Here is a 57,156-nt window from a genome sequence, read left to right on the forward strand (position 1 = left end):
CCGTTGCCGTGGGAGTCGCAGAGCACCTGCACCTCGACGTGCCGGGCCTCGGTGAGGTACCGCTCGACGTACACCCGGTCGTCGCCGAAGGCGGCCTGCGCGGCGGCCCGTGTCCGCGCGTACGCCCGGGCCAGCTCGGCCGGACGGCGCACCACTGTCATCCCCCGGCCCCCGCCCCCGGCGGCGGCCTTCACGATCACCGGGTAGCCGATGGCGTCGGCGACCTCGGCCGCCGCGGCGGCGGTCGCCACCGGCGCGACGCTGCCCGCCGGCAGCGGCAGCCCGGCCCGGCTCATGAGGGCCCGGGCCGAGGACTTGTCGGCCAGCGCCGCCATCACCGCCGGCGGCGGGCCGATGAACGTCAGGCCGTTGTCCGCGCAGATCTCGGCGAAGTCGGCGTCCTCGGAGAGGAAGCCGTACCCGGGATGCACGGCCTGCGCGCCCACCTGCCGGGCCGCCTCCACGATCGCGGCGGCGTTGAGGTAGCTGCGTCGGCTCGACGCCGGCCCGATGCGGACGGCCTGGTCGGCGAGGCGCACGGCCGCCGAGTCGGCGTCGGCGGCGGAGTAGACCACCGCCGTGCGCACACCCAGCTCCCGACACGCCCGCAGCACCCGCAGCGCGATCTCACCCCGGTTGGCGATCAGCACGGTCTCGAACATGGTTCACCCATCCCCGCCGTCAGGCCGGATCCAGCTCGACCAGTGGCTGGTCGTACTCCACCGGCTGGCCGTCCTCGACGAGGATCGCGGCCACCCGCCCGGCCCGGTCGGCGGTCACCTCGTTCATCAGCTTCATCGCCTCGACGATCGCGACCGGCTGCCCGGGGCTGACCAGGTCGCCCACCGCGACGAACGGCCTCGCGCCGGGCTCCGGCGCGCGGTAGAACGTGCCGACGATCGGCGCCCGGACCGCCGCGCGCCCGGGGACCGGCGGCCGGATCAGCGCGGCCGGCGGGCCGGGCACGCCCGCGCCCGCCGACGGTGTGGCGCCGGCCGGCGGCAGTGCCCGGGGTACGTCCGGCCGGGCGGCCGCCTCGTCCGGGTGCCACTGGACCTCCAGCACCGTCGTCCCGCTGCACAACCGGATCCGACGCACCGGACCGGGGAGTTCGGCGAGCAGGTGTTGCGCCTGTCGACGCAGCCCGACCAGCACCTCCTCGCCGTCCGCGTCGGTCCTCGGGTGCCCGTCCGCCGGCTGACGTCCGTCCGGGCGGACACCGTCGCGGGCGTCGGCCGGCTCGGGGCCGCTCTGCGCCGCGCTCGGGCTCTCGGCGTCGGCGCGGCCCTCGGCGTCGGTCCGGCCGTCCACGTCGGGTCGGCCGTTCGGGCCGTCCACGGTGGAGACCGTGGGCGCGGCGGTCATCGGGCACCCGCCCGGGCACCGGCGCGCGGGGCGCCGAACCGGCGGAACCGCTGCCGCCGCAGGCGGACCAGCATGGCGGGCGGCACGTCCAGCAGCGGCAGCAGGTTCGCCAGCAGCGCGGCGCGCAGCCGTCGGGCGGTCTCCGCGGGGTCGTCGTGGGCGGCCGTCGCCGGTTCGGGGACGATCTCGTCGACGACGCCGAGGCGACACAGGTCGGGTGCGGTCAGCCGGAGCGCGCGGGCGGCCTGCGGCGCGGCGGAGCGGTCCGGCCAGAGGATGGCGGCGCAGCCCTCCGGGCTGATCACCGAATAGACGGCGTGTTGGAGCATCAGCACCCGGTCGGCGACGGCGAGGGCCAGCGCGCCACCGCTGCCGCCCTCACCGGTGATCACCGCGAGGACGGGGGTGGGCAGCACGGTGAGGGTGAGGATGTTCTCCGCGATGGCTGCCGCCTGGCCCTGCTCCTCGGCGCTGATTCCCGGGTCGGCGCCGGGGGTGTCGACGAGAGTGACCACCGGCAGGCCGAGGCGGGCGGCGAGACGCATCAGTCGCAGCGCCTTGCGGTGCCCGGCGGGGCTGGCCATCCCGAAGTTGCGGGCGACCAGGTCGGCGGTGGTGTGCCCCTTCTGGTGGCCGATGACCATGACGTGCCGGCCGGCCAGCCGGGCGACACCGCCGACGATGGCGGGGCAGTCCCCGCCGAGCCGGTCGCCGTGCAGCTCGACGAACCCGTCGAAGACCGAGTCGAGATAGTCCAGGGTGGTGGGTCGACCCGGGTGACGGGCCGTGCGCACGGTGTCCCACGCGTCGCGTACCGCAGGTGTCGGGCCGTCGTCGGCCGGCCGCTCCCCGACCGGGCGGTGGCCGTCGGCCTCCGCCGGCGGGACCGTCGGGGCCGCGCCGGCCAGGCTCTCGTGGTGTCGCGCCGGCTCCTGACGGGGTACGGGCGCACGCGCCGGACGGCCGGCGCGGGCCGCGGCCAGCAGCGCCGCCAGTCGACCCCGCAGCGACCGGCGCTGCACCACCATGTCCACCTGACCGTGGCGCAGCAGGAAGTCGGCGGTCTGGAAGCCCTCCGGCAGCGCCCGGCCGGTGACCTGGCGGATCACCCGTGGTCCGGCGAAACCCATCCGGGCGCCACTCTCGGCGAGCACCAGGTCGGTGTTGGTGGCGAACGACGCCGCCACCCCTCCGTAGGTCGGGTCGGTGAGCACACTGACGGTGAGCAGACCCGCCTCGCGCAGCGCGGCGATGGCCTGGCTGACCGTGGCCATCTGCATCAGCGACAGGGCGCCCTCCTGCATCCGTGCCCCACCGGACGCGGTGACCAGGATGAGCGGCACCCGGTCGTCCAGCGCCCGCTCGGCGGTTCGGGTGATGAGCTCACCCACCGCGCAGCCGAGGCTGCCGCCGAGGAAGCGGAAGTCCATCACGGCCAGAGCGGCCGGCTGTCCGCCGATGGTGGCGGTCCCGCAGAGGACCGCCTCGGCCAGGCCCGTGCTGGCCCGCGCGGCGCTGAGCCGGTGCGGGTACGGCAGCACGTCGACGAAGTCGAGCGGGTCCGCCTCGGGCAGCCGGTCGGGCAGGAGGCGCAGGGACCCCGGGTCCACGAGCTGCCGCAGGCGTTCCGGGGCGCCGAGCCGGGTGTGCTCACCGCACTCCGGGCAGACGTCCAGGTTGCGTCGCAGCCGCTTGCGGTAGAGCAGGCTCGCACAGCCGGCGCAGCGGGACCAGAGTTGCTCCGCGTGCCCGGCGGGGGCGGTCACGAACGCCCCCCGGCGTCCGGGGCGTCGAACCGGTAGAAGCAGTGCGCCATCGCGTCGCGCGGCGAGCGCCAGGTCGGCAGGTACGGCGAGACGTATGGCCGCAGGCGGTCGCTGACCCGGACGAACTCGGGGTGACCACGGGCGGCCTCCACCGCCTCCTGCGCCGGATGCTCGGTGTCGAGCAGGTGCACGTACAGGTCGTGCAGTCGGTACAGCGAGCGGTGCCGGACGCCGACCAGGCGCGGCAGCTCGGTCGCGTCCGACTCGGCGAAGATGTCGGCGACCTGTTCCTCGGCGGTCGGTACGACCTTCGCGACGATCAGCGATCGGTCCATGGCTGGGCCTCCCCCCAACGGCGTCCGGGCCGGCCGGTGAACCTCCGGACGTGCTGGACGACTGCCGCCACGATGCGGCAGTCGTCGTCACGGCGGCGTCACCGCAGCGGCCCGACCGGCAGCGCTGCACGGTGACGCTGCGTTGACGCAACCTGTGTATGAGCTATGCGTCCCATGAATGCGGCCCCGACCCGAGAGAATGATGTTCTAGCAGTTCAGAACCGATCTCATGGTTGAGCGCGGCTGAGGGAAGGCCAACATCGGCGTTGACTCACCGTGACCACTATTGATAATCTTCACGGTGGTCAACCCGGCGGCTCCGGCGGGCGGTGCCGCGCCTTCACAGCCGTGGTCGCATTCCGTCGACGGGGTCGACGGAATGCAAGGCGGCAGCCGATCCGGGACACAGCAGACAGTCGGGACGAGCGTTCCGCAGGGGGTGCCGCCGTGGCCGCTGAGCCGTCCGTGCCGACCGCCGCAGGTCCCGGCGAGACCGACCTCGCACTGCACCTGCTCGGCGGTTTCCGGCTCCTGCACGCCACCGCGCACATCGTGGTGCCGCGCGGTCTGCAACGGGTGATCGCGCTGATCGGGCTGCGTCCCGGCGCGACCCGCAGCCAGTTGGCCGGGCTGCTCTGGCCCGACGTGTCGGAGGACCGGGCGCTGTCGTCGCTGCGCACCGCGCTGTGGCGGCTGCGGCAGGACCCGTGTTGCCCGATGGTCGTGGCCGGCGACACGGTCCGACTGGCACCGGCGGTACGGGTCGACGTGGACGACCTCGTGCAGACGGCCGCGCGCGTCCGCAACGGTGACGACCCGCGGACCACCGCCGGGGCGCTCGCCGCCGGCCGGCACGACCTGCTGCCCGGCTGGTACGACGACTGGGTGTTGCTGGACCGGGAACGGCTGCGACAACTGCGCCTGCACATGCTGGAGCAGGTGGCCGCGCAGCACCTCGCGGCGGGGCGGCACGGCGAGGCGCTGGATGCCGCGTTGGAGGCGATGGCCGCCGAGCCGCTGCGCGAGACGCCACACCGGCTGGTGGTGCGCATCCATCTCGCCGAGGGCAACGCCTTCGAGGCCGTGCACGCCTTCTACGTCTACCGTGACCTGTTGCGCCGGGAGCTACGCCTGGAGCCCAGCCCGGCGATGAGCGCCCTGCTCGACGACACGCTCGCCCCGATCCGGGCGGCCACCCGCCCGGCGGCCGTCGGCCGGGAGCCCGCCGCCCGGCCGTCATCGGCCGGGTGACGCACGTGACGGTGACGTGACACACCCTGCGGCACGGTGGGCGCAACGAGCACGTGACCACCGGCCCACGGGCCGGGATCGGCCACCGGCGGAAGGGTTCACATGAGTCGTCTACTGATCGTCAACCGGATCATCCCGGGCGCGGAGGAGCGGGTCGCCCAGATCTTCGCCGAGTCCGACGCCACCGAACTGCCCGGTCTGACCGGCGTCACGCACCGGTCCCTGTACTGCCTGCACGACGTGTTCGTGCACCTCATCGAGACCTCGGACGTCGACCCGGGCGCCCTCGCCGCCGCCCGCAACCACCCGCTCTTCCAGCAGGTCAACGAGCGACTCGCCGCCCACACCTCGCCGTACCTGTCGACCTGGCGCTCCCCCCAGGACGCCATCGCCGACTGCTTCTACCGCTGGGACGCGGCCGACGTGGCGGCGCCCCACCCGGCCGGCTGACATGTCCACCGCCCCGCCGCACGTCCTGATCATCGGCGCCGGCACCGGCGGGCTGCGCCTCGCGCACGGGCTGCGTCGCGCCGGGATCAGCGTCGCCGTCTACGAACGGCACCACCACAGCGCCGAAGGGCTGCTCGGTTACCGGGTGGGCATCGGCCCCACCGGCAGCCGGGCGCTGCGCGAGTGCCTGCCGCCGAAGCTGTCGCCACGTTCCTGGCCACCTGCGCCCAGCCGCCGAGCTACTTCAACGTCGTCACCCAACGGCTGCGCCAGACCGCCTCGTTCGAGTTGCGGCCGGCCGTCGACCCGGTGCGCACCGAACACTCGGTGGCCCGGATGGTGCTGCGCCAGGTGTTGCTGACCGACCTGGGCGACGTGGTGCGTTTCGACAAGACCTTCGTCCGGTACGAGCAGCACGACGACGGCACGGTCACCGCGTACTTCGCCGACGGGACCAGCGCCATCGGCGACCTGCTGGTGGCGGCGGATGGCACACACTCGGCGGTACGCCACCAGTACCTGCCACACGCGGTCACCCGCGACGCCGGCACCATCAACATCGCCACCCGCATTCCGCTGACCGCGCAGACCCGCGACCTCGTACCCGAGCGGGTCCGCAAGGGCATCTCGCTGATCTTCGGCGTGGTGGGCCGACTCGCGTTGCTCGGCGCGCGCGGCTACTTCGGAGTGACCAGTCGGGTGCCCCCGCTGCGGTGCCGCTTCGTCGACGACTTCCACACCTACGAGGGCGACGAGGACTGAGCGCGGCACCACCGACCCGGGCACGGCGACACGGCGCCGACCCGGGTCGCTGCGTGGGCGGCGGTCACCCCGGGGCCCGGCCCTGGTCGTCGCGCGGAACGCCGTCGAACGGCGCACGGGGCCCGCCGGTTCCGTCCTGCCGTGGCTGCGACGCTGCGTCACCCGTCAGGCACCAGCTGAGGTGACCGTCCCGACCATCGTGCCGACGACCGGTCCTCTCTGTCATCGGCAAAGCGCGTGTGCAAAGCTGCGGCGAGTTTTTCTCGTGACTTTTTCGATGAAATGAGAGGGAGGTTCGCCGTGGAGTGGTCTATCGGACACTCGCTGATAGTGGTACTGGCGTTGTTGCTGGGCCTGGCCGCCGGATGGTTGCTGCGCGGCCGGCAGGACACGCGGGCCAGCGGGAAGGGTCAGTCGATCGTGGACGGTGACCCCGTCGCCGGCCTGGCCGTGATCGACACTCCGGTGCCGCCGGCCGCCACCGACGAGGCCTCCCCGGCGGCGGCCGTGGACGCCCCCCCGGCCGCGGTCACCGAGGAGCCGACCCCGGTGGACACGGTCAGCGCACCGGCTGCGATGACCACGCGGGACGACTTCGCCCCGGACGCCGTCGACACGGGCGACATCGCCCTCACCGACGCCCCGCCGCCCGTCCCCGCCACCGAGCGGACCGACGCGGTCGACGAACCGCCCGCGGTCGCGGCGGAACCGGAGCCGGTCGCGGTCGACGAGCAGCCCGCCCCGGCGACGGTGATCGCCCCGCGGCAGCCGATGGACGACAGCATCGACACCCTGCCGTCCGAGGCGTCCCACGCCGAGGCAACCCCGGCGGAGGTCGCGCAGGCGGAGACCAACCCGGCCGAGACCAACCCGGCCGAGACCACCGAGGCCGAGGCCATCCCGGCCGAGACCAGCCCGGCGGAGACCAGCCCGGCCGAGACCAACGAGGCCGAGGTCACGCAGGCCGAGACCACGGACGCCGAGGTCACCCCGGCCGAGGCGACGCCGGCGGTTGCGGCGGGCGCGACCTCGGCGGACGTCGAGGACGCCGAGCCGGTGCGGGCCGCCCCGCCGGTCCGGATGGCCGAGACCACGCCGACGCAGGCGGACACCGAACCGACGGGCCCGGCGGACGACTTCCGCCGGATCCAGGGGGTCGGGCCGAAGATGGCGGCCGCGTTGCAGGCGGCCGGCGTACGCACCTACCGCCAGCTCGGCGAGCTGGACGAGCCGGCGCTGCGCGACCTGATCCGGACCGCCGGTCTACGTGCGGCACCCGCGTTGGCCACCTGGCCCCAGCAGGCGCGGGTGCTGGCCGGCGCCGGTGACCAGGCGACCGCGGTGTTGCCGGGTGGCAGCCAGGGCTGAGAGCCGACAGCGAACCCCCGGGCGCCCGTCTTCCCGACGGTCGGCCCGGGGGTTCCGTCGTTGTGGCGGAGCAGTCGGGGGCCGAGAGCCAGGGCCGTGATCGACCCGATGTCCCGAAAACCGGGCCATCCACCCGCCCGGACACCCCGGCCTCAGGAGAGCCGAGTCGATCAACCGCCTCCCCGGTCGGGGGACGACCAGACGAATCCGGAGTGGCGCGTCCGACCGCTGGCTAGCGTCGGTCGAGGTGGGCCGGATGGCTCGCCGCGTCCACCGGCACCGCAGGAGCAATCGTGCACCTCTCCGCGCCGGAGCCCGGGGACCGCAAGAGCCGACCGCCGGTGCGCGACCCGGATGCCCCCCGCCGGGTGACGCTGCTCGAACTCTTCTTCGACCTGGTGTACGTGGTCGCGCTCGCCCTCATCTCGCGGGGCATGGTCAACCAGCTCGACTGGCATCGGGCCGGTCAGTCGTTGATCCTGCTGGCCGCCGTCTGGTGGACGTGGGCGATCACCACCCTCGTCACCGACCTGTACGACCCGGACCGCACCGAGATCAAGCTGCTGATCAGCGCCGTGATGTTCGGCGCCCTGTTGATGACCACCGCGATCCCGGAGGCGTTCGGCGCACGGGGAATCGTCTTCGCCGCCACGTACGTGGCCATCCACCTCGGGCGCGGGCTGTTCCTGGTGCCGGCCGTGCGCCGGGAACCGCAGACCCAGCGCAGGGCCGTGCGCATCTTCGTCTGGTTCGCCGTGTCGGCGATCCCCTGGATCATCGGCGGGTTCGTCAGCGGCGACGCCCGGCTGGCGTGCTGGGCCATCGCGCTCGCCATCGACTACGGCGGCTTCCGGCTCGCGTACCCGGTGCCCGGGTTGGGGGTGGTGCCGGAGCCGCAGCGCAACGTCACGGCCGAGCACCTCTCCGAGCGGTACCAGCAGTTCTTCATCATCGCCCTCGGCGACGCCATCCTGACGATCGGCACCATGTTCAACCTGGCCCACTCCGCGGCGCAGAACATCGCGTCGTTCGCCGTGGCGTTCGCGACCACCCTGCTGCTCTGGCGGATCTACGTCCACAAGTCCGGCCAGCTGCTGCCGACGGCGATCAAGATGTCCGGGGCGCCGGGCAAGTTCCTGTTCACCGCGCCGTACACCCACCTGCTGATGATCTCCGGAGTGGTGGTCACGGCCTCCGGGTTCGACCTGGTGCTGCACGACGACCCCGGCCGTACGCCGCCGGCCTGGGTGGCGGTGATCCTCGGCGGCCCGGCGCTGTTCCTGGTCGGCCGGTCCTCATTCGAGTACGAGGTGTTCAGCCGGGTGTCGCCGTCGCGGGCCGGCGGCCTCCTGGCGCTGCTGACGATCGCGCCGGCGGCGATGTACCTGCCGCCGTTGTGCGCCTCCCTCGGCGCCCTGCTGGTGTTGGCCGGCGTCGCGTACGCCGACTATCGCCGCAGTCGCGGCAAACCGCCGGAGTCCCCCGCCCCGCCGCACTGACCCCCCGCACCGGCCAGCACCGGCAGGCCGATCCGGTGATGGCTCACACCAGCGCTCCCGCGTACCCCCGGACCTGCAACCGTCGCCCGGCGGTGTTGCCGAGGCGCACCTGAAGGCCCAGCGGAGCGGCGGCCCGGCGTACGTCGTCCAGGTGCAGCGAACCGTGCCGGTCCACGGTCAGCACCGGCGGCTCCTCCAGCTCGCACTCCGGCGCGTGGAAGGAGAGCAGGGTCACCGAGGTGGTGAGGTAGCCGGGGTAGGCGGCGCGGGCGGCCGCCTCGTCCGGGTGGGCGAGCACCACCAGGTCGTCGAGGTGGGCGAAGTCGGCGGCGAGCGCGCCGGCCTTCCAGTGCGCCGGCTCCTCGACCACCCCGGTGTGGTGTCGGGACCGGTTCGCCGACGTGATGTAGAGGTGATCGGTGCCGGTCTCGGCGAGCGCCCGCTCGAAGAACGTGTTGGACGGGCAGGTCAGACCGGGAGCGATGACCTGGGTGGTACGCAGGCCGTGGTCGAGCTGGGTGAGGTGTTCGGGCAGCCGGTCGGCGGCGGGGCCCCGGAATCCGAACGGCCCGGCGCCGTAGAGGGCGTCCATCAGCGCCCGCACCCGGCCGATCGGCAGCCGGGGCGAGATCCGGGACCAGTCGAACATTCCCGGGATCCGTCCGATGGCGGTGGTGATGCTGCCGACCTGGTGGACCGGGCGGCCCTTGGCCAGGTTGACCCGGCGGACGGTGGTCGCGTCCGGCCGGGTGACGATCGCGTAGAAGTTGGCGAACGCCACCGCGACGACCGCGCCGCCGGCGAGCGCGCGGGCCGCGACCGCGACGTCCTCGGGGCGGTCGATGGACAGAAATGGGGTCGGCGCGTTCATGGGTCCTCCTCGGCGGGGCCGTGAGGCAGTTCTACGTCCGGTCGCCCGTACCGCGGCCGGGTCGGTCGGCGATCCGATAGCCGACCGTCGGGACGCGATGCGGGCGGCCGATGCCGACGCGGTACCGACGGCGGACGGCATCGGCCGGACGGAGGATCCGGCGTAGGTGCCGGACGCCCACCGTTAGCCGCGCGACCCGATTGGGTACAACGCCTGCACCTCAGATCCACCACATTCCTTCAGGAGGCAGCGATGCGCGGCACCTCGATACTCGGAGTCATCGTCGTGATCTGGCTGGTGATCGGCGCCATCGCCGGCGGCCAGCGGGGCTACTACAGCGGCGACGACACCAACTGCGCCGAGGCCGGCACGATCCTGGTCACGATCGTGGCCGGACCGCTCAACTACATCGGGGCCAACCCCAAGGTCGACTGCAAGCTGCCCGAGCCGTCCAAGTAGGACGAACACGGTCCACCGGCCCGCGCCCGTCCAGGGCGCGGGCCGTTTGCCGCCCGGGGTTGAGGGGCACGGTGCCCGCCCCGGGGCGGGCACCGTCACACCGCGCAGCGCGGACGGGCACCGTCACACCGCGCAGCGCGGACGGGCACCGTCACACCGCGCAGCGCGTCCTAGGAGGCTGGTTCGGAGGCGTGGGCGGCGTTTGTCGGTCCCGAGCGACCGGCGTCAGCGGGCGGACGGAATCGGGAGCGTGTCGTCGACGCAGCAAGCGCGCACGTGGAGGAGAAGCACATCCGCGAGCTCTTCGCCGTCGGCCCCGATCCCGAGCCGCACGTGGCGAAGGTCCGGTCGTACGTCGACGCCGGCTTCGACCACGTCGTTCTGCAGAACGCCGGCGGCGACCCCGACGGCTTCCTCGACTTCTTCGCCGCCGACCTCGCCGGCCGGCTGCGCGCCCTCCACCAAAGGTCACCTTAAGGCCGCAATACGGACAGAAAGGTGTGAACGTGAACAGTGCTGCCATTCATCTTCAATGACACCAGCAATGCACGCGCTCACCCGCCGACGTGGATGCCGGGCCGACGCAGCGGGTCGGGCTCGATAAGGCGAATGATCTCCCGTACCACCGGCGGGGTGTCCCCCTGGCCGAGGATCAGGTAGCGCAGCAGATGCGCGATCGGGCTGCCCTCCGACCACTCGAAGTGCGCGTGCGGGCGTACCCCGGTGGCGTCGCGCAGCGCCAGCAGGATCGCGGCGATCGCGTTCGGCGCGGCCGGGCTGCTGGCCCGCAGCACCCGGAAGCCGGCCACCTCGACGCCGTGCACCCGCAGCACCTGGCTGAACCCCGACGGATCCACCACGTCGATCTCCAGGAACAGCACGTCGGCGGCCCCGGGCACCGGGTTGATGCTCCGCTGCGCCCGCTCCTTGATCGTGTACTCCTTCGCTGAGCCGCTCTGCCGCTTGTTGGCGATGAGGTGCAACTGCCCGTCATGAGCCAGCGAATCGGCGACGAACCGGCGGGCCGGCTCGTCGAACTCGATCCGCTCGGCGCGCAGCTCCGTCGTCCGGGTGACGCGGGAGATCAGCGACACCACGATGATGCCCAGGATGAACAGCGCCGAGATGGTGATCCCGTCCGGTTGCTCGACGACGTTCTCCAACAGCGCGTACAGCAGCACCAGGGTCAGCACCGTGAACCCGATGCCGGCGGCGCGCTGGCGGTGCCGGACCGCGGAGATGGTCACCGCCACCGCGCCGGAGACCATCATCGCCAGGATGCCGGTAGCGTACGCCCCGGCCTGGGCGTTGACGTCGGCCCGGAAGGCGATCGTGATGGCGACGCTGACCACGGTGTAGACGATCACCACCGGGCGTACCGCGCGCGCCCATTCCGGGGCCATGCCGTACGAGGGCAGGTAGCGGGGCACGATGTTGATCAGGCCGGCCATGGCCGACGCGCCGGCGAACCAGAGGATGAGCACGCTGCTCACGTCGTAGACGGTGCCGAAACCCTCGCCGAGATAGGTGTGCGCCAGGAAGGCCAGCGCCCGACCGTTCGCGGGGCCGCCCGGGCGGAACGCGGCGGCGGGAATGAGCGCGGTGGTCACGAAGGTCGTCGAGATCAGGTACACCGACATGATCAGCGCGGCGGTGGTGAGCAGCCGGCGGGTGTTGCGGATCCGGGCGGCCAGCCGGGCCGCCGGGTCCGGGCCGTCGGCCGACACCAGCGGCATCATGCTGACGCCGGTCTCGAAGCCGGACAGCCCCAGCACCAGCAGCGGGAACGCCAGCACGGCCGTGATCAGGACGTGGCCCGCCCCGCCGCCCGCGGTCAGCGCGGTGGTCCAGTCCGACACGATGGCGGGGTCCTCGACGATCCGGGTCACCGCGACCACCACGATCACCGCGTTGAGGACGAGGAAGACCGCCACCAGCGGGATGGCCACCACGACGGCCTCGCGGAAGCCGAGCAGGAACACGCCGCCGAGGACGAGCAGCAGCGCCGCAGTGACCAGCACCGGCACCGCCGGGCCGTGCAGGGCGTCCGGCAGGTACGGGTTCTCCAGCAGGTGCACGGTGGCGTCGGCCGAGGACAGGGTGATCGTGATGATCCACGAGGTGGCCACGAACCCGAGCAGCACGAGCACGAAGATCTTGCCCCGCCAGAACGGCAGCAGCCGTTCCAGCATCGCGACCGAGCCCTGCCCGTGCGGGCTCTCCTGGGCCACCCGGCGGTACATGGGCAGCATGCCGAACAGGGTCAGCGCGACGATCAGCATGGTCGCCAGCGGGGACAGCGCACCAGCGGCCACCGCCGCGATGCCCGGCAGGTAGGACAGGGTGGAGAAGTAGTCCACGCCGGTCAGGCACATCACCTGCCACCAGGGGTGCCGGCGGCTCTGCCCCTCTTCGGCCTCCGGGCCGGGCGGCTGCACCTGGTGCTGGAAGAGCCACCGGCGCAGCGGGCTGGCCGGCGGCGCCGACCGGGCCGGACTGTCGACCCGCTCGGGCACCACGACACCCCGCCGGCCGCCGGAGTGCGGGCGGGCCGGGTCGCGGGCGGCGCGCAGGGCCGGGTCCGGTCCCGTCGGCGTATGGCGTCGTCCGTTCCAGCGTCGCGGTCTCGCCCGGTGCTCGTCAGCCATCGCCCGTCCCACCCTCGCAGGTCCTGATCCGACGGTAGGTGGTGCCCGGCGGTCCGACCGGCGGAACCGGGTATGCGGATGGCCTGCTCAGGGCAGGTCCTCATCCGGCGAGCAGCCGAGCGAGGGCCGGCGGGTCGGCAACGGTGACCGTGGCCGCCGGATGCCGGGGCCAGCCGCCGGGCGCCAGAGCCGGCACCGGTACGCCGAAGCGCAGGCAGACCCCGCCCGCCGTGCTGCTGCCGAAGCTCACGCCGCCGTCGACCAACGACAGGTGCGGGCCGATCACCCGCCACCAGCGGTACGGGCCGCCCACCTCGGCGCCGAGCACGTTGTCCCGGCCGGTGCGCAGCCGCCACGGCCCGTACCGGATCAGGAGGTCCTGGTCGGTGACGGCGACCCAGGCCGTCGCCGGCCGCACACCCAGCAGCGCCAACGGCGGACGGAACGCCGGGTCGAAGCGGAACGGAAACCGGGCCGGAGCGGCGGTCATCGCGCACCGGGACGGGCGGCGGGTCGCGGTACCGGGCCGCCCGGCCGCAGCGGACCGGGCCGCGCGGGGCGGGGTCGGGCGGCGGGCCGACGCCGGGCCAGGACGGTCATGGCGCGGGCGTACCCCGTACGAGCCGACCGACACCCCCGGCCGGTGCCCCGTTGACGACCGAGCACACCGCGGCCGGTCCGGCCCCCCACCACCGTGCGGTGGCCCGTACCCCCGCGTGGCCGCTGGGCCGGCCGGCGGCCCGTCCCGTCACCGCCGACCGGCACAGCGAGCCCGGCCCGCACCCGCTCCCCCGCCGCCGGCCGGCAACCCCCGGGCCGGCCGACGACGGCAGACGGTCGACACCCCCCGAGCCGACCGGCTGACTCCCCGCCGCCGCCGGTGAACACCGGTCGACCCGCGGGTGGTGGAGCTGGTGGGGCGGACGCGCCCCCGCGCTCCGCCGCCCCCACGGGCGGAGCGCGGGGACCCCCCGTCCCGGCTACTGCAGGAACGCCCCGAGGGGCGAGAGCAGCAACCGGCCGAGCGCCGCGGCGTTGTCGTCCAACCGCGTGCGCTCACACTCGCGGGCGTCCGGATCGTGCCGGCACCGCCAGATCTTCTGCGCGTTGCGCCAGGCGACATCGCGGGTGTACTCGACCAGTTCCCCCTGGTACCAGTCGTCGATGTCGCCGTTGAGCATGTCGATGAGCAGCTGCCACCGCTCCAGATAGCCTCGGCGCAGGCCGGGGATCTTGTCCGCGAAGATGTTGTTGATCTCCAGGTAGTCGTGGTGCTGGTCGGTGCCGTCGACCGGCTCCGACTCCAGGTGGTCGAACGTCGTCACCAACGCGAACGGCAGATCGAAGTTGATGTGCGCGTTCACACCTGCCGCCGCCGACGGCAACGGGCGAGCGTCCGGCCCGCGCATCCGCGAGAACAGACACGACCACGCCTTCGGCGTGCCGGGGCTGGAGTCGGTCCACAGCCGCAGGGCGTCGAAGTAGCGGGCCGCGAACTCGACATCCAGCCGGGAGAGGAACACCGGGTCGACGAAACGGTCGTCGTACAGACCGTCCAGCACGCTGCTGGTGATCGTCAGGTAGAGCTTGTTGAAGTCGGCGAGCGGGCAGCTCGCCTCCAGCGGCGGCAGCCGCACCAGCATGTCCTGGAGCTTGGTGAGGTGATCGACCACCGCTGGCACGTCCGCCGGATGGTCGGCCAGCAGGTCGACGATGTCCCGGTGCACGGGCCCCCAGACGGGTTCGGTCATCTCTCCTCCATTGTGGTCGTGACGCCCCCGCGACGCCGTCGACGGGGCTCAGCCTCTCAGCCGAGGGCCGCCGCCGGGATCAGTAGAACGACGTATCCCGGCGCGCACACGCGCCGGGATACGTACCGGTGCCGTCAGCCGCGGGAGTTGCGCAGCATGATCGCGCTGGCCTGGACGCGGGTGCGGACCTGGAGTTTGTCGAAGATGTGCGACACGTGCACACCGATGGTCCGCTCGCTGATGAACAGCCGCTGCCCGATCTCCTTGTTGGTCAACCCCTCGGCGACGAGCGCGAGCACCTCCCGCTCGCGCGCGGTGAGAGCAGCCAACTCGTCGCCGACCGGCTCGGCCGACGCGGCGGCGCGCGCGCCGTCGGCGTCGCGCTCCTGCAGCGACACCCGGGCCCGCCCCGCCAGCTCCCGGATCTCCGAGGTCAACGGCACCGCGCCCAACCCCTGCGCCACTCCGTACGCCTCCCGCAGGAGCTTGCCCGCGGTGGCCACCCGACTGCGCCGGGCCAGCAGAGCCTCCGCCTGCCGCAGGCGGGAGTACGCCGCCGGATAGGGGTGGTTACGCCGGTCCCACTCGGCGACCGAGGTGGCCCACAGCTCGGGGTCGCTGCCGTTGAGGCGGCTCACCTCGGCGGCGCACAGGGCCAGGAAGCCCTCCACCACAGAGCGCACCGGTCGGGCCGCTCCGGCGCTCTTGCGGGCCATCCGGTCGGCGACGTCCCGCAGCCGGCGTACGGCCGTCGGGTCCACGTCCACGGTGCGGCTGGAGTGCGCCTCCGCCTCGGCGCGCAGCCCGTGCCAGACCAGGGCGGACAGGATCATCACGTCGTCGGAGCGGCTCTCGGTGAGGCCGCGCTGGACCGCCAGCCGCGCCACGTCGTGCCGGCCCTCCCACATCGCCAACCCGGACCGCAGGGTGAGCAGCGGGATGACGTGGCGGGCCCCACCGCCGGCGAGCAGGGTCGCCACCGCGTCGAGGTCCCGACCGGCGGCCTCGATGTCGCCGTAGCCCACCGAGAGCCGGCATCGGGCGAGCAGCAACTCGACGGCGTCCGCGCCGGACGGTCGGTGCCGCAGGGCCACGGCGACCACCTTCTCCGCCTCGGCCCACTGGCCCACCCGGAACAGCCCGTTGATGGCGATGGCCAGCAGTCGGGTGCCCCAGGTGCGGCCCAACCCCAGCTCGGCCACCCGCTCGGCGCCCCGCCGTGCCACCACCACGCCCTCTTCGAGGATGTTCAGCGGCCCGGTCAGCAGCTCCGCCAGGTGCAGGTAGGCGCAGGCCACGTCCTCGGGCTGGCCGGCGCGCTCGGCGGTGTCGAGGGCGTCGCGCATGACCGCCAGACCGGCGTCCGGGTCTTCCAGAAAGGCGTCGCTGAAGCCCAGCGCCGAGCTGGCCAGCACGACCTCGGTGGCGGAACCCTCCGCGTTTTCGGCCAGCGCCAGCGCCTCCCGCGCCCGCTCGCCGGCGTCGGCGTAGCGGCCCAGGTGCAGCAACAGCTCGGCCAGCCGCGCGGCGGCGGCGGCCCGGTCTCGCGGCGAGCAGTCCGCCGCCTCCAGCGCCCGCTCGTACTCCTCCTCGGCGAGCGCCGAGCGCCCCGCGGCGGCCAGGTACCGTGCCCGGCGGATGTGCAGTGCGCAGCTCGGAGCGCCACCCTGCACGGCGGCCAACTCCTCCAGCAGGGCCAACGCGCGGGCGTGCTCCCCACAGTGGTGGGCCGCCTCGGCGGCGTTGCCGAGCAGCTCGATCCGGTCCACCTCCAGCGAGCCGGAGTCGCCGGCCAGGTGCAACGCCGCCGTCCAGTGGCGGTGCGCCTCGGCGTAACCGTGCAACCGCTCGGCCTCCTGCGCGGCGGCCACCGCCGCCGGCAACGCCCGCGCCGGCTCGCCGGCCAGCCGCCAGTGATGCGCCAGCCGGGCCTGGTGCAGCTCGCCCGGCGCCGCGGTCAGCGCCTCGGCGTAGCGGCGGTGCAGCCCGGAGCGTTCGGCCGGCAGCAGCTCGTGCGCCAGCACCTCGGCGACGAGGCGGTGCCGCAGCCGGTAGCCGTCGTCGGCGCCGACCAGCAGCCGGTGCGCGACCGCGGCGCGTGCGGCGTCGATCAGCTCGTCCTCGGGCAGCCGCAACACCTCGGCCAGCAGCCAGTGCTGCACGGGCTCGACGCCCGCCGCCACCGCGTGCACCACGGCGTGCGCGTGCTGCGGCAGCGCGTCGACCCGGTCGAGGAAGATCTCGCGCAGCGTCTCGGACAGCCCGTCCCGCCCGTCGCGCAGGTCGCGGGCCAACTCCTCGATGACGAACGGGTTGCCGCCGCTGCGCTGCCACACCTGCTCGGCCGCGTCGGGCGGAAGCGCCCGGCCGACCACCGCGGCGGCGAGCTGCTCGGTGCCGGCGCGGTCCAGCGGGGACAGGTCGAGCACCCGGACCGTCCGCAGTCGGCGCAGCTCGGTGAGCACCCGGCGCAGCGGGTGCGCGCCCTGCAACGATTCGGCCCGCACCGCGGCCAGCACCGAGAGCTGGAGGTCACCGAGACCGGCCAGCAGATAGAGCAGGAGCTGGCGGGTGCTGCGGTCGACCCACTGGAGGTCGTCCAGGATCAGCACCAGCGGTCGCCCCTCGGCGATCAGGTGCAGGCCCCTGGAGACGCGTTCCAGCAGGGCGCCCGCGCCGTCCGGGCCGCCCGTCTCGTCGGCGAACATCTGCAACAGCCCGCGCACCGCCGAGGAGGTGCGCGCCTGCGCCGCGGACAGGTCCCCGTCGAAACGCCGCAGCGCCTGCAGCAACGGGTGCAGCGGTGAGGCGTCGCCGATGTCCAGGCAACTGCCGGTCAGCACCAATGCGCCCTGGTCGCGCAATCGGGCACCGATCTCACCGAGGAGGCGGGTCTTGCCCACACCGCTCTCACCGGTGAGGAAGACGGCGGCCGTCTGCCCCTGTGCCACGTCACCAAGCAGCGCCGACCGAACCGTCTGCACCAGCTCGGCCCGGCCCACGAGCGGTGCGGTGTCCACATCGCTGGCCATGGGACGCAGCCTAATCACACGCCCCCGTACCGTTCTACGGCCATCTGCCGCTTGTGGTACTCCTCGCGTCGACATTGCGACTAAAGGTTGCGGGTGGCCGACATACGTCGTTCTGCCGATCCCCCGTCAGCCCAGGAATGCCAATCTCCGAGGGTCGTCAGCCATCAGCGGGGGAAGGACCGGTGCGCACCCATGATCACTATCGTCGCCGACACGCAGCGGACCGACCGCCCACACTGGCCGGTGGCCGAGGAGAGACGGACGGTCACCGTGCTGTTCGCCGACATCGTCGGCTCCACCGCACTGGTCGACCGGCTCGACCCGGAGGACGTCCGCGGGCTGCAACGGGCGTACTTCGACACGGTCGCCTCCGTGCTGCGCCGCTGGCACGGCGTGGTCGAGAAGTACGTCGGCGACGCGGTGATGGCGCTGTTCGGGGCGCGTCACTCCGACGGCTTCGACGCGTACCGGGCGGTGCGGGCGGGGCTGGAGATCCAGGCCGCGCTGGATCGCCGGCCGATCCTCGGCGACATCACCCTGCGGGTGCGCGTCGGGGTCGCCACCGGCGAGGCGGTGGTCGACCTGGGCGACGCGGTCAGCGGCGGCCACGGCGTGGCCAGCGGCGCGGTGATCACCACCGCGGCCCGCCTGCAGGAGTACGCCGCACCCGGCGCCGTCGCGCTGTGCGCCGCCACGGCGCGGGCCACCGCCGGTCTCATCGTGCAGCGTCAACTGGCGCCGGTGCCGGTCGCCGGCCGGGTACCGCCGATGCCGGTGTGGCATGCCGCCGGCCTGGCGCGACCGGGCGCCGACCGACACGACGGCCCGCTGATCGGGCGACGTCGCGAACTGGCCAGCATCACCGACCAGGTGACCCGGGCGCTGCACGAGCGCGAACCGCGCTGGGTGTCCCTGGTCGGCCCGAGCGGCAGCGGCCGCAGCCGACTGCTGCACGAGCTGGCCCGCGCGCTGCGCACGGTGGACGGGATGCCGGTGCGCTGGTGCGTGGTGGGCTGCCCGCCGTACCCCGACCAGGTGCTCGCGCCGGTCGCCGAGCTGGTCCGCGGCGTCGCCGGCATCCGCCACGGCGACGGCCCGGCGGCGGTCCGCGACCGCCTGACCGACGCTCTGACACCGCTGTACCCGCCGGACCGGGTCGCGGCGGCGGTGGTGGCGCTGCAATCGCTGCTGACCACCCCGGACGGTTCGGCCGAGGCGCTGGCCGCCGCGGCGGTCTGCCGGGACGTGCTGCTGCGCCTGGCCGCCCACCGACCGCTGGTCGTCGCCGTGGACGACGTGGACCGTGCCGCGCCCGTCGTGAGCCACTTCCTGCACGCGCTGTTCACCGCGGCGGCGGCACGCGGGCTGCCGCTGGCGGTGCTCACCGTGCATCAGCCGCAGTGGGCCGACACCCGACCCGGCCCGGCCCGCCGCGTGCCGATCCGTCCCCTGGCCACGGTGCAGTCCGGGCGGCTGCTGCGCCACCTGCTCACCCGGGCGGGGCAACCGGTGACCCTGGCCGACCGGCTGCTGCCACTGGTGGCGGGCCGTCCCGGCCACGCGGCGGCGTACGTGCGGTCAATCGTGGACGGCGCCGACCGGGTGACGCTCCCGCTGCCCGACGCGGTCCGCCGGGCCGTCGGCGCGGAGCTGGACCACCTCGACGGTGAACGACGGGCGGTGCTGATGGCCGCTGCCACCACCGGCGGTCCGGTCTCCGGCACTGCCGTCGACCGGGCCCTCGGTTGGGCGCCTGGCCAGTCCGCATCGGCCCTACGCGGGCTGGTCGCGGCCGGGCTGCTGCTCCCCCGGCGCGCCGACGGGTACGTGTTCGCCGCGCCCGCGCTGCGCCAGGTCGCCGCCGAGCGGTTGCCCCGCGCGTTGCGGGCCGTCTTCGGCCGCCGTGCCGCCGAAGCACCGCGCCTCGACACCGTCCGCCCGGACGCCCTCGACCCCACCTCGGTCCGTCGCGCCGCGGACCGTTCCGCCGCAGATCACCCTGTCGCGGACCGCCCAGCCGACATGGCGCGTCTCGACGCCGTTCGCTCCCGGGCTGGCCGCCTCGGCGCCGTCTTCGCGGTGGTGGCCCCGACGGTCTCATCGCGCCGCACCGAACCGCCGCGCCGACGTCTCCCGACGGCGACGATGGCCACCGCACCGGCCGCGCCGAGTCGCGGGGCCATCCGCCCGGCGGGTGCCCGCCGCCTGCGCGCCGTCGCGTCCGCCAGTGACGTGCCTCCGACCCGAGCGTCCGCGACGCCGACCAACATGGGCGGGCACTGGCTTGCGGACGTGGCCCGGGCCCCGGCGACGATCCGTGCGGTGCCCACCGTGCCGGGGCCACCCGAACGCGGCGGACCCGCCGGCGTCGGCCCACCGGCCAGGGTCGTGCGCGCCGCACCCCGCCCGCCGTTGATCCACTGGCCGAACGGACTGGCCGCCGCCTGAGGGGTCAGACCGGTCGCCCGCCGAACTGCCAGTGGTGCACCTCGACGTCGGCGTACCGCTCCACGGTCAGGATGGCGCGCGCCGCGTCCGGGGTCGGCGCCCGAACCAGCGCGGCGGTGCCGAGCCAGGTGTCGCCGTCGTCGGACAGCAGCGGCCCGTACGCGATCAGCTCGTCCCGGTCGGGCGGCACGGCCAGGTCAACGGCCGGCCCCGCGCCGAGGCCGAGCACCAGATACCGGTTGCCGCCGGTCCGACCGCCGGGAAAGTCCCACATCGTGCGGCCCAGCGTGTTGCGCCACCGGCGCAGCAGCACATCCCGGTACACGCCGGCCTGGTAGTTCGGCTCGTCGAAGGCGAACGCCCGCGCGGCGCCCGGGTCGGGCACGTCGACGATGTGCACGCTGCCGGTGGCCGTGTCGCCGGACAGGGTAGGGCCGCGCGCAATCATCTCCGCCGCGAACCGGTCCATGTAGGTCCAGTGCTCGGCCAGTAACTCGTCGCGCAACGTCGCCGAGTCGGGCCGGTCGCGGTGGTAACACAGGAACTCCATGCCGCCCATTCTCGACGCCGTGCCCCACCCCCTGCGGGGCGGGCACAGCCGAGTCGTCCTACGGCACGGACGCCGAGGCCAACAGCGCGGCGGTGGGCAGCGCGAGCAGGCCGTCCGCGCCACGGTAGGCGGCGGTCAGCTCGTCGTACGCGGCACGAATGCGGGCGATCACCGCCGGCGGCTGGGTCTCCATCAGCAGGCCGGGCCCGCTGATGCCGTTCGCCGGGCCGCTCCACCACGCCTCGGGGTCGGTGCGGTGCGCCCAGGTGATCGTCTCGCACCGCACGTCGGCGAGGCCGGGGGCGTCGAGCAACCCGGCGAACCCCTCGGGGGTACGGGGAAAGTCCCGCTCCGCGTCCACCCTCGGCATCGAGGTCGGGCGGTCGACCCCGGCAGCGTCGAAGACCTCGCCCCAGAGGCTCTGCGCCTCGGGCGGCGGGTGGGGCCAGATAGTCACCGCGATCCGTCCGCCCGGCCGGACGACCCGTCGGAGTTCGGTGATCGCGGCCGCCGGGTCGCCCACGTGATTGATCACGAAGTTCGCCACGGCCGCGTCGAACTGCCCGGAGTCGAACGGGAGATGGGGCAGAGCCGCGAGGCTAACCTCGTCGGCGGACGGGAGCCGGCTGCGGGCCAGGTCGACCATGCTGGGCTCCGCGTCGACGGCCACCACACTGGCGCCGCGCGCGCACGCCAACCCGGCGACGGTCCCGGAACCGGTGCCGACGTCGAGCATTCGGGTTCCGGCATCGACGTGGGCGGCGTCCAACAGTGCCGGGGCGGGATGGGCGCACAGCAGCGCGAAACTGCCGTCGTACGCCGCCGCCCGCCCGGCCCAGCGCGACCGCTCGTGGTCATCGAAGGCTGTGGTCGTCATTCCCGCACCCCCGTGAGGATCATGATTGCCGCCACGATAGCGCCCCGTCGAGGGTCCGACGGCCCCCGCCAACGCGCCGTGCTCGCGCTGCTGCTGGCGGCCCGGTGCGAGGTCGTCTCCGTCGGCCGGATGATCGAGGAGCTGTGGCGGGGTGACGCGCCACCGCGGGCGATCGTCTCTCTCTCCACTCCCCCGCGCATCGGCGCCACCACCCGCTGAACGTCGGGTGGCCCGGCCGGCGCTCAGTCGGCGGTGAGGAAGGCCAGCACCCGGGGCCAGACCTGCGCGGCGGCGTCCGGGGCGTACTCGGCGAGGTCCGGGTCGGTGAACAGGTGTCCGGCGCCGGGATAGCGGAACACGGTCAGGTCGGCGCCGGCGTCGGTCATCGCCCGCTGCCACTCGTCGACCTCGTCCGGCGCGTCGTACGGGTCCGGGTCGGCGACGTGCAGCTGCACCGGCAACCCGGGCCGGGCCGTGTCCGGCGCGCCACCGGTGCCGTGCAGCAGGAGCAGGCCTGCGGCGTCGGGGCGCTCGGCGAGCAGCGCCCCGGCGACGCCGGCGCCCATCGAGAAACCGGCGAGGACCGTCTGCGGCGGCAGGTCGCGCAGCGCCGCGCGGGCCCGGTCGAGCACCACCTCGTGGCCGATCTTGTCGAGCAGCGCGAAGCCCTCCTCGACGGTGTCGGCGGCCGGGACGCCGTACAAATCGGGGGCGGTGACCTGGTGCCCGGCGGCGCGCAACCGGTCGGCGGCGGCACGAACGGCGGGCCGCAGCCCGTACACGGAGTGGAACAGCACGACGTGTCGCATCAGGCCATCCTGCCGCAGCCGGGCGTGGGCGCGGCTGTGGCACGCGGGGCGGGGATCAGAGCAGCGCCGTCAGCCGGGCCACCAGGGCCGTCGGCGGTGGCATCGCGGCGATCTCCTGGCTGACCTGCCCGGCGGCCGTCCGCAGGCTCTCGTCGGTGAGCAGTTGGGTCAGTGTCTGCGCGGTGATGTCGGCCGGACGCAGCGCGAGGCCGGCGCCCCGGCGGGCCACCAGCTCGGCGTTGTGCCGCCGGTCCCCCGGGCCCACCGTGGCCAGTTGCGGCAGGCCGGCGGCGAGGGCGCCGTAAACGCTGCCCGCCCCGCCGTGGTGCACCAGCGCCGCGCTCGCCGGCAACGCCTCGTCGAGCGGGATCCAGTCGACCACCCGGACGTTGCCGGGCAGCGAACGGGCCGAGCGCTCGTCGGGCCGGACCAGCACGATCTCGGCGTCCACCTGGGCCGCGGCGGCCACCACGGCGGGCATCGGGCCCCGGTCGCCGGGGCCGGTCAGGGTGCTGCGGGTGACCAGGATCCGCTGTCGCTCGCCCGGCTCGCGCAGCCAGGCCGGCAGCTCACCACCGCCCACATAGGACGTGTAGCGCATCGGCCAGCCGGCCTGGGCGGCCACGCTGGGCGGGGCCACGGCGAGGGCGGCGGCGGGTGGCGGCAGCTCCACGAGGCCGTGCCGGCGCAGCGCGGCCCCGAGCCGGGCGGTGGTCGCGCCGACCAGGTCCCGGCCGTCGAAGAGGGTGTTCTCCTGGCGTACGGCCGGCACGTCGAGCAGCGCCGCCGCCACCGCGCCGGCGACCGCGAACGGCTCGTACACCACCAGATCCGGTCGCCACCCGGTGGCCAGCGTGACGACCGGGTCGGTGAGCTGGTCGTTGAGGGCGCCGAAGAGCAGCCCGGCGCCCCGGGTGCCGGCGGTGCCGGCCAGTTCGGCGCGCGCGATCAGCGGATGGCGGGGAAGGACCCGCAGCGCGATCCGGCCGAAGTCGAAGCCGGGCGCGACGTCGTGCACGGCCAGACCGGCGCCGGCGGCGGCCATCGCCCCACCGCCGGTGGCCACCAGCACGTCGTGGCCGGCGTCGCGCAGCGCGACGGCCAGCGGCACCAGGGGAAAGACGTGCCCGACGAGCGGGGCGGAGACCACCAGCACGCGCATCTCGCGGATCCTATGTCGACACCGCTGGTCGCGGTGCCCCGTTGACCCCGCGCCGCCGCGCCGTCAGTCGCCGTTCAGCCGCCGTCACGCTGGTCGACGATGCGGCGCATTTTGCCCATCGACCGTTCCACCGAGTCCGGGGCGAGCACCGCCACCGCGACGCTCACCCCGATGGTGTTCTTCACCAGCTCGACCAGCGCCGCGCCGGCCCGCTCGGCGGCGTCCACGGCCACCCCGACGCGCCGCTCCACCCGTACGGTCAGGGTGTCCAGCCGGCCCCGCCGGTCGAGGACGCACTGGAAGTGCGGCGACAGCTGCGGCGTGCGCAGGATCAGCTCCTCGATCTGCGTGGGGAAGACGTTCACCCCGCGAACGATCATCATGTCGTCCGTCCGGCCGGTGATCTTCTCGATCCGGCGCATCGGCCGCGCGGTGCCGGGGAGCAGCCGGGTGAGGTCCCGGGTGCGGTAGCGCACCACCGGCATCGCCTCCTTGGTCAGCGAGGTCAGCACCAGCTCGCCCCGCTCACCGTCGGGCAGCACTACCCCGGTGACCGGGTCGATGATCTCCGGGTAGAAGTGGTCCTCCCAGAGGTGCAGCCCATCCTTGGTCTCGACGCACTCGGTGGCCACGCCGGGGCCCATCACCTCGGAGAGCCCGTAGATGTCGACCGCGTGGATGTCCAACCGCTGTTCCATCTCGCGCCGCATGTCCTCGGTCCACGGCTCCGCGCCGAAGATGCCGACCCGCAGCGAGGTGGTGCGGGGGTCGACGCCCTGGCGCTGCATCTCGTCGACGATGGCGAGCATGTAGCTGGGCGTGACCATGATGACCTCGGGTTCGAAGTCGCGGATCAGCAGCACCTGCCGTTCGGTCATGCCGCCGGAGACCGGGATGACCGTGCAGCCGAGTTCCTCGGCCCCATAGTGGGCGCCCAGGCCGCCGGTGAAGAGCCCGTAGCCGTACGCGACGTGCACGCGGTCGCCGGGACGGCCACCGGAGGCGCGGATGGACCGGGCCATCAGCCGGGCCCAGGTCCGCAGGTCGTCGCGGGTGTAGCCGACCACTGTGGGTCGACCGGTGGTGCCGGAGGAGGCGTGCAGTCGGGCGACCCGCTCCCGGGGTACGGCGAACATGCCGAACGGGTAGTTGTCGCGCAGCTCCGCCTTGCCGGTGAACGGGAAGCGGGCCAGGTCGGCGAGGTCGCGGCAGTCGTCGGGGTGCACGCCGGCGGCGTCGAACGCCTGGCGGTAGTGCGGCACGTGGTCGTACGCGTGCCGCAACGACCAGCGCAGCCGTTCGCGTTGCAGGGCGCGCAGCTCGTCGATGTCGGCGCGCTCGATCGGCTCCAGCTCTTCGGGACGAGGGGTGCGGTCCTGCATCGCCTGCCTCCTTGCGCGACGGTCCCGGTGCGGGCTGCGGGTACCGTACGCCCGCCGTCGCCCGGGCCGGCGGGGCGGTCAGCGGGCGGCTGGCAGCCGGTGCAGGGCGTCGACCAGTGGCGCCAGCTCGGGGGTGGCCTCCGCCTCGGCGAGCGCGTCGGTGAGGACCCGGTCGTGGGTCGGTCGGGTCTGGGCGAGCAGCTCGGAGCCGGCCGGGGTCAGCTCGGTGTAGATGCCGCGCCGGTCGTCGGCGCAGAGGATCCGGGTGAGCAGCCCTCGCTGCTCCAGGCGGGTGACCAGCCGGGTGGTGGCGCTACCGGAGAGCGCGGCGGCGCGGGCGAGCTGGCTCATCCGCATGTGCCAGCCGTCCTGGCGGGACAGCGCGTCGAGCACCGTGTATTCGACGACGGACAGGCCGTGGCCGGCCTGCAGGGCCCGCTCCAGGGACGTCTCGATCAGCCCGTGCAGGGCGGCGAGGGTGCGCCAGCCCTGCGCGCGGATCTCGACCGCGTCGTCGGCGATGCCCATGGCGGCCTCCTCGGTGTGATCTGAACGGGCCCCAGGCTACCACGCTTGCGCCGATATCAAGCGCGTGCAAGTATTTCTTTGCCGGCGCGTGTAATTGCACGCGCCGCATATCTGTTCCCCTCCCGATGGGAAGACGATGTCCGTACGCCACAAGTCCCTGCCGCCCGGCCTGATCGCGCTGGCCATCGGCGCCTTCGGCATCGGACTCACCGAGTTCGTGATCATGGGGCTGTTGCCCGAGGTGGCCGCGGACTTCGCGGTCACCGAGCCGGTGGCCGGCTGGTTGATCTCCGGCTACGCGCTCAGCGTGGCCGTCGGCGGGGTCGCCCTCACCGCGGCGGTCACCCGACTGCCCCGCAAACCCGTGCTGCTCGGCCTGATGGTGCTCTTCATCATCGGCAACCTGCTCTCCGCCGTCGCCGGCGACTACGCCGTGATGATGGCCGGTCGGATCGTCGCCGCGCTCTGCCACGGCGCGTTCTTCGGCATCGGCGCGGTGGTCGCCGCCGGCCTGGTCGCACCGGCCCGCCGGGCGGGCGCCATCGCCATGATGTTCGCCGGCCTGACCATCGCGAACGTGCTCGGCGTGCCCTTCGGCACCTTCCTCGGGCAGCACTTCGGCTGGCGGTCGACGTTCTGGGCGATCACCGCCATCGGGGTGGTCGCCCTGATCGGGCTGGCCCTGCTCATTCCCACCGGCGACACCGCGGACGCCGACCGCCCGGCGGGCGGGCTGCGCGGCGAGTTGCGGGCCTTCACCCACCCCCAGGTCTGGCTCTCCCTGGTGATCACCGTCCTGGGCTTCGGCGGAATGTTCGGCGCGTTCACCTACATCGCCTACACGCTCACCGAGGTCAGCGGCTTCGCCACCAGCACCGTGCCGTGGCTGCTCGTCCTCTTCGGAGTGGGGCTCTTCGCGGGCAACCTGCTCGGCGGCCGGGCGGCGGACAGGTCACTGTCACGCACCCTGGTCACCGTCCTGGCGGTGCTCACCGTGGTGCTCGTCGGCTTCGCGCTGACCGCCACCAACCCGGTGCTGACCATCGTCGCGCTGGTGCTGATGGGTGGGTTCGGCTTCGCCACCGTGCCGCCGCTGCAGATGCGGATCATGCGCTACGCCCACCAGGCGCCGACCCTGGCGTCCGGGGCGAACATCGCCGCGTTCAACCTCGGCAACGCGTTGGGCGCCTGGATCGGCGGGGTGACCATCGCCGCCGGACTCGGTTACACCTCGCCGATCTGGGCCGGCGCCGCGCTCACCCTGGCCGGCCTGGGCGTGCTCCTCGGGGCGCTGCGGCTGGCCCGTCGTAACGAGCCGACCCGGGCCGACGCGAGCCTGGTGGACACGACGGTCTGACCCCGCCGGGAGGACAACGCCGGGCCGGGCAGATGCCTGGCCCGGCGTCGCTCTGATCATCGCCCTGCCATCTTCCCGCAATTGCAAAAGATGTGCAACAAGGTGTGGACAACGCCCTGGGCCCGTAACTAGCCTGATCGCTATGAGTCCTTACATCGCGGATCCCTGGGCCTGGCAGGAGAGCTGGGACCGCCAGCAGGAGGCCTACCTCCCGGACCGGGAACACCGGTTCACCGCCATGCTCGACACCGTCGAAGCGGTCCTCGACGGCCGGCCGCCGCGGGTGCTCGACCTGGCCGGCGGCACCGGCACCATCTCGCTGCGGACCCTCGCTCGCTTCCCCGCCGCCGAGGCGACCCTGGTCGACCTCGACCCGGCGCTGCTCGCCATCGCCAGCGCCTCGCTGGCCGACCGCGCCACCATCATCACCGCCGACCTCGGCGCCGCCGAATGGCGCTCCACGCTCCCGCACCAGGAGTACGACGCCGTGCTCACCGCAACCGCCCTGCACTGGCTGCCGGCCGACCGACTCGGGCAGCTCTACGCCGAGCTGCGCGACGTGCTGCGACCGGGCGGCGTCTTCGTCAACGCCGACCACATGCCGGACGACACCCTGCCGGAGCTGACCAAGCGGCTGATGGACCGGGCCCGGGACCGGCGCAACGCCCGTTACGCCGCCGGCTCGATGCTGTCCTGGTCGGACTGGTGGGAGCGGGCCGGCGCCGACCCGGCGCTCGCCCCGCTGGTCGCCCAACGACACGCCATCTACCCGACCGGGCACAGCCCCGAGTGGAACCCACCGGTCTCCTGGCACCTGGCCGCGCTCACCGCGGCCGGCTTCAGCGAGGTCGGCACGGTCTGGCGAGGCGGCCCGGACGCCGCCGTCGCGGCAGTTCGCTGACGAAGGCAGCGCGTTGACGCCGCCGCACGCCAGCAGCGGGTTGACGCCGGCCGGCGCCGGCTGCGGGTCAAGGCTGCCAGCGCCGGCAGCGGGTTAAGGCGGCCAGCGCCGGCGGTGCGTCGAGGCGGCCAGCGCCGGCGGTGCGTCAACGCCGGCTGGCACCGGCACTACGCTGAGGAGCCGTGCCAGAGCCGTTCGAGCCGCGTACCGACCCCGACGTCGACCTGCGGGTCCCCGCCGACCGTCGCGAGCTGACCGCGCGCCCCGCGACGATTCTCGCCGCGATCGCGGCCGGCGGGGCGCTCGGCGCGCTGGCCCGGGCCGGTCTGCAACACGTCGCCCCGCACGCGCCGACCGCCTTCCCGTGGGCGACGTTCGGCGTCAACGTGTCCGGCTGCCTGCTGATCGGTGTGCTGATGGCGGTGCTCGGGCACCTCGACGGTGGGCACCCGCTGGCCCGCCCGTTCCTCGGGGTCGGGGTGCTCGGCGGGTTCACCACGTTCTCCACCTACGCGGTCGACGTCCAGCAGGCCCTCGTGGCGGGCGCACCGGGCGTCGCGCTGGCGTACCTCGCCGCGACGGTGCTCGGGGCGCTCGTCGCGGTCGGGTTGGGCGACGCCGCCACCACCGGACTGCTGCGACGCCGGGTCGCCCAGTGACCGTACTGCTCATCGCCCTGGGGGCGGCCGTCGGCGCGCCGCTGCGCTACCTCACCGACCGGGCCGTGCAGTCCCGCCACGCCTCGGCGTTCCCCTGGGGCACGTTCAGCGTCAACGTGGTCGGGTCGCTGCTGCTCGGCGTCCTGGTCGGGTGGCCGGTCGACCCCGCGGTCAGCGCGCTGCTCGGCACCGGGTTCTGCGGCGCCCTGACCACCTATTCCACCTTCAGCTACGAGACGTTGCGGCTGACCAAGGGTGGTCATCGGCTGCTCGCGCTGGCCAACGTGCTCGGCAGCGTCGCGGCCGGGCTCGCCGCGGCCACCGCCGGCTACGCCCTGGCCCGCGCCCTGGTGGGCTGACCTCCGGACGCCATGCCCTGAGCAAGGAGCCGACCGAGAACACCCCGAGGGTATATACGCGAGGTATACCCTCGGGGTAGTCTCCCTGGCATGAGCGTGCCACTGACCCTTCTCGGCCTCCTCGAACGGGAGCCCAGCCACGGCTACGACCTGAAGCGCGACTACGACGCGTTCTTCGGTCGGGGCAAGCCACTGCCGTTCGGCCAGGTCTACTCCACCCTCAGCCGCCTGGCCCGCGACGGCAAGGTGGTGATCAGCGATGTGGCGCCCGGCTCTGGCCCCGACCGCAAGCGCTACGTCATCACCGACGTCGGCGCGACCGAGGTCGAGCAGTGGCTGACCCAGCCGGTCGACCCGGAGCCGCACCTGCAGACGGTGCTCTTCGCCAAGGTCGTGCTCGCGCTGATGCTGGACAGGCCGGCCGCTGAGTACCTCGACACCCAGCGCAGCGCGCACCTGCAGCGGATGCGTGAGCTGACCGAGATCAAGCGCGCCGGCAGCCTGGTCGACGCGCTGCTCGCCGACCACGGCCTGTACCACCTGGAGGCGGACCTCCGGTGGATCGAGATGACCGGCGCCCGCCTGGACGCCCTGCGGAAAGAGGTGCGGCCATGAGCGTCGTGATCGAAGCACGGGACGTGGAATTCGCCTTCGGCCAGACACCCGCCCTGCGGGGCGCCAGCGTCGCCGTGGAGGCGGGCGAGATCCTCGCCGTCATGGGCCCCAGCGGCTCTGGCAAGTCCACTCTGCTGCACTGCCTGGCGGGCATCCTCGTGCCCAGCTCCGGCGAGATCCTCTTCGACGGGGCCCGGGTCGACGCCATGCCCGAGACCCAGCGCAGCAGCCTGCGTCGCGACCGGTTCGGCTTCGTGTTCCAGTTCGGCCAACTCGTTCCAGAGCTGACCGCGGTGGAGAACGTCGCCCTGCCCCTGCTGCTCAGTGGCGTACACCGCAAGCAGGCGTTGCCCAAGGCGTACGCCTGGTTCGCGCGCCTCGGCCTGGACGGCCTGGAGCAGCGGCGCTCGGGCGAGCTGTCCGGCGGGCAGGCGCAACGCGTCGCCCTGGCCCGGGGCCTGGTCGCCGAGCCGCGGGTGCTCTTCGCCGACGAGCCGACCGGCGCGCTCGACTCGCTCACCGGCGAGCACGTCATGGACCTGCTGGTCGGCGCCGCCCGCGAGCAGGGCACCACGGTCATCCTGGTCACCCACGAGCCCAGGATCGCCGCGTACGCCGACCGTGAGGTCATGGTCCGCGACGGGCGCGTGAACGCGCCGGACCGGATCGCGTCGTGATCCGCTTCGGGCTGCGCCTCGCCGTGGCCGGTGGGCGCGAGGCGCTCACCCGCCTGATCGTCATCGCCGCCGCCGTCGCCATCGGCAGCGGGCTGCTGCTGACCACCCTCGCCGGGGTCAACGCGGTCGACGCCCAGCTCACCCGGTACGCGTCGATCTATCCCCAGGCCTCTACCGCCGGTGCCGCCGATCCACTGTGGTGGTCGACGCGGGACGACTTCTTCCGCAGCAAGCAGATCCTCCGGATCGACGTCGCCGCCACCGGATCGACCGCGCCCACCCCGGCCGGCGTCCCGACCACTCCGGGCCCCGGCGAGTTCTACGTCTCGCCGGCGCTGCGGGAACTGTTCGCGGCACACCCGGCCGACCACCTGGCCGACCGATACCCGGGGCGTGACCTCGGCACCGTCGGACCGTCCGGGTTGACCTCACCGGACACCCTGCTCGCCATCGTGGGCGGCACGCCGGACAGCGTCGCCAAGCTGCCCAACTCCCGGCAGGTCGACAACCTCGATGACAAGCCCGCCCTCCCCGAGACCGCGGTCAACCTCATCCTGGGCGTGATCGCCGGTGGGCTGCTCTTCCCGGTGCTGATCTTCATCGGCACCGCCACCCGGCTCAGCGCCGCCCGCCGGGAGCAGCGCTTCGCCGCGATGCGCCTGGTCGGCGCGACACCCCGGCAGATCTCGACGGTCGCCGCCGTGGAGGCGGCCGCCGCCGCCGTCGCCGGCACCGCCGTCGGCTTCGGCCTGTTCTACGCCTTCCGCGACACGCTCGCGGGCATCCCGTTCACCGGCATGCCGTTCTTCCCCGGCGACATGTCGCTGGGCCTGCTGAACGTTCTGCTCGTGGCGCTCGGCGTCCCGGCCGGCGCGGCGCTGGCCGCCCAGGTCTCGCTACGCCGGGTACGGATCTCGCCGCTGGGCGTCACCCGCCGCGTCACCCCCCGCGCCCCGCGCGCGTACCGGCTGATTCCGATGGTGCTCGGCGTCGCCGTGCTGGTGTTCGCCCTCGGCTACCGGCCCGAGACGTCCGACGGCCAGACCGCGCTGTTCCTGCCCGGCCTGCTGCTCATCATGGCCGGCCTGGTCCTCGCCGGCCCGTGGTTGACGATGGTCGGCGCCCGCGTCCTGGCCCGGTACGCCAACCGCCCGGCCACGCTCATCGCCGCGCGACGTCTCGCCGACAACCCGAAGGCCGGCTTCCGGGCGATCAGCGGGATCATGCTCGCGCTCTTCGTCACCAGCGTCGCCGTCGGTGTGATCACCACGATCGTCGACGAACGCGGCCCGGCCCCGATCGGCTCGACCGACGCGGGCACTGTCACCACCGTCTTCGACGAGAAGACGACGTCGGTGCCCGACACGCTCTTCGCCGAACTGCACGCGATCACCGGCGTGCGGTCCGCGACCGCCATCCGGGAAGCCCCGGACATCAACACCGGCGGCGAGGGCGGGGTGATCGCCTGCGCCGACCTGCCGAGCGCGTACGGCAGGTGCGCCCAGGGCGCCGTCGTCATCGAGGTGCCGATGGGTCTGAGCCGTTGGCAGGAGTCGGCGTCGTCCACAACGGAGTGGCGCGCGGCGTCGATCACGCTCGACGAGCTCCAGCGGCTGCCGGTGAGCTCGGTCGTCGTGGGCACGGACGGCTCGGCTGCCGCTATCGAGCGCGTCCGCACCGTGCTGGAGGTCGCCTTCCCGACCTTCTGGGTGGGGCCGAACGTGCCCGGCGACTTCGAGTCGGACTTCGCCGACACGCTGCGCGGCTGGGAACAACTGGCCAACGTCATCATCGTGGCCAGCCTCGCGCTCGGCGGGTGCAGCCTCGCGGTCAGCGTCATCGGCGGTCTCACCGAACGCCGCCGTCCATTCAGCCTGCTGCGCCTCAGCGGCGCACCGGTACGGGTCCTGCGTCGGGTGGTGGCGCTGGAGAGCGCCGTACCGATGCTCGCCGTCGCCGCCCTCGCCATCGGGATGGGCCTGCTCGCCGCGCACCTGTTCCTGCGGGCACAGATGGACTACACGCTCATCGCGCCCCAGCCGCGCTTCTACGTGATCGTCGTCGTCGGACTGGTCGCCTGCCTCGGCGTCATCGCCTCCACGATGCCGCTGCTGGAACGCGTCACCGGGCCGGAGACCGCCCGCAGCGAGTAGTCGTCAGGCGCTCGGCCCGGTGGCCGCGAGAGCGACCACCGGGCCGAGCACGAAGACGGCTGGCGGGCCGATGCCCTCCCGGGCGGCGACCGCGCCGATCTCGTCCAACCGGGCGGGCACGGACCGCTGGCCGGGCAGCCCGGCGTCCTGCACGGCCAGCACCGGAGTCTCCGGGGCACGACCGTGCTCGACAAGCACGGCAGCGATCTTCGCGATGGTGTCCACGGCCATCAGCAGTACGACGGTCCCCCGGGCGCGGGCCAGCGCCGCCCAGTCGACGAGCGAGTCGGGGTGCCCGGGCGGCAGATGCCCGGAGACCACGGTGACGTCGTGCGCCACGCCCCGGTGCGTGACCGGCACGCCGGCGAGGGTCGGCGCGGCGAGGGCACTGCTGACCCCCGGGACCACCGTCACCGGTACGCCGGCCGCCGCGCAGGCCTGCACCTCCTCGTGACCGCGTCCGAAGACGTACGGGTCGCCGCCCTTGAGCCGCACCACCCGGCGGCCGGCACGGGCGTGCGACACCAGGGCCTCGTTGATCGCGTCCTGGGCCATCGAGGGGCCACGGGGCACCTTCGCGGCGTCGATGACCAGTACGTCGGGGCGCAGCTCGGCGAGCAGCCCCTGCGGGGCGAGCCGGTCGACCACCACGACGTCCGCGGCGTCGAGCAGCGCCTTGCCGCGTACCGTGATCAGGTCGTCGGGGCCCGGCCCGCCGCCGACCACGGCGACCGAGCCGTGATCGTGGTGGTGGTCGTGCCCGTGGTGGTGATTGTGGTGGCCGACCGGGTCGTCGGGGTGGTCGTGCGGGCGTTGCGGGCGGCCCACCTTGTCCGCGAAGCCGGGCATCAACACGCGGTACGCGCAGGTGTCGCAGTTCATCCGAATGTCCCCGCCCAGCGCCTCGGCGTGGCGTTCGAGCACCAGATCCGCGAGGGCGTCACAGTCGCCGATCACCTCGGCGACCCGGACGTCCAGGTCGGGGTGCGCGGCGGCGAACTCCGCCGACTGGGCGACGATCCGGTCGGGCAGCACCCCGGCGAACAGGAAGTACGGCGCGACGACGATCCGCCGCGCGCCGAGCCGGCGCAACCGGTCCAGCACCTCCGGCACCGACGGCTGCGCCAGCGAGATGAAGCCCGGCTCGACGCCCGCGTAGCCGCGTCCCTCCCAGAGCAGCCGGGCGACCTTGGCCACCTCGGCGTTGGCGTCCGGGTCGGTGGACCCCCGCCCGATCAACGCCACCCACGTGCCGGCCCGGTCGGCACCGGCCAGCGCCGTGCCGGCCCGGTCGGCGCCCGCCAACGCCGCGTCGATGCGCTCTTCGAGGGCCGTGTGCAGCAGCGGGTGCGGGCCGAGCGGACGCCCGTAGCGGTACGTCAGCCCGGGGTGCCGCTCCTGCTCACGGGCCATCGCGGCGGGGATGTCGCCCTTGCCGTGCCCGGCGCCGGTGAGCACCAGCGGCAACGCCACCAGCTTCCGGTGCCCGCGCGTGACGAGCGCGCCGACCGCGTCGGTCAGCGGTGGGCGGGACAGCTCGATGAAGCCGCCCTCGACGTCCGCGACGTCACCGCGACGGCGGACCCGCTCGACGAGCGCGGCGAACTGGTCGACCCCGGCAGCGCTGCGCGTGCCGTGCCCGACGATGACCAGACCGGTCATGACCTCTCCTCGGTGTAGAGCAGGGCGTTGAGGGCGGCGGCGGCGACCGCCGAGCCACCCTTCTCGCCCACGTTGGACACCCCGGGCAGGCCGCTGGCCCGCAGGGCCGCCTTGGACTCGGCGGCGCCCACGAAGCCGACCGGCAGGCCGACGACCAGCGCGGGCGCGGCGTCCAGGGTGAGCAGTTCGACGAGCGCGGTGGGCGCGCAACCGATCACCCACACCGCGCCGGGGCCGACCCGCTCCAGCGCGATCCGCACGGCGGCCGCCGAGCGGGTGATGCCGGCCGCGCGGCCCAGCTCGGCGGCGGCCGGCTCGGCGACCGGGCAGACCAGCTCCAGGCCCGCGCGCGTGATGCCGGCGGCGACCATCGCCACGTCGGTGACCACCGGTACGCCGGCGCGCAGCGCCGCCAACCCCGCTTCCAGGGCGGTCTCGTCGCAGACGAGGTCGTCGACGTACGCGAGGTCGGCGCTGGCGTGTACCACCCGTTCGGTCACCGCTCGGCTCAGCGGCGGCAGGTGCGACAGGTCGACCCGCTCGCGCAGGATGCGGTACGACTCGACCTCGATCGGATGCACCACCCGGCTCATCGGGCTCCCTTGCAGGGGTCGGGCTCGGCGACGCGGATCGCGTCGACCGGGCAGATCTCCAGGCACTCCAGGCAGCCGGTGCAGCGGTCGGCGCGTACCGTCAGGCCGCCGACGACCGGCCGGATCGCGTGCGTGGGGCAGGTCAGCAGGCAGGCGCCGCAGCCCTGGCAGGCGCCGATGGTCACGATCGCCACCGGTACCCCCGGGGCGTGACCATCCGGCCGGCGACCAACCGGGTGTCGCTGTTGCCGACCACGACCACGCTGTACATGTCGACGATGGCCGGGTCGAGCGTGGCCAGCGTCGCCAGGTGCACCCGCTCGCCGGGGCGGCTGGCGTTGCGCACCACGCCGACCGGGGTGTCCGGTGGCCGGTGCGCGGCGAGGATGCCGAGTGCCTTGCCGAGCTGCCAGTCGCGCGCCTGGCTGCGCGGGTTGTAGAACAGCGTCACGAAGTCGCCCTCGGCGGCGGCGGTCACCCGCCGCTCGATGACCTCCCACGGGGTGTGCAGGTCGGACAGGCTCACGTAGGCGTGGTCGTGGCCGAGCGGCGCGCCGAGCAGCGCCCCGGCGGCGAGGGCGGCGGTCACCCCGGGCACGCCCACCACGTCGATCCGCTCGTCGGCGTACTCCAGGGCGGGGCTCGCCATCGCGTACACCCCGGCGTCGCCGGACCCGATCAGCGCGACCGCCCGGCCGGCGGCGGCCTCGGCGACGGCCGCGCGGGCCCGGGCCTCCTCCGCGCCCAGCCCGCTGGACAGCACCCGGGTGCCCGGCCGCAGCACGTCCCGCACCTGGTCGAGGTACTGGTCCAGGCCGACCACCACCGCCGCGCGACGCAACTCCGCCACCGCGCGGGGGGTCCGCAGGTCGGCGGCGCCCGGCCCGAGGCCGACGACGGCGAGCCGGCCGCGCGGTGCGTGCCGGGCCACCGCCACGGTGGCCATCGCCGTCGCGGTCTTGCCGACCAGCAGCGTCGCGTCGTCGGATCGGCCGTCCGGGCCGAGCAGCGCCGCGGCCTCCGCGACGCTCGGCGTGCCGACCGCGGCGCGGACCACCTCGCTGGGATGCGGCACGTCGACAGTTGCCAGCCGCGTCGCCGGCCAGGTCACCAGGGGTACGCCGAGCGCGTCGGCGGTGCTGCGGATGCCCGCCTCGTCGGCTTTGACGTCGGCGCTGGCCAGGCAGCGCAGGCTCGCCGGGTCGAGGCCGGCCTCGGCCAGCACCCGGTGCAGCAGCTCCGCCACCTCGGCGGCCGGCACGCCCCGACTCGCGCCGACGCCGGCGACCAGCGACGGCGGCCGCAGCACGGCCGTGCGCCCGTCGAAGGGCACCACCCGGTCGGTGACCAGCAGCCGGTACCCGTCGTCCGGCGTGTCCTCGTGGCCGCCGGCGCTGCCGGCCCCGCCTACGGCGGTGCCGGTGGCCACGGTCGCCGGAGCGGTGGCGGCGTAGACGTTCGGGGGCAGGGCGGGCAGCGGCCAGTCGGCGTCGGCGATCAGCCGGACCGGTTCACCGTCCAGGATGGCCCGGGACACCGCGGCGACCGCGCCCTGCACCGGCCAGCCGAGGGTGTCCAGCCCCGGCAGGCCGACCGCGTCGGTGGCGGTGGTGATCACCGGTCGGGCGTCGAGCAGCGCGGCGACCTGCTCGGCGAGGGCATTGGCCCCGCCGGCGTGACCGCCCAGCAGCGCCACGGCGTGCCGGGCCGCCTCGTCGACGACCACCACGGCCGGGTCGGTGCGCTTGTCGTCGAGCAGCGGCGCGAGGATGCGCACCACCGCCCCGGTGGCCAGGAACGCGATCACCGCGTCACAGCCGGCCCAGGCGCTGCGCAGCGCGTCGGCGACGGTCTCCCCCTCGACCAGCCGGGCGTGCGGCCACGCGGCGGTCAGGGTTTCGGCGTGCCGTCGGCCAGCGGCGGTGGCCGCCACCAGGCCGATCCGGGCAGGCGAGTTCTGGTCGGTCACGGGCGCTCCCCGGTGAGGACGACCACCGGGTTGGTGGCCGCGAGGCGGATCGACCCACCGGGCAGGTCGGCGAGGCGGGCGGCGGAGAGCTGGCTGCCCTCGACGGTGTAGCCGGCGGCGCGCAGCAGGCCCACGGCCGGCGCGACGCGGTCCAGCGCGGCCAGCGTGAGCACCACCCGCTCGGGTCGGCGGGCCACCACGGCGGTGAGGACGTCGACACCGCCACCGCCGACGAAGACCGCGTCCGGCTCGGGCAACCCGGCCAGCGCCGCCGGGGCCCGCCCGACGACGATCCGCACGTCGACGGCGTGCGTCGCGGCGTTGTCCCGAATCGTCGCGGCGGACGCGGGGTCCCGTTCGACGGCGAGCACGGCAGCGCCGAGCAACGCGCACTCGATGCCGACCGAGCCGCTGCCCGCGCCGACGTCCCAGACCAGCCGGCCCAGACGAGGCCGCAGCCGGGCGACGACGAGAGCACGCACCTCGGACTTCGTGATCATGGAATCGCGGTGGGCGTACCGGTCCTCCGGCAGCGCCCAGCCACCGGCCGGTGCCGCGGCCGGCTGGTTGTCGGCGCGCATCCCACCGGTTGCGACCCGGTCGGGCGTGACGTCGGTGGGCACGAATCCGGCGGGTGCGGTGTCGGCGATGCTGAGCAGGACGTGCGGGTCGGACCAGGTGCCGGCGGCGGCCTGCTCGGGGGTCACCGCCCGGACGCGTTCGGCGTCGGTGCCGAGGTGTTCGGCGACCACCAGCCGGCGGGACCAGCCGATCAGTCCGGCGCCCAGCTCGGCCGCGCCGACGCCCGGCGCGGTGAGCACCGCGACCAGGGGCAGCGCCCGGCAGGCGTTCAGGGCCGGTCGCGGGTCACGGCCGTGCGCGGTGACCACGGCTGCACCGTCCCAAGGCAGCCCGGCACGGGCGAACGCGGCGGCCACACTGGAGACCGCCGGCACCACCCACAGGGGCAGCCCGGCCGCGCGCAGCCGCCGGACGATGCCGAACAGGCCGGGATCGCCGCTGGCCAGCACCACGGCCGGCACACCGGCGGCCACGGCGACACTCAGCCGTCGTACGGCCGGGGCGAGCGGCCCGAGGACGACGGTGTCCACGCCGGGCGGCACGGAAACGGTGGCCAGGTGCCGGGACGCTCCGACGACCAGCCCCGCCCCGGCCAGCGCGGGCGCGAGGGCGGGGTGCGGTGGCGCTCCGGCCGCGTCCAACCCGACCACGGTCACCAACGCGTCCGGGGCCGCCACGGTCACCAGCGCGTCCGGGGACGCCAGGTTCGCCAGCGGGTCGGCGGCCGCCGCGGTCGCCCGGCTCATCGCGGCCACCGGCCCGACGAGGCGACCACCCGCGCGCCGGCGAAGTCGACCATCGCCACGTCCACGGTGACCGTCGGCCCGGCGAAGCGCCGCAGCACCTGCCCGACCCGCTGGCAGAGCAGGTCCCCGGCCGGGCCGAGCAGCCCGGCGGCCTCCCACAGCTCGTACGCGTGCCGCCCGGTGTTCGCCTCGGTCACCGCGGCGACCAGCGCCGGATCGCCGCCAGCGTCGGCAGTCACCGCGCCGAGCAGCGACAGGTCCACCTTCGAGCGGGTGTAGTGGGTCATCAGGATTCCGGCGGCGAGTTTGGCGAGCTTGCCGGCCATGCCGACGAAGACCACCCCGGTCATCGCGTCGCCCACCGCGGCGGTGACGGCGGCGCCGGTGAAGTCGCCCACCTCGACGAAGCACACCTCAGGCAGCTCGGGCAGCAGCGCGCGGGCGGCCCGCTCGGTACGCCCGCCGGTGCACAGCACCACCGTCCGCTCGCCCTGGGCGGCCATCACGTGCACGGCCTGGACGACGCTGGCCCGCCAGGAGGCGGTGGAGAAGGGTCGGACGATCCCCGTGGTACCGAGGATCGAGATGCCGCCGAGGATGCCGAGCCGGCGGTTGGTGGTCTTGCGGGCCATGATCTCGCCCCGGGGCACGCTGATGACCACGCGGACACCGACCTCGGTGAGGTCGACGACCTCGGCCACCGCCTCGCCGATCATGCGACGTGGGGTGTCGTTGATGGCCGGGGCGCCGACCGCGAGGCCGAGGCCCGGCTTGGTGACGGTGCCGACGCCGGGACCGCCGGCCAGGCGCAGCCCGGGGACGTCGGTCCAGTCCACGGTGGCGGTCAGCTCGGCGCCGTGGGTGACGTCCGGGTCGTCACCGGCGTCCTTCACGACCACCGCCTCGGCGCGCGCCGGTGGGTTGCCGGTCACCTCGCAGCGTTCGACCGGGAACCGCACCCGCCGCCCGGCGGGCAGCCCGATCTCCACCTCCGGCGGGGCAACCCCGGTGACGAGCGCCGAGACGGCGGCCTTCGCCGCGGCCGTGGCGCAGGCCCCGGTGGTCCAACCCGTCCGCAGCGCGGTGGGCCGGACCTTCGCCGTACGCGGCAGGTCCGGCTCGCGCAGCGGCGGCTCGGCGTACGTCACGGTGTGCCTGTTCCCCCGGCGCGACCGCCGGTCTGGCGGCGCAGCTCGGCACGGGCGGCCGGCTCGGCGCGACGGAAGGTGTGGAAGTGCCCGGGGTGGTACAGGTGCGAGCGGGTGCCCTCGGCGGCCAGCGCCGGTCCGACCAGGAAGAGGGTGTGTTTCCACAGCTTGTGCTGCTTGACTGTGGCCTCCAGGGTGCCGACCGTGCAGCGCACGACCAACTCGTCGGGCCAGGTCGCCTGGTACGCCACCACGGCCGGGGTGTCCGCCGGGTAGCCGCCGGCCAGCAGCTCGGCCTGCACCTGACCGGAGCGGGCGGCGGAGAGGAACAGCGCCATCGTGGTGCCGTGCCGGGCGAAGTCGCGGACCCGCTCGCCGGGCGGCATCGGGGTCTTGCCGCCTTCGAGGCGGGTGAGGATCACCGACTGGGCGACCTCGGGCACGGTCAGCTCCCGCCCGACGAGCGCCGCGACGGCGGTGAACGACGACACTCCGGGCACGATTTCGACGGCCAGGTCGAGCGTTCGGCACAGGTCCAGTTGCTCCTGCACGGCGCCCCAGAGCGCCGGGTCGCCGGAGTGGATGCGGGCCACGGTGAGCCCCTGCTCGGCGGCGCGCTGGTAGAGCGGGAGCACGCCCTCGATGGGCAGCTGCGACGAGTCGACGATCTCCGCGTCGAGGCGGGCGTGGTCGAGGACGTCGGCGTGCACCAGGCTGGCCGCCCAGATCACGATGTCCGCCGCGGCGATCACCCGGGCGGCCCGCAGGGTCAGCAGGTCCGCCGCACCCGGGCCGGCCCCGACGAACCACACCTTGCCGTTGCTGGTCACAGCTTTCCTCCTCGGTGGTCGCGGCGGGCGGGCACCAGCAACGTCGACAGGTACGGCAGGTCGTGCGCGGTGTCGTCGACTCCGCCGACGCTCTCCCCGGGCAGGCCGAGGCTGCGCCCGAGCACCGCGTCGGCGAGGCGGCCCTGCCGGCGCAGCTCGGCGAGCAGCTCCGGGTGCCGCCGCCAGCCCTTGTAGGCGACAACGGTGCCCGGCCCGGCGAGGGCGGCGGCGAACAGCGCCAGACCGGCGGTGGCCGGCAGCAGCGTCAGCGGTTCGCGTCCCTCGCAGAGTGGAATGCCGCTGCGGGCGGCCAGTTCCTGCATGGCGGTCACGCCGGGCACTGTCGCCACCCGCACGGTGGGGCGCAGCGCGCGGACGCTCTGCGCCAGGTAGCCGAAGGTGGAGTAGACGTTGGGGTCGCCGATGGTGGCGAACGCGAGGGACCGCGCGCCCGCGTCGACCGCGTCGAGCACGCTCCGGGCGGCGTCGTCCCAGGCCGCCGCCCGGCGGGCGGTCACCCCACCCCGGTCGTCGAGGGCGAACGGCAGCCGACGCAGCCGATCCGCCGGCACGTACTCCCGGACGGTCGCCTCGGCCCGCCCGGCCTGCGCGCCCGGCGGCGTCGCACCGGCGGTCGCGCTCGGCGCGACCCGGTCCGCCATCACGGGTACGAACACCACGTCGGCCTCGCGCAGGATCCGCACGGCCTTGACGGTGAGCAGTTCCGGGTCACCCGGCCCGACACCGACGCCGGTCAGCGTGGCGTCGGCGCTCATCGGCACGCCTCGACCAGCCGGCGGGCGGCGGCGGGGTGGCCGGCCCAGTGGGTGTGCAGGTAGGAGGCGTGCACGCGGCCGGCGACGAAGCCGTGGTCCGTGCCGTTCCAGCGCCACGCCGGCCGCTCGCCGTGAGCGGGGTCGGTGGTGGTGCGGTGGAACTCGTGGCCGCGTACCGGCTCGCCCGCGCGGGCCACCGGGGAGTCGGTGACGGCCAGGGCCTCGCGGTAGCCGAGGGTGAGCCGGCCGGTCATCCGGGCGGTGAGGTCCAGCCGACCGCACATCGGTACGCCGTCCAGGGCCTGCCCGAGGTAGAGCAGCCCGGCGCACTCGGCCACGACCGGCCCGTCGAAGTCGGCCAGCTCGGCCCGGAGCGTGCCGTTGCCCGCGAGGGCCTCCGCGTACGCCTCGGGGAACCCGCCGCCGATCACGACCGCGCGGGTGCCGGCGGGCAGGGCCGGGTCGCGCAGCGGGTCGACGGTGACCACGTCCGCCCCGGCGGCGGTGAGCAGTTCGGCGGTCTCCGCGTACGAGAAGGTGAAGGCCGGACCACCGGCGAGCGCGACGAGCGGGCGTTCGTCGCCGGCCGGACCGCCGACGGCGACGACCGGGTCCCAGGCCGCGACGGTCAGCGGCGCGGCGGTGCGGGCCAGGTCGAGGACGGCGTCGAGGTCCACTGTGGCCTCCACCAGTTCGGCGAGGGCGGTGACGATCGCGAGGGACTCGGGCGCCCGCTCGGCCACCGGGACCAGCCCGAGGTGCCGGGCCGGCGCGGCGACCTCGGCGGCGCGGGTGACCGCCCCGAGCACCGGTACGCCCACCTCGGCGAGGGCGTCGCGCAGCAGCGTCTCGTGCCGGGGCGAGCCGACCCGGTTGAGGATCACCCCGCCGATGCGGACCGCCGGGTCGAAGGCGGCCATGCCGAGGGTCAGCGCGGCGGCCGAGCGACCCTGCGCGATGGTGTCCAGCACCAGCACCACGGGTGCCTCGATCAGCCGGGCGACGTGCGCGGTGGAGGCGAAGTCGCGGCGGCCCACCGCCCCGTCGTGCAGGCCCATCACACCCTCCACCACGGCGATGTCGGCGGGCGTCGGGACGCTCGCGCCGTGGCGCAGCAGACCGGCGATCCGCTCGGCTCCGACCAGGAACGGATCGAGGTTCCGGCCGGGCCGCCCGGCGGCGAGGGCGTGGTAGCCGGGGTCGATGTAGTCCGGGCCGACCTTGTGCGGGCTGACCGTCAGGCCGCGACGGCGCAGCGCGGCGAGCAGCCCGGTGGCGACGGTGGTCTTGCCGTGGCCGCTGGCCGGCGCGGCGATGACCACTCGGGGCAGCGCCCAGGGCGCGCTCACCACTCGATGCCCTTCTGGCCCTTCTGGCCGGCGTCCATCGGGTGCTTGACCTTGGTCAGCTCGGCCACCAGGTCCGCGGCGGCGATCAGGCGCGGGTCGGCGTCCCGGCCGGTGATGACGACGTGCTGGAAGCCGGGGCGGTCGGCCAGGGTGGCGACCACCTCGTCGACGTCGACCCAACCCCACTTCATCGGGTAGGTGAACTCGTCCAGCACGTACAGCCCGTACCGCTGCGCGGCCAGGTCGCGCTGGATCTGCCGCCAGCCCTCCAGGGCGTCCGCGGCATGGTCGGCCTCGCCGCCGCGCTGGATCCAGGACCAGCCCTCGCCCATCTTGTGCCAGGCCACCGGCGCGCCCTGGCCGGTACGCTCGTGCACCTCGCCGAGCGCCCGGAAGGCGTTCTCCTCCCCCACCCGCCACTTGGCGCTCTTGACGAACTGGAACACCCCGACCGGCAGGCCGGCGGTCCACGCCCGCAACGCCAACCCGAAGGCAGCGGTCGACTTCCCCTTCATCTGTCCGGTGTGGACGATCAGCAGTGGCCGGTGCCGCCGCTGCCGGGTCGTCAACCCGTCAGCGGGCACCACGCTCGGCTGTCCCTGTGGCATCAGCCCGTCCCCCGTCCCGCGGGCACTCCCGCGATCGTGCCGTTTCTGCTGGTCATCTGCGCACGTGGTCCCCTCATGTCGCGACCGGAACCACACGATCGCGGGGGCGGGTCAGGGCAGCCAGGGGGGTCAGGGGCGCGCTCAGCTGGGTGGCCAGGCGCCGCGCCAGGTGCAGACGGACCGGGCCGGACTCACAGTCGACGACGACGCAGGGGGCCGCTGTCGCGGCCAGCACCGTCGCGGCCGCCGCGGCCCGGTCCAGTGGACGCGGCCCGGCGGTGGCTCTGCCGTCGGTGACGATGAGGACCAGGGGGCGGCGCTTCGGGTCACGTCGGCGCTCCAGCCGCAGCAGCTCGGCGGCGGCGAGCAGGCCCTCGGCCAGCGGCGTGCGTCCACCGGTGGGCAGCTCGGCCAGCCGCGTCGAGGCGGCCAGCACCGACGAGGTGGCCGGCAGCAGCGTCCGCGCACCGCCGGCCCGGAAGGCGATCACGGCGACCTTGTCCCGCCGCTGGTAGGCGTCGGTGAGCAGCGCGAGTACCGCGTCCTTCACGGCGGTCATCCGCTGCCGGGCGCCCATCGACCCGCTCGCGTCCACCACGAACAGCACGAGGTTGCCCTCACGCCCCTCCCGGACCGCCTCCCGCACGTCGTCCGGGCGCAGTCGCAGCGGGCCGGTCAGCCTCCCCCGGGCCGCCTGATGGGGCGCGGCGGCGCGAATCGTGGCCGGCAGGTGCAGCGCGCCGACCCGAGCGGCCGGCACCCGGGCCCCGGTGGTGCGTCCCCGCCCGGTGCGGGCGCGCGACCGCCGCCCGGGCACGCCGTCACCGACGCCGGGCGCGGTGAGCAGCCGGGCCCGCAGACCACCGTGGGGTACGGCCACCGGCTGCCCCTGCCCACCGGAGCCCCGCTGCCGGGTCGATTCACCCTGGTCAGCGGCGTCGTCGCTGCCGTCGGAGCTGCCACCGTAGGGTCCCGCACCGTCGGGGCCGCTGCGGTCGGCACCGCTGCCGGCACCGCCCCGCGGGCCACCGTCGTCCGGGCCACGACGGTCGGCGCCGCCGTCGTCCGGGCCGCCGGGGCCGCCGGAGCCACCGCCCGGGCCGCCACCGTCGGGGTCCGAGCCGTCGGGGCGCGATCCAGCGGGGCCACCGTCGTGCGGGCCGCCGTCGTCGTCCGGATCGTCGGGGTGGGCGTCCTGGGCGCGCTGCAACGCCTCGTCGAGGCGCTTCTCATCCAGGCCCGGCGTGTCGAACGGGTCACGGCGGCGGCGGTGCGGCAGGGCGAGGCGGGCGGCGACCCGTACGTCGTCGATGGTGACCCGGTCCCGGCCGTGCCAGGCCGCGTGGGCGAGGGCGGTACGGGCGGTGACGATGTCGGCGCGCATCCCGTCCACGTCGAACGCGGCGCACACCTCGGCGATCTGCCGCAGCGCGGCGTCCGGAAGGCGTACCCCGGGAAGCCGGCGGCGGGCGGCGGCCACCTGGCCGGCGATCTCCGCGTCGGCGTCGGCCCAGCGGGCGGCGAAGCCCGCCGGGTCGGCGTCGGCGGCGAGCCGGCGACGCACCACCTCGACCCGGACCTCCGGGTCCCGGCTGGCACCCACCTCGACGGTGAGCCCGAATCGGTCGAGCAGCTGCGGGCGCAGCTCCCCCTCCTCCGGGTTCATGGTGCCGACCAGCAGGAAGCGGGCCGCGTGGCTGACCGAGACGCCCTCGCGCTCGACGTGGCTGCGGCCCATCGCCGCCGCGTCGAGCAGCAGGTCGACGAGGTGGTCGTGCAGCAGGTTGACCTCGTCGACGTAGAGGACGCCCCGGTGCGCGGCGGCGAGCAGGCCCGGTTCGAAGGCGCGTACCCCCGCACCGAGGGCCTTCTCCAGGTCGAGCGAGCCGACGACCCGGTCCTCGGCGGCGCCGACCGGCAACTCCACGAGACGGGCCGGACGGGTCTCGACGGTGGCATCGTCCGGGTGCGGCCCGTCCGGGCAGCCCGGGTCGGGCTCGGCGGGGTCGCAGCCGAAGCGGCAGCCGGCGACCCGGTGGACCGGGGGCAGCAACGCGGCGAGCGCCCGGACGGCGGTGGACTTGGCGGTGCCCTTCTCGCCGCGCACGAGGACCCCGCCGATCGCCGGGGAGACAGCGTTGAGCAGCAGCGCCAACCGCATGTCGGCCATGCCGAGCACCGCGCTGAACGGGTAGGTGATCATGCCCGGTCCTCCAGGTCGCCCTCGCTGGCCAGGTACGTGTCACGGAGTCGGTCCAGGGTGGCCGGCTCGGGTTTGGCCCACAGCCCCCGGTCGGCGGCCTCCAGCAGCCGCTCGGTGATGCCGCGCAGCGCCCACGGGTTGGACTGCTCCAGGAACTCCCGGGTCGTGTCGTCGAAGAGGTACGCGGCGGCCAGGTGCTCGTACATCCAGTCGTCGACCACGCCGGCCGTGGCGTCGTAGCCGAACAGGTAGTCCACGGTGGCCGCCAGCTCGAACGCGCCCTTGTAGCCGTGCCGGCGCATCGCCGCGATCCACTTCGGGTTGACGACCCGGGCCCGGAACACCCGCCGGGTCTCCTCGCCCAGCGTGCGGGTGCGCACGTCGTGCGGCATCGCCGAGTCACCCACGTACGCCTGCGGCGACGATCCGGTGAGGTGACGGACCATCGCCACCATCCCGCCGTGGTATTGGAAGTAGTCGTCCGAGTCGACGATGTCGTGCTCGCGGGTGTCCTGGTTCTTCACCGCCACCGCGATCCGCGCGAACGAGCGTTCCATGTCGGCGCGCGCCTCCCGCCCGTCCAGGCCCCGGCCGTACGCGTAGCCGCCCCACACCGCGTACACCTCGGCGAGGTCGGCGTCGCTGCGCCAGGTCCGCGCGTCGATCAGCGGCAGCAGGCCCGCGCCGTACGCCCCGGGCTTGGAGCCGAAGATCCGGGCGGTGGCCCGCCGCTCGTCGCCGTGTTCGGCGAGGTCGGCGGCGACGTGCGCCCGCACGTAGTTCTCCTCGTCCGGCTCGTCCAGCGCGGCGACCCGCCGTACGGCGTCGTCGAGCAGCGCCACGACGTGCGGGAACGCGTCGCGGAAGAAGCCGGAGATGCGCACGGTCACGTCGACGCGGGGCCGGCCCAGCTCGGCGGTCGGCACCACGTCGATGCCGGTGACCCGCCGGGACCGGTCGTCCCACACCGGGCGGCAGCCCAGCAGCGCGAGCACCTCGGCGATGTCGTCGCCCTGGGTGCGCATGGCGCTGGTGCCCCACACGGTCAACCCCACCGAGCGGGGGTACGTGCCGGTGTCGGCGAGGTGCCGGGCCAGCAGCGAGTCCGCGAGGGCCACCCCGACGTCCCAGGCGTTGCGGCTGGGGATGGCCTTCGGGTCGACCGAGTAGAAGTTGCGGCCGGTGGGCAGCACGTTGACCAGGCCCCGGGTGGGTGAACCGGACGGTCCGGGCGGCACGAACCGCCCGTCGAGCGCCCCGAGGGTGTGGGTCAGCTCGTCGGTGGTGCGCGCCAGCCGGGGCACCAGTTCGGTGGCGGCGAAGCGCAGCACCGCGACGACGTCCGGGATCGGCTGCCCGGTCACCTCGGCGACCACCGCGTTGACGGCCTCGGCGTCCCAGCCGAGCGTCTCCATCCCGATGACCAACCTCCGGGCGAGCGCCTCGATGAGGTCGACGGCGTCGGCGGCCGTGCCGGCCGGCCCGTCCACCACGTCGGTCAACGCCGTGGGCACCGCCAGTCGTTCGCCCGGTGCCGCCAGCAGTTCCTGCTCGTCGAGGCCGTACGCGGCGGCGAGGGCCTGTCGCAGGCCGGGCAGGGCGTGGTTGCCGCCCCAGATCTGGGGTGCGCGCAGCACCGCGAGGACCAGGTTGACCCGCGGTTCGCCGACGGGCGCGTCGGCGAGGATGTGCAGGCCGTCGCGGATCTGCACGTCCTTGACCTCACAGAGGTACCCGTCGAGGTGCAGCACGAAGTCGTCGAAGTCGTCGGCGTCGGGCATCGCCTCGGCGTGCAGGTCGTGATGCAGCTCGGCGGCGCGCACCAGGTCCCAGATCTGCGCCCGCACGGTCGGCACCTTGGCCGGGTCGAGGGCCTGCACGGTGGCGTACTCGTCGAGCAGTTGCTCCAGCTTGGCCAGGTCGCCGTAGGTCTCGGCGCGGGCCATCGGCGGCACCAGGTGGTCGATCACCACGGCGTGTGCGCGCCGCTTGGCCTGGGTGCCCTCGCCGGGGTCGTTGACGATGAACGGGTAGACCAGCGGCAGGTCACCGAGGACCGCGTCGGGCGCGCAGTCGGCCGCCAGGCCGAGGCCCTTGCCGGGTAGCCACTCCAGGGTGCCGTGCTTGCCCAGGTGCACCACGGCGTCCGCGCCGAAGCCGCCGTCCGCGACGGGCGCGGCCAGCCAGCGGTACGCGGCCAGGTAGTGGTGGCTCGGCGGCAGGTCCGGGTCGTGGTAGATGGCGATCGGGTTCTCCCCGAAGCCACGCGGCGGCTGGATCAGCAGCACCACGTTGCCGAAGCGCAGCCCGGCGAGCACGAGATCCCCGCCGTCGGTGTAGAGCTCGCCGGGCGGCTCACCCCAGTGCTCCCGCATCCGCTCACGCAGCTCGGCCGGTACCTGGTCGAACCACCGCCGATAGGTCTCGCCGGGCACCCGGGCCTCGGCGGCGGCCAACTGCTCCGGGGTGAGCCACTCCACGTCGTGCCCACCGGCGGCGATCAGGGCGTGGATCAGCGCATCGCCGTCGTCGGGCGGCGGCGCGTCCCCCAGGTGGTAACCCGCCTCGGCCAGTGCGGCGAGCAGCCGGACCGCCGAGACGGGGGTGTCCAGCCCGACGGCGTTGCCGACCCGGGAGTGCTTGGTGGGGTACGAGCTGAGCACGACGGCGACCCGCTTGTCGGCGTTGGGCACGTACCGCAGCCGGGCGTGACGTACCGCGATGCCGGCCACCCGGGCGGCCCGCTCGGGGTCGGCGGCGTAGACCGAGAGGCCGTCCGCGTCGATCCGCTTGAACGAGAACGGCACGGTGACGATCCGTCCGTCGAACTCGGGGATGGCCACCTGCATCGCCGCGTCCAACGGGGACAGCCCGGCGTCGCTGCCGGCCCACTGCTCCCTGGTGCTGGTCAGGCAGAGCGCCTGAATGACGGGCACGTCCAGGGCGGCGAGCGCGCCGACGTCCCACGCGTCCTCGTCGCCGCCCCCGGACGCGTCGGCGGCGACCGCGCCGCCGGCCGCGAGCACGGTGACCAGCAGCGCGTCACAGCGGGCAAACAGCCCGAGCGGGCCCGCGCCCGTGGTCAGGCCCCGCAGCGAGCCACAGAAGATCGGCAGCGGGTTGCCCCCGGCCTCCCGCACGGCCTCGGCCAGGACGTCGACGAAGGCGGTGTTGCCGGCGAGGGCGTGCGCCCGGTAGAAGACGATCCCCACGGTGGGCCGCCGCGGGTCGGTCGGGTGGTCGCCGTGTACGCCGTACGCCGGGGTCGGCGCGGGCGGGGCGAACCCCTCGCCGGTGAGCAGCACCGTGTCGCAGAGGAACCGGGCCAGGTGCCCGAGGTTGTCCGGCCCGCCCTCCACCAGGTAGGCCAGCGCCTGGGTGACCACTCCGGACGGCACCGTGGAGATCGCCATCAGCTCCGCGTCGGGCACCGCCTCACCGCCGAGCACGACCGTCGGCACGCCGGTGGCGAGCACCGCGGCGAGGCCGTCCGGCCACGCCTGCCGACCCCCGAGCAGGCGTACGACGGCGAGGTCGACCCCGTCGAGCAGGGCGGGCACCTCGTCGGCCGCCACCCGCGCCGGGTTGGCGAGCCGGTAGTCGGCGTCACTGGCGCGGGCGGCCAGCAGGTCGGTGTCGGCGGTGGAGAGCAGCAGAACGCGCACGGCAGGCTCCGGACGGTAACGTCGGCACGCTCGCGAGAGCGGCCTGGCGACGTGGGATGGGCGCAGGGTTCAGCGGAGGCCGCGATCCGGCCGGCTCAGCGGCCTGCGGCCGGGAGCGACGGGCGGCGCGGTCCGGAACTCAGCGGTGAACGGAGTCGATGCCGATCGCGGCGGCGGCACGGCCGCGGTGCGCAGGACGGCAGCAGCCGTCGATGATGGAGACGCCAAGCGTCATCGGGTCCTCCTCGGGTGTCCACGCCCTGGGGTACGTCCCGACGGCCGAAGTATCCTGGCTTCCGGATCGACGCTCTCCCCCGGCCTTCCAACCGCAGACACACGGCCGTGACTCACGAGGGGGGATCGCTCCCCGGTGACAGTGGCGGGACCGCGTCGGATTCGCACCGACTTCCTTCACTGCCGTCAGGCCGCGAATGCTGCCACACCCCTGCGCTGCGGGTCAACGCTGCTCCGGCCCGACGAACGGGCGTGCGTCACCGAGCCTCAACTCTCGACGCGACAGCGGATCACCCGACCTCGATGCCCCGGATCAATGCCCGACATCCTTTGCTCTGCTTCCCTATACGCAACGGGAATGGGGCGTCACTGGCGCTTATTGGTAAGCAGAGCAAAGGATCGGCGGAGCACTCTGGCTCGCGCCGCTGGCCCGGCGGTGGTGGCTTCTGGGCGGAGGAGTCTCAGCGGGCGTGGCGCTCCGGGTGTGCCCGATTCCACACCCGCATCCGCTCCGGGTAGCCGGTGCGGGCCGCCTCGTACAGCGGCACCGCGTGCTTGCGGGCGATGGCGCCCGCCGCGCGGGGTGTGCCGGTGCGGCGGCGGATCCATTCGCCGTCGTGGGCGATCGCCACCACTGTGGTGTCGGTGGCGGTGGTCTCCGGCTCCAGGTAGAACTCCACTCCCCGCCGGCTGGCGACGAACGACTCCAGCGCGGCGAGATCGTCCCGGGTGGCCTCGCGGTCCAGCTTCGTTGGGGTCGCCTCGGTGCCCCGTGACCGCCGGTTGAACCAGCCCATGCCCAGCCCCTCTCCTCGGACGCCACTCCAGTTCAGCACCGATTCCTGGCAATACGCTGCACGCCAGCTGGGAGAAATCTGACTCGGCGGAGCGCGGACGGAACCGCTGGAGCGGGCGTACCGAACGGAAGCCCTGAAAGCGGGGGACAACACTCCCCGCCATATCCAACATATACCGCATGGGGGGACTTGCGGCAAGGCCCCAGGTGTACCGCAGAATTGCCCGTCCAAGGCCAGGACCTGCGGAAACGGGAGCCAATACATGCACAACTCGTCGGCGGCGGCCAGCGCGTTCGACCTTCCCGACAACCTCGCCGCCAAGGCCGACCCGGCGCTGATCGACCGTGACGAGCAGCACTTCGCCGTCATCGCGGCGAGCCTGGAGCAGTCGATCGCCGAGCTGTCCGACCGCCTCGACGCCGAGCGCCGGGCACCCGCCGGCAAGGGCCGCCAGGCGGTAGTCCGGGACGAGGAGATCCGCCGGCTGACCGCTCGCCTGCGCGCCCTGCGGCGCTTCGGTCTGGACCTGTGCCTCGGGCGCATCGTCAGCGCGGACGACCCCGAGCCGGTCTACATCGGACGCTTCGGCCTCACCGACGGCAACGGTCGGCGGCTGCTGCTCGACTGGCGCTCCCCGGCGGCCGAGCCGTTCTTCGGGGCGACCCACGCCAACCCGATGGGCCTGGCGAGCCGGCGTCGGTACCGCTGGACGCTCGGCCGGATCAGCGACTACTGGGACGAGGTGTTCACCCCGGACGGGTTCGAGGGGCACGCGGCGCTGGACGACCAGTCCGCGTTCATCGCCAGCCTCGGCGGCAACCGGTCGGCCCGGATGCGCGACGTGCTCGGCACCATCCAGGCCGACCAGGACGCCATCATCCGGGCCGGATCGCGCGGCGCTCTCGTCGTCGACGGCGGTCCGGGCACGGGCAAGACCGTCGTGGCCCTGCACCGCACCGCGTACCTGCTCTACTCCGACCCCCGCCTCGGGCACCGGCGCGGCGGGGTGCTGTTCGTCGGGCCGCACGAGCCCTACCTGGCGTACGTCGCCGACGTTCTGCCCAGCCTCGGCGAGGAGGACGTGCAGACCTGCACCCTGCGCGACCTCGTACCCCAGGGCGCCGCGGCGACGGTCGAGGCCGATCCGGACGTGGCCCGCCTGAAGTCCTCGGCGGACCTGGTCCGGGCGATCGAGGCGGCCGTGCGGTTCTACGAGGAGCCGCCGACCACGGCGATGACGGTCACGGCCGGCGACACCGACGTGCGGCTGAGCGCGGACGACTGGGCCCAGGCGTTCGAGGCGCCCGGACCCGGCACCCCGCACAACGAGGCGCGGGACGAGATCTGGGAGGAGCTGCTGGCGATCCTGCTCGGGAGGTACGACGGCGACGAGTCGGACGACCTGGTACGCGGGTCGCTGCTGCGCAACCGGGACCTGCGTACGGCGTTCAACCGCGCCTGGCCGCTGCTCGAGGCGACCGACATCGTCGCCGACCTGTGGTCGGTACCCGCCTATCTGCGCAGGTGCGCCCCCTGGCTCGGCCCCGAGGACATCCGCCGGCTCCAACGCGTCGACGCCCGCGCCTGGACGGTGTCCGACCTGCCGCTGCTGGACGCGGCACGGCAGCGGCTCGGCGACCCGGAGGCGTCCCGGCGTACGCGCCGCCACGAGGCCGCCATCGCCGCCGAACGCGCGCGCATGGCGACGGTCGTCGACGAGCTGATCGAGGCTCACGCGTACGACGACGGTGAGGGTGTGCTGTCGAGCCTGCGCCAACTGGACCTGCAGGACGCGCTGGTCGACGAGGCCGTACTCCCCAGCGCCGACGCGGATCTGCTGGCCGGCCCGTTCGCGCACATCGTCGTGGACGAGGCGCAGGAGCTGACCGACGCGCAGTGGCAGATGCTGCTGTCGCGCTGCCCGGCGCGCAGCTTCACCATCGTCGGGGACCGCGCCCAGGCCCGGCACGGGTTCACGGAGTCGTGGCCGGAACGACTGAGGCGCATCGGCCTCGACCGGGTCACCCTGACCTCGCTGAGCATCAACTACCGGACGCCACGGGAGGTCATGGAGCAGGCCGAGCCGGTCATCCGCGCCGTGCTCCCGGACGCGAACGTGCCGACCTCGATCCGCGGCAACGGGATTCCGGTGATCCACGGGTCGGTGCGCGAGCTGGACGCGATCGTCGACGGCTGGCTCGCGGAGCACGCCGACGGGATCGCCTGCGTCATCGGCGAGCCCACCTTCCGGCCGGCGACGAATCGCGTCCGGTCGCTGAGCCCGGAACTGTCCAAGGGGCTGGAGTTCGACCTGGTCGTCCTCGTCGACCCGGAGACGTTCGGCGAGGGCATCCAGGGTGCGGTCGACCGGTACGTCGCGATGACCCGCGCGACCCAGCGACTCGTCGTCCTCACCGGCTCCTGACCTCATAGGCTGCCGGGCGTGTCGACGAACGTGCGGGAGGCGGCGGCGCACAACAACGCGCAATGGTGCGACGCCGTGTGCGCCAGCCACGGGCTGGCCGGCCGGATCGACGCCGAGGCGTGGTCGGTGCCCCGCCGCTCCCCACCCTGGTATCCGGACGCGGTCACCCTGCGCCCCGACGTCGACCCCGAGACGCTGCTGGCGCGGATCGACGTCGGGCCCGGCGCGTCGGTGAAGGACAGCTTCGCCGACCTCGACCTCTCGGCGTACGGGTTCCGGGTGCTCTTCGACGCGCAGTGGATCCACCGCCCGTCGACCGACCCGCCGGCCGGCCCGCCGCTCACGCCGGTCACCACTCCGGAAGGGCTGGCGGCCTGGGCGAGCGCGCACGGCGGCGGGGAACTGTTTCGCCCGGCGCTGCTGGCCGACCCGCGCATCCGGGTGCTGGCCCGCCATGACGAGCGGGGCGCTGTCGTCGGCGGGGCGGTGGTCAGCGGCGACGACCCGGCCGGCGTCTCCAACCTGTTCACCCACACCGACGACCCGGACGAGATCTGGCAGGCGATCCCCGCCACCCTGCCCGGCGTACCCCTGGTCGGCTACGAGACCACCCCCGACCTACCACCCGCCCGCCGAGCCGGCTTCCTCCCTGCGGGCCCCCTCCGGGTCTGGCTCCGGTGATCATGAAGTTATCGGCGCGACACGCCGGCATCGATGGCAATAACTTCATGATCACCGGGGGCGGGGGTCAGGGGAGGCGGTTCAGGTCCTCGGGGGTTAGGCGTAGCGCGGCGGCGGCGATGTTCTCCCGCAGGTGGGCCGGGTCTCCGGTGCCGGGGATCGCGAGGACGTGCGGGCCCTGGTGCAGCGTCCAGGCCAGGCGTACCTGCTGGGGGGTGACGCCGTGGGCCCGGGCGACCGCCTCGACGGCCCCGCCCTGCGCGGCGCTCGCACCCGCCTCCCGACCGGTGCCGGCCAGCGCGAAGAAGGGCACGTAGGCGATGCCCCGCTCGCCGCAGGCGCGGACGAAGGCGTCCTGCTCCCGGTACGCGTCCAGGCCGTAGTTGTTCTGCACGCAGACCACGGGCGCGATGCCCGCCACCTCGTCCACCTGCTCGGGCCGGACGTTGGACAGCCCGAGATGCCGGATCAGCCCGGCGGCGCGCAGCTCGGCCAGGGCGCCGAACCGCTCGGCCAACGGCACCGCGCCCGGCCCCCGGCCGAGCCGCAGGTTCACCACGTCCAGCCGGTCGCGGCCGAGGCGTCGCAGGTTCTCCTCGACCTGGGCGCGCAGCTGCGCCGGGGTTTCCGCCTCGCTGAATCCGGTCACCGGGTCGTAGCCGAAGCCGACCTTGGTGGCGATGACCAGATCCTCGGAGTACGGGGCGAGCGCCGCGCGGATCAGCTCGGTGGCGTACCGGGCGGGGCCGGTGCCCACCCGCAGGGTTCCGCCGGGCGAGACGTAGAACGCGGCCGTGTCGATGTGGTTGACGCCCCACTCCACGGCGCGGCGCAGCAGCGCGATCGCACGCTCGCGGTCGGGGTTCGCGGTGATCCGCATCGAGCCGAAGCCCATCCGGTGCACGGTGCGGTCGCCCAGGGTCCAGCTGCCCGCCGCGGCGGCGGTGATCTCGTCGGTTGGCATCGGGCGACCGTAGCCAGCGCGGGCGCGCGACGCACTCGGCCGCGCACCCGATACCGCCACGCCGCGATCTGGGTTAGTTTTTCTGTGCTGCCGGAGCCTGCTCGTCGGCTCGCGGCGGGCGCAGCGCCGGCACCAGCGCCAGCGTCGGCAGGAGCAGCAGCGGCACCACCAGCAGCGCCCGCAGGGTGCCGACGTGGTCACCGAGCAGGCCCAACAGCGGCGGCCCGCCTAGGAAGGCCGTGTAGCCGATCACCGCGACCACGCTGACCCGCACCGCCGCGTGCGCCTCCTCGTCGGCCGCCGCGCTCATGCCGACCGGGAAGCCCAGCGACGCGCCGAGACCCCACAACGCGACGCCGACGATGGCCACCGGCCCCGAGCCGGCCAGCACGGCCAGGCCGGCGCCGGCAGCGGCGAGCAGCAGGGTGCCGCTGAGCACCGGCACCCGACCCCAGCGGTCCAGCGCGATGGTGCCCGCGGTGCGCCCGATGGTCATACCGACGACGAACACGCCGAAGACCGCCGCTCCGGCCGCCTCGCTCAGGTCCCGGCCGTCCACGAAAGCGACCGCCAGCCAGTCGTTGGCGCTGCCCTCCGTGAACGCGGCCACCAGCACGAACAGCCCGATGAGCAGGGTGCGCGGCTCCCGCCAGGCGGCGAGCTGGGCCCGGCGGCGGCCGGCCGGGCTGGTGTCCGCCGTCTGGTTGCCTGCTTCGACGCCCGGTTGGGGCAGGAACATCCGGGAGGCGAGCACGGTGCCGACGAGCACCACCACCGCCACCGCGGCGAGGTGAGCGCCGACCGGCACGTCCAGGCGGGCGGCTCCGGCGCCGAGGCCCGCGCCGGCCACCGACCCGAGACTCCAGGCCGCGTGGAAGCGGGGCATGACGGTACGCCCCAACCGCCGCTCCACCGTGGCGCCCTCGACGTTCATCGCCACGTCGCAGGCGCCGGAGCCGTAGCCGAAGGCGACCAGCCCCAGCCCGACGACGACGGACGACCCGGCGACCGTCGCGCCCAGCCCGGCCACGATCAGGCCGACCGCGACCAGCACGGTGGCGATCGTCACGGTGCGGGCCGAGCCGAGGCGCTGGGCGAGTAGCCCGGAGGTCGGCATGGCGAGCAGGGCGCCCACGCTCATCGCCAGCAGCAGGAGGCCGAGGCGCCCGGCGGAGAGATCCAGCGCCTCGCGGACGGCCGGCACCCGGGAGAACCAGCTGCCGACGGCCAGGCCGTTCAGGGTGAAGGTGACGGCGACGCCGTTGCGGGCGAGCCGGACGATCCGCGCCGGAACGGTGGTGTCCGGGGCGACGGCCGGGCTGGTGGGGGCGCTCACAGGGCTGGGTCCTCTTCCTCGGGGTGATCTCCTGGCACGATCGCACACCTGAGAGCGCTACCACCACAAGCGGGTTGGCCCCTTACCGGAGACGCGCAGGCCGGGGGATGATTCCTGGCAGGCGTACGCCCGCCCCGGGCGGGCGCCGGGGGGAGGGCACGATGACGGCAGCGGCACACCGGCCAGCCACTCTGGAGGACGTCGCCCGGGCCGCCGGGGTGTCCCGGTCCACGGCCTCGCGGGTGATCGCCGGGACGGGGTTCGCCTCACCGGCCGCTCGGGAGCGCGTGGTGACGGCCGCCGACCAGTTGGGTTACGTGCCCAACCCGGCCGCCCGAGCGCTGGTGCGTGGCGGCGGCGTACGTCTGGTGGTGGCCGTCGCGGGGACCAGCGCGGCGGTGTTGGACGACCCGTACGTCCACCGGGTGGTCGGCTCGGCCGCCCGGGTGTGCGCGCCGGCCGGCGTCGGGGTGGCGCTGCACTGGCTGCCGCTGGGCGACCCACGCGGCCTGGACCGGCTCGCCGCCGACCGCAGCGTGTGCGGCGTCGTGCTGGTCAACACCACCGATGCCCTGCTGGACGCCGTACCCCGCTCGCTGCACGGCCGGGTCGCCTCGATCGGCATCGGCTCGGCCGTGGTGCCGTCGTTCGACGTCGACAACACCGCGGGCGCCGGCGCGGTGCTGCGCCACCTGTACGCGACGGGCCGCCGCCGGATCGCCATGGTGACCGGTCCGGCGTGGCTGCCGTGCTCGCAGCGCCCCGTGCAGGCGTACCGCCACCTGATGCGCCAGGCCGGCCTACCCGAGCGGGTGGTCGACGGGGACTTCACGGCGGCGCGTGGCCGGGCGGCGGCCGGCGAGGCTCTGCGCCGCTGGCCGGACGTCGACGCGATCTACGCGATCAGCGACGAGACCGCGCTCGGGGTCATCGCGGCGCTCCGCGAGGGCGGTGTGCGGGTGCCTGGTGACGTCGCGGTGGCCGGCTTCGACGACATCCCGCTGGCCGGCATGACCGCGCCGGCGTTGACCACCGCGAGCCACCCCGTGGGCCGGATCGCCACCGCGGCGGCCACCGCCGTGCTGGCCGGCCGCCCGGCCGCGCCGGCGACGCTCTTCCCGTCCGCCCTGGTGACCCGCGACAGCGCCTGAGCTGGCCGCCGGTTAACCGGCGGCCGGTCGGGTAACCGCCTCGCACCTTTCGCCGACCGCGAGGAGTGGTGGCCCGTGTCCGACTCCGCGCCGCCGACCGGAGCGTCCGCGCAGGGTCCCCGGCACGGCCGGTTGACCACCCGCCCGCACCCGCCGGTGGTGTCGGGTCCCACCGGCCTCGTGCCGCTGCCCGGCGGCGACGGCGGCCGGCCGGCGATGGCGTACGTGCCGGAGCCGGCGGCCGACGGCGCCGCGTACCGGCTGGTGGTGCTGCTGCACGGGGCGGGCGGCTCCGCGCGGCAGGGCCTGGACCTGCTGCTCTCGGTGGCGGACGTGCATCACCTGCTGCTGGTCGCCCCGCAGTCGTCGGGGGCCAGCTGGGACCTGCTCGCCGGCGGCTTCGGGGTGGACGTGCAGCACATCGACGCGCTGCTGGCCAGCGCGTTCGACGGCTACCCCGTCAGCGGTGTGACGCTGGGCGGTTTCTCCGACGGGGCCTCGTACGCCCTCTCACTGGGCCTGGCCAACGGCGACCTGGTGGACGCGGTGCTGGCCTTCTCCCCCGGCTTCGCCGCGCCGCCGCGCATCCGGGGCCGGCCGCGGATCTTCGTCTCGCACGGGGTGGACGACCGCGTCCTGCCGATCGACGTGTGCAGCCGCCGCTTCGTGCCGCACCTGCGTGGCCTCGGCTACGACGTCACCTACGAGGAGTTCCCCGACGGCCACGACGTCCCCGCCCCGATCCGCGCGAGCGCCACCGGATGGCTCACCGCCGCCACCGGGGAAGACCCGAGCGCAGGGACGCGGTGAGGGGTCACACGACGGGCAGGCCGAGGGCCTCGTCCACGCGGGCCAGGACGGCGGCGTCGTCGTCGGGGTGCACGCCCCGCAGCAGGTCGATGGCCGTCGCCCGGATCTGACCGATGATCATGGCGAGTGGGAGGGTCTGGGTCGACCCGAAGAGCTGCCCGGCCGTGCGGACGGCGGCCAGCGCCGCCTCGTCCGCCCGGACGGCGTGCTGGTCGGCGGCCTCCTCCCGCCCGTCCAGGTCGGCGGCGAGCGCCGCGCCGGCCTCCCGGACCGCCTCGACCAGGCAGCGCAGCGCCCCGCCCAGCTCCGGCGGCGTCGGGGTCCGCAGTCGACTGAGCGTCACCCCGGCGCGGGCCAGCACCCGGACGTTGCGGACCACGTAGTCGGTCTGCCGGATCGACTCGTCCACCGACCGCAGCCGGCCGATGTGCCGACGCCGGCGCACGTTGAGCCGCAGCGCCTCACCGGCGGCGAGCACGCCCTCGCGCAGCCCGTCGACCCGGGCGTCCATGCCCCGGGCCCGCGTCAACGCGGCCATCGCCGCCGACTCGTCGCGACCGTCCAGCGCGTCGGCGATCCCGCCCACCAGGCCG

Annotated in this window: 50 protein-coding genes, 1 pseudogene and 1 riboswitch (2 of these 52 cut by a window edge); of the genes and pseudogenes, 20 read left to right on the forward strand and 31 right to left on the reverse strand. The window is 74.4% G+C overall.

Annotation, left to right across the window (positions count from 1 at the left end):
- The 4 genes in view from ABZT87_RS20130 to ABZT87_RS20145 are tightly spaced (at most 19 nt apart) and all read right to left on the reverse strand, a layout consistent with a single transcriptional unit that may run on beyond the window.
- On the reverse strand, positions 1-662 hold the 5' portion of the coding sequence (locus tag ABZT87_RS20130; protein ID WP_355137289.1) for an acetyl-CoA carboxylase biotin carboxylase subunit. 781 nt of this gene lie to the left of the window's left edge; 662 of the gene's 1,443 nt are visible here — the first part of the coding sequence; the start codon lies at positions 660-662; the stop codon falls past the left edge of the window.
- 19 nt (positions 663-681) lie between these two features.
- Positions 682-1,365 carry a biotin/lipoyl-containing protein gene (locus tag ABZT87_RS20135; RefSeq protein WP_355137291.1) on the reverse strand — a complete coding sequence of 228 codons (684 nt, stop codon included), beginning with the start codon at positions 1,363-1,365 and terminating at the stop codon, positions 682-684.
- On the reverse strand, positions 1,362-3,131 hold the full coding sequence (locus tag ABZT87_RS20140) for an acetyl-CoA carboxylase carboxyltransferase subunit alpha (protein WP_355067767.1): 1,770 nt from the start codon (positions 3,129-3,131) through the stop codon (positions 1,362-1,364). Before ABZT87_RS20140 ends, ABZT87_RS20135 begins: the two co-directional genes overlap by 4 nt.
- Positions 3,128-3,466, reverse strand: a complete 339-nt coding sequence (locus tag ABZT87_RS20145) for a TcmI family type II polyketide cyclase (RefSeq protein ID WP_354862797.1) — start codon at positions 3,464-3,466, stop codon at positions 3,128-3,130. Before ABZT87_RS20145 ends, ABZT87_RS20140 begins: the two co-directional genes overlap by 4 nt.
- Positions 3,467-3,913: 447 nt before the next feature.
- Between ABZT87_RS20145 and ABZT87_RS20150 the strand changes: the two genes are divergently transcribed.
- From ABZT87_RS20150 to ABZT87_RS20170, 5 genes and pseudogenes are all read left to right on the forward strand, one after another.
- Positions 3,914-4,717 (forward strand): BTAD domain-containing putative transcriptional regulator, encoded by an 804-nt coding sequence (locus ABZT87_RS20150; protein ID WP_355137293.1) that lies wholly within the window; start codon positions 3,914-3,916, stop codon positions 4,715-4,717.
- Positions 4,718-4,819: 102 nt separating this feature from the next.
- Positions 4,820-5,167, forward strand: coding sequence for a TcmI family type II polyketide cyclase (locus ABZT87_RS20155; protein ID WP_354862794.1), 348 nt, complete (start codon positions 4,820-4,822; stop codon positions 5,165-5,167).
- Between the two features lies 1 nt (position 5,168).
- A pseudogene (locus ABZT87_RS20160) lies at positions 5,169-5,833 on the forward strand (FAD-dependent monooxygenase); the annotation flags it as partial.
- A 396-nt stretch (positions 5,834-6,229) separates the two neighbouring features.
- Entirely contained in the window at positions 6,230-7,297 is a 1,068-nt protein-coding gene (locus tag ABZT87_RS20165) for a hypothetical protein (RefSeq protein ID WP_355137295.1), read from the forward strand.
- Positions 7,298-7,590: 293 nt separating this feature from the next.
- Positions 7,591-8,796, forward strand: coding sequence for a low temperature requirement protein A (locus ABZT87_RS20170; protein WP_355067763.1), 1,206 nt, complete (start codon positions 7,591-7,593; stop codon positions 8,794-8,796).
- Between the two features lie 43 nt (positions 8,797-8,839).
- Here the strand turns inward: ABZT87_RS20170 and ABZT87_RS20175 are convergent, their stop codons facing one another.
- Positions 8,840-9,667 carry a hypothetical protein gene (locus ABZT87_RS20175; RefSeq protein ID WP_355137297.1) on the reverse strand — a complete coding sequence of 276 codons (828 nt, stop codon included), beginning with the start codon at positions 9,665-9,667 and terminating at the stop codon, positions 8,840-8,842.
- 252 nt (positions 9,668-9,919) lie between these two features.
- Here ABZT87_RS20175 and ABZT87_RS20180 point away from each other — a divergent pair, with 252 nt between their 5' ends.
- Both ABZT87_RS20180 and ABZT87_RS20185 read left to right on the forward strand, forming a co-directional pair.
- Positions 9,920-10,126, forward strand: a complete 207-nt coding sequence (locus tag ABZT87_RS20180; RefSeq protein WP_007460667.1) for a hypothetical protein — start codon at positions 9,920-9,922, stop codon at positions 10,124-10,126.
- 276 nt (positions 10,127-10,402) lie between these two features.
- The gene (locus ABZT87_RS20185) at positions 10,403-10,603 is read left to right on the forward strand and encodes a hypothetical protein (protein ID WP_355137299.1); all 201 of its coding nucleotides are present in this window, start codon (positions 10,403-10,405) and stop codon (positions 10,601-10,603) included.
- Between the two features lie 77 nt (positions 10,604-10,680).
- Here ABZT87_RS20185 and ABZT87_RS20190 read toward each other — a convergent pair whose 3' ends face one another.
- The 4 genes from ABZT87_RS20190 to ABZT87_RS20205 form a co-directional block, all read right to left on the reverse strand.
- Positions 10,681-12,774 carry an amino acid transporter gene (locus ABZT87_RS20190; RefSeq protein WP_355137301.1) on the reverse strand — a complete coding sequence of 698 codons (2,094 nt, stop codon included), beginning with the start codon at positions 12,772-12,774 and terminating at the stop codon, positions 10,681-10,683.
- Between the two features lie 100 nt (positions 12,775-12,874).
- Positions 12,875-13,264, reverse strand: a complete 390-nt coding sequence (locus ABZT87_RS20195; protein ID WP_355137303.1) for a hypothetical protein — start codon at positions 13,262-13,264, stop codon at positions 12,875-12,877.
- Between the two features lie 490 nt (positions 13,265-13,754).
- Positions 13,755-14,525 carry a DUF5995 family protein gene (locus ABZT87_RS20200; protein WP_354862756.1) on the reverse strand — a complete coding sequence of 257 codons (771 nt, stop codon included), beginning with the start codon at positions 14,523-14,525 and terminating at the stop codon, positions 13,755-13,757.
- Positions 14,526-14,659: 134 nt separating this feature from the next.
- Positions 14,660-17,557: an AAA family ATPase gene (locus ABZT87_RS20205; protein ID WP_354862755.1), complete on the reverse strand. Its 2,898-nt coding sequence runs from the start codon at positions 17,555-17,557 to the stop codon at positions 14,660-14,662.
- 192 nt (positions 17,558-17,749) lie between these two features.
- Here ABZT87_RS20205 and ABZT87_RS20210 point away from each other — a divergent pair, with 192 nt between their 5' ends.
- Positions 17,750-20,005 carry an adenylate/guanylate cyclase domain-containing protein gene (locus tag ABZT87_RS20210; protein ID WP_355137305.1) on the forward strand — a complete coding sequence of 752 codons (2,256 nt, stop codon included), beginning with the start codon at positions 17,750-17,752 and terminating at the stop codon, positions 20,003-20,005.
- 4 nt (positions 20,006-20,009) lie between these two features.
- Here the strand turns inward: ABZT87_RS20210 and ABZT87_RS20215 are convergent, their stop codons facing one another.
- Complete coding sequence (locus ABZT87_RS20215) at positions 20,010-20,555, reverse strand: YciI family protein (RefSeq protein ID WP_355067752.1); 546 nt, start codon at positions 20,553-20,555, stop codon at positions 20,010-20,012.
- Positions 20,556-20,613: 58 nt separating this feature from the next.
- Positions 20,614-21,432: a class I SAM-dependent methyltransferase gene (locus ABZT87_RS20220; RefSeq protein ID WP_355137307.1), complete on the reverse strand. Its 819-nt coding sequence runs from the start codon at positions 21,430-21,432 to the stop codon at positions 20,614-20,616.
- Positions 21,433-21,453: 21 nt separating this feature from the next.
- Between ABZT87_RS20220 and ABZT87_RS20225 the strand changes: the two genes are divergently transcribed.
- Positions 21,454-21,651, forward strand: coding sequence for a hypothetical protein (locus ABZT87_RS20225; RefSeq protein ID WP_355137309.1), 198 nt, complete (start codon positions 21,454-21,456; stop codon positions 21,649-21,651).
- Between the two features lie 23 nt (positions 21,652-21,674).
- On the opposite strand, the gene ABZT87_RS20230 is transcribed toward ABZT87_RS20225, so the two are convergent.
- The 4 genes from ABZT87_RS20230 to ABZT87_RS20245 form a co-directional block, all read right to left on the reverse strand.
- Entirely contained in the window at positions 21,675-22,241 is a 567-nt protein-coding gene (locus ABZT87_RS20230; RefSeq protein ID WP_354862748.1) for a dienelactone hydrolase family protein, read from the reverse strand.
- Between the two features lie 55 nt (positions 22,242-22,296).
- Positions 22,297-23,403 carry a nucleotide disphospho-sugar-binding domain-containing protein gene (locus ABZT87_RS20235; RefSeq protein ID WP_355137311.1) on the reverse strand — a complete coding sequence of 369 codons (1,107 nt, stop codon included), beginning with the start codon at positions 23,401-23,403 and terminating at the stop codon, positions 22,297-22,299.
- A gap of 74 nt (positions 23,404-23,477) precedes the next feature.
- The gene (paaK, locus tag ABZT87_RS20240; protein WP_355137313.1) at positions 23,478-24,785 is read right to left on the reverse strand and encodes a phenylacetate--CoA ligase PaaK; all 1,308 of its coding nucleotides are present in this window, start codon (positions 24,783-24,785) and stop codon (positions 23,478-23,480) included.
- Positions 24,786-24,863: 78 nt separating this feature from the next.
- On the reverse strand, positions 24,864-25,313 hold the full coding sequence (locus tag ABZT87_RS20245; protein ID WP_124816318.1) for a MarR family transcriptional regulator: 450 nt from the start codon (positions 25,311-25,313) through the stop codon (positions 24,864-24,866).
- 136 nt (positions 25,314-25,449) lie between these two features.
- Here ABZT87_RS20245 and ABZT87_RS20250 point away from each other — a divergent pair, with 136 nt between their 5' ends.
- The 7 genes from ABZT87_RS20250 (at position 25,450) to ABZT87_RS20280 (ending at position 32,034) form a co-directional block, all read left to right on the forward strand.
- Positions 25,450-26,670, forward strand: a complete 1,221-nt coding sequence (locus tag ABZT87_RS20250) for an MFS transporter (protein WP_354862244.1) — start codon at positions 25,450-25,452, stop codon at positions 26,668-26,670.
- A gap of 142 nt (positions 26,671-26,812) precedes the next feature.
- The gene (locus tag ABZT87_RS20255; protein ID WP_355137315.1) at positions 26,813-27,571 is read left to right on the forward strand and encodes a class I SAM-dependent methyltransferase; all 759 of its coding nucleotides are present in this window, start codon (positions 26,813-26,815) and stop codon (positions 27,569-27,571) included.
- A 182-nt stretch (positions 27,572-27,753) separates the two neighbouring features.
- Positions 27,754-28,230 (forward strand): CrcB family protein, encoded by a 477-nt coding sequence (locus ABZT87_RS20260; protein ID WP_355137317.1) that lies wholly within the window; start codon positions 27,754-27,756, stop codon positions 28,228-28,230.
- Positions 28,227-28,589 (forward strand): fluoride efflux transporter CrcB, encoded by a 363-nt coding sequence (crcB, locus tag ABZT87_RS20265; protein WP_355137319.1) that lies wholly within the window; start codon positions 28,227-28,229, stop codon positions 28,587-28,589. Before ABZT87_RS20260 ends, crcB begins: the two co-directional genes overlap by 4 nt.
- 90 nt (positions 28,590-28,679) lie before the next feature.
- The gene (locus tag ABZT87_RS20270; RefSeq protein ID WP_354862237.1) at positions 28,680-29,204 is read left to right on the forward strand and encodes a PadR family transcriptional regulator; all 525 of its coding nucleotides are present in this window, start codon (positions 28,680-28,682) and stop codon (positions 29,202-29,204) included.
- Positions 29,201-29,881, forward strand: a complete 681-nt coding sequence (locus tag ABZT87_RS20275; RefSeq protein WP_355065307.1) for an ABC transporter ATP-binding protein — start codon at positions 29,201-29,203, stop codon at positions 29,879-29,881. The genes ABZT87_RS20270 and ABZT87_RS20275 overlap by 4 nt, the downstream gene beginning before the upstream one ends.
- Complete coding sequence (locus ABZT87_RS20280) at positions 29,878-32,034, forward strand: FtsX-like permease family protein (protein WP_355137321.1); 2,157 nt, start codon at positions 29,878-29,880, stop codon at positions 32,032-32,034. The genes ABZT87_RS20275 and ABZT87_RS20280 overlap by 4 nt, the downstream gene beginning before the upstream one ends.
- 3 nt (positions 32,035-32,037) lie before the next feature.
- On the opposite strand, the gene cobA is transcribed toward ABZT87_RS20280, so the two are convergent.
- From cobA to ABZT87_RS20345, 13 genes are all read right to left on the reverse strand, one after another.
- On the reverse strand, positions 32,038-33,696 hold the full coding sequence (gene cobA / locus ABZT87_RS20285; protein ID WP_355137323.1) for a uroporphyrinogen-III C-methyltransferase: 1,659 nt from the start codon (positions 33,694-33,696) through the stop codon (positions 32,038-32,040).
- Entirely contained in the window at positions 33,693-34,289 is a 597-nt protein-coding gene (locus ABZT87_RS20290) for a precorrin-8X methylmutase (RefSeq protein ID WP_355137325.1), read from the reverse strand. The genes cobA and ABZT87_RS20290 overlap by 4 nt, the downstream gene beginning before the upstream one ends.
- Complete coding sequence (locus tag ABZT87_RS20295; RefSeq protein ID WP_355137327.1) at positions 34,286-34,483, reverse strand: 4Fe-4S binding protein; 198 nt, start codon at positions 34,481-34,483, stop codon at positions 34,286-34,288. Before ABZT87_RS20295 ends, ABZT87_RS20290 begins: the two co-directional genes overlap by 4 nt.
- Positions 34,471-36,258 (reverse strand): precorrin-3B C(17)-methyltransferase, encoded by a 1,788-nt coding sequence (cobJ, locus tag ABZT87_RS20300; protein ID WP_355137329.1) that lies wholly within the window; start codon positions 36,256-36,258, stop codon positions 34,471-34,473. The genes ABZT87_RS20295 and cobJ overlap by 13 nt, the downstream gene beginning before the upstream one ends.
- Positions 36,255-37,586 (reverse strand): precorrin-6y C5,15-methyltransferase (decarboxylating) subunit CbiE, encoded by a 1,332-nt coding sequence (gene cbiE, locus ABZT87_RS20305; protein WP_355137331.1) that lies wholly within the window; start codon positions 37,584-37,586, stop codon positions 36,255-36,257. Before cbiE ends, cobJ begins: the two co-directional genes overlap by 4 nt.
- On the reverse strand, positions 37,583-38,734 hold the full coding sequence (locus ABZT87_RS20310) for a cobalt-precorrin-5B (C(1))-methyltransferase (protein ID WP_355137333.1): 1,152 nt from the start codon (positions 38,732-38,734) through the stop codon (positions 37,583-37,585). Before ABZT87_RS20310 ends, cbiE begins: the two co-directional genes overlap by 4 nt.
- Complete coding sequence (gene cobM / locus ABZT87_RS20315; protein WP_355137335.1) at positions 38,731-39,564, reverse strand: precorrin-4 C(11)-methyltransferase; 834 nt, start codon at positions 39,562-39,564, stop codon at positions 38,731-38,733. Before cobM ends, ABZT87_RS20310 begins: the two co-directional genes overlap by 4 nt.
- Positions 39,561-40,340 (reverse strand): precorrin-2 C(20)-methyltransferase, encoded by a 780-nt coding sequence (cobI, locus tag ABZT87_RS20320; protein WP_355137337.1) that lies wholly within the window; start codon positions 40,338-40,340, stop codon positions 39,561-39,563. The genes cobM and cobI overlap by 4 nt, the downstream gene beginning before the upstream one ends.
- On the reverse strand, positions 40,337-41,692 hold the full coding sequence (locus ABZT87_RS20325; protein ID WP_355137339.1) for a cobyrinate a,c-diamide synthase: 1,356 nt from the start codon (positions 41,690-41,692) through the stop codon (positions 40,337-40,339). Before ABZT87_RS20325 ends, cobI begins: the two co-directional genes overlap by 4 nt.
- Positions 41,686-42,297, reverse strand: coding sequence for a cob(I)yrinic acid a,c-diamide adenosyltransferase (gene cobO, locus ABZT87_RS20330; RefSeq protein ID WP_355137341.1), 612 nt, complete (start codon positions 42,295-42,297; stop codon positions 41,686-41,688). The genes ABZT87_RS20325 and cobO overlap by 7 nt, the downstream gene beginning before the upstream one ends.
- 73 nt (positions 42,298-42,370) lie before the next feature.
- Positions 42,371-44,500: a VWA domain-containing protein gene (locus tag ABZT87_RS20335; protein WP_355137343.1), complete on the reverse strand. Its 2,130-nt coding sequence runs from the start codon at positions 44,498-44,500 to the stop codon at positions 42,371-42,373.
- Positions 44,497-48,165 (reverse strand): cobaltochelatase subunit CobN, encoded by a 3,669-nt coding sequence (gene cobN / locus ABZT87_RS20340; protein ID WP_355137345.1) that lies wholly within the window; start codon positions 48,163-48,165, stop codon positions 44,497-44,499. Before cobN ends, ABZT87_RS20335 begins: the two co-directional genes overlap by 4 nt.
- 282 nt (positions 48,166-48,447) lie before the next feature.
- A riboswitch (cobalamin riboswitch) is annotated at positions 48,448-48,577 on the reverse strand.
- 283 nt (positions 48,578-48,860) lie between these two features.
- Complete coding sequence (locus ABZT87_RS20345) at positions 48,861-49,196, reverse strand: hypothetical protein (protein ID WP_234589536.1); 336 nt, start codon at positions 49,194-49,196, stop codon at positions 48,861-48,863.
- Positions 49,197-49,458: 262 nt separating this feature from the next.
- Here ABZT87_RS20345 and helR point away from each other — a divergent pair, with 262 nt between their 5' ends.
- Both helR and ABZT87_RS20355 read left to right on the forward strand, forming a co-directional pair.
- Positions 49,459-51,621 carry an RNA polymerase recycling motor ATPase HelR gene (gene helR / locus ABZT87_RS20350; protein WP_355137347.1) on the forward strand — a complete coding sequence of 721 codons (2,163 nt, stop codon included), beginning with the start codon at positions 49,459-49,461 and terminating at the stop codon, positions 51,619-51,621.
- Positions 51,622-51,639: 18 nt separating this feature from the next.
- Complete coding sequence (locus tag ABZT87_RS20355; protein ID WP_355137349.1) at positions 51,640-52,302, forward strand: hypothetical protein; 663 nt, start codon at positions 51,640-51,642, stop codon at positions 52,300-52,302.
- A gap of 67 nt (positions 52,303-52,369) precedes the next feature.
- On the opposite strand, the gene ABZT87_RS20360 is transcribed toward ABZT87_RS20355, so the two are convergent.
- Complete coding sequence (locus ABZT87_RS20360) at positions 52,370-53,266, reverse strand: aldo/keto reductase (RefSeq protein ID WP_355137351.1); 897 nt, start codon at positions 53,264-53,266, stop codon at positions 52,370-52,372.
- A gap of 73 nt (positions 53,267-53,339) precedes the next feature.
- Positions 53,340-54,602, reverse strand: a complete 1,263-nt coding sequence (locus tag ABZT87_RS20365; protein WP_355137353.1) for an MFS transporter — start codon at positions 54,600-54,602, stop codon at positions 53,340-53,342.
- 161 nt (positions 54,603-54,763) lie between these two features.
- On the opposite strand from ABZT87_RS20365, the gene ABZT87_RS20370 reads away from it, so the two are divergent.
- A complete protein-coding gene (locus tag ABZT87_RS20370) occupies positions 54,764-55,753 on the forward strand; it encodes a LacI family DNA-binding transcriptional regulator (RefSeq protein WP_355137355.1) in 990 nt (329 codons plus the stop codon).
- 75 nt (positions 55,754-55,828) lie between these two features.
- A complete protein-coding gene (locus ABZT87_RS20375) occupies positions 55,829-56,563 on the forward strand; it encodes a phospholipase (RefSeq protein WP_355137357.1) in 735 nt (244 codons plus the stop codon).
- Between the two features lie 4 nt (positions 56,564-56,567).
- On the opposite strand, the gene ABZT87_RS20380 is transcribed toward ABZT87_RS20375, so the two are convergent.
- Positions 56,568-57,156, reverse strand: the 3' portion of a protein-coding gene (locus tag ABZT87_RS20380; protein WP_355137359.1) for an FUSC family protein. Its footprint extends 536 nt past the window's final position; the window shows 589 of its 1,125 coding nt (coding positions 537-1,125); the start codon falls outside the window, past its right edge; it ends in the stop codon at positions 56,568-56,570.

Source organism: Micromonospora sp. NPDC005237, assembly GCF_040607775.1.
Taxonomy (GTDB): Bacteria; Actinomycetota; Actinomycetes; order Mycobacteriales; family Micromonosporaceae; genus Micromonospora.

Bases quoted from the DNA above. Each gene is read 5' to 3' on its own strand.
- ABZT87_RS20135 (WP_355137291.1), bottom strand. From the start codon at position 1,365: ATGACCGCCGCGCCCACGGTCTCCACCGTGGACGGCCCGAACGGCCGA.
- ABZT87_RS20145 (WP_354862797.1), bottom strand. From the start codon at position 3,466: ATGGACCGATCGCTGATCGTCGCGAAGGTCGTACCGACCGCCGAGGAA.
- ABZT87_RS20155 (WP_354862794.1), top strand. From the start codon at position 4,820: ATGAGTCGTCTACTGATCGTCAACCGGATCATCCCGGGCGCGGAGGAG.
- ABZT87_RS20175 (WP_355137297.1), bottom strand. From the start codon at position 9,667: ATGAACGCGCCGACCCCATTTCTGTCCATCGACCGCCCCGAGGACGTC.
- ABZT87_RS20180 (WP_007460667.1), top strand. From the start codon at position 9,920: ATGCGCGGCACCTCGATACTCGGAGTCATCGTCGTGATCTGGCTGGTG.
- ABZT87_RS20190 (WP_355137301.1), bottom strand. From the start codon at position 12,774: ATGGCTGACGAGCACCGGGCGAGACCGCGACGCTGGAACGGACGACGC.
- ABZT87_RS20195 (WP_355137303.1), bottom strand. From the start codon at position 13,264: ATGACCGCCGCTCCGGCCCGGTTTCCGTTCCGCTTCGACCCGGCGTTC.
- ABZT87_RS20200 (WP_354862756.1), bottom strand. From the start codon at position 14,525: ATGACCGAACCCGTCTGGGGGCCCGTGCACCGGGACATCGTCGACCTG.
- ABZT87_RS20205 (WP_354862755.1), bottom strand. From the start codon at position 17,557: ATGGCCAGCGATGTGGACACCGCACCGCTCGTGGGCCGGGCCGAGCTG.
- ABZT87_RS20210 (WP_355137305.1), top strand. From the start codon at position 17,750: ATGATCACTATCGTCGCCGACACGCAGCGGACCGACCGCCCACACTGG.
- ABZT87_RS20215 (WP_355067752.1), bottom strand. From the start codon at position 20,555: ATGGAGTTCCTGTGTTACCACCGCGACCGGCCCGACTCGGCGACGTTG.
- ABZT87_RS20220 (WP_355137307.1), bottom strand. From the start codon at position 21,432: ATGACGACCACAGCCTTCGATGACCACGAGCGGTCGCGCTGGGCCGGG.
- ABZT87_RS20225 (WP_355137309.1), top strand. From the start codon at position 21,454: ATGATTGCCGCCACGATAGCGCCCCGTCGAGGGTCCGACGGCCCCCGC.
- ABZT87_RS20230 (WP_354862748.1), bottom strand. From the start codon at position 22,241: ATGCGACACGTCGTGCTGTTCCACTCCGTGTACGGGCTGCGGCCCGCC.
- ABZT87_RS20235 (WP_355137311.1), bottom strand. From the start codon at position 23,403: ATGCGCGTGCTGGTGGTCTCCGCCCCGCTCGTCGGGCACGTCTTTCCC.
- paaK (WP_355137313.1), bottom strand. From the start codon at position 24,785: ATGCAGGACCGCACCCCTCGTCCCGAAGAGCTGGAGCCGATCGAGCGC.
- ABZT87_RS20245 (WP_124816318.1), bottom strand. From the start codon at position 25,313: ATGGGCATCGCCGACGACGCGGTCGAGATCCGCGCGCAGGGCTGGCGC.
- ABZT87_RS20250 (WP_354862244.1), top strand. From the start codon at position 25,450: ATGTCCGTACGCCACAAGTCCCTGCCGCCCGGCCTGATCGCGCTGGCC.
- ABZT87_RS20255 (WP_355137315.1), top strand. From the start codon at position 26,813: ATGAGTCCTTACATCGCGGATCCCTGGGCCTGGCAGGAGAGCTGGGAC.
- ABZT87_RS20270 (WP_354862237.1), top strand. From the start codon at position 28,680: ATGAGCGTGCCACTGACCCTTCTCGGCCTCCTCGAACGGGAGCCCAGC.
- ABZT87_RS20275 (WP_355065307.1), top strand. From the start codon at position 29,201: ATGAGCGTCGTGATCGAAGCACGGGACGTGGAATTCGCCTTCGGCCAG.
- cobA (WP_355137323.1), bottom strand. From the start codon at position 33,696: ATGACCGGTCTGGTCATCGTCGGGCACGGCACGCGCAGCGCTGCCGGG.
- ABZT87_RS20290 (WP_355137325.1), bottom strand. From the start codon at position 34,289: ATGAGCCGGGTGGTGCATCCGATCGAGGTCGAGTCGTACCGCATCCTG.
- cbiE (WP_355137331.1), bottom strand. From the start codon at position 37,586: ATGAGCCGGGCGACCGCGGCGGCCGCCGACCCGCTGGCGAACCTGGCG.
- cobI (WP_355137337.1), bottom strand. From the start codon at position 40,340: ATGAGCGCCGACGCCACGCTGACCGGCGTCGGTGTCGGGCCGGGTGAC.
- cobO (WP_355137341.1), bottom strand. From the start codon at position 42,297: ATGCCACAGGGACAGCCGAGCGTGGTGCCCGCTGACGGGTTGACGACC.
- ABZT87_RS20335 (WP_355137343.1), bottom strand. From the start codon at position 44,500: ATGATCACCTACCCGTTCAGCGCGGTGCTCGGCATGGCCGACATGCGG.
- ABZT87_RS20345 (WP_234589536.1), bottom strand. From the start codon at position 49,196: ATGGGCTGGTTCAACCGGCGGTCACGGGGCACCGAGGCGACCCCAACG.
- helR (WP_355137347.1), top strand. From the start codon at position 49,459: ATGCACAACTCGTCGGCGGCGGCCAGCGCGTTCGACCTTCCCGACAAC.
- ABZT87_RS20360 (WP_355137351.1), bottom strand. From the start codon at position 53,266: ATGCCAACCGACGAGATCACCGCCGCCGCGGCGGGCAGCTGGACCCTG.
- ABZT87_RS20370 (WP_355137355.1), top strand. From the start codon at position 54,764: ATGACGGCAGCGGCACACCGGCCAGCCACTCTGGAGGACGTCGCCCGG.